This window comes from Aliiglaciecola sp. M165, assembly GCF_007197995.1.
In the GTDB taxonomy this organism is placed as follows: domain Bacteria; phylum Pseudomonadota; class Gammaproteobacteria; order Enterobacterales; family Alteromonadaceae; genus Aliiglaciecola.
In genome coordinates this window covers 403,700-461,370 of the sequence record NZ_VKKH01000009.1, presented here as the reverse complement: position 1 = coordinate 461,370, position 57,671 = coordinate 403,700, and the positions used below count along the sequence as shown (strand labels likewise).

General features: G+C 42.9%; 46 protein-coding genes (1 of these 46 cut by a window edge). 28 read left to right on the top strand and 18 right to left on the bottom strand.

Features of this window, described 5'->3' with window-relative positions; genetic code table 11:
• Positions 1-3 precede the first annotated feature (3 nt).
• From ribF to FM019_RS19590, 10 genes are all read left to right on the top strand, one after another.
• Positions 4-930 (top strand): bifunctional riboflavin kinase/FAD synthetase, encoded by a 927-nt coding sequence (ribF, locus tag FM019_RS19635; protein WP_143837773.1) that lies wholly within the window; start codon positions 4-6, stop codon positions 928-930.
• Positions 931-961: 31 nt separating this feature from the next.
• The gene (gene ileS, locus FM019_RS19630) at positions 962-3,790 is read left to right on the top strand and encodes an isoleucine--tRNA ligase (RefSeq protein WP_143837772.1); all 2,829 of its coding nucleotides are present in this window, start codon (positions 962-964) and stop codon (positions 3,788-3,790) included.
• Complete coding sequence (gene lspA, locus FM019_RS19625) at positions 3,783-4,295, top strand: signal peptidase II (RefSeq protein ID WP_143837819.1); 513 nt, start codon at positions 3,783-3,785, stop codon at positions 4,293-4,295. Before ileS ends, lspA begins: the two co-directional genes overlap by 8 nt.
• Positions 4,279-4,713 (top strand): FKBP-type peptidyl-prolyl cis-trans isomerase, encoded by a 435-nt coding sequence (gene fkpB, locus FM019_RS19620; RefSeq protein ID WP_143837771.1) that lies wholly within the window; start codon positions 4,279-4,281, stop codon positions 4,711-4,713. The genes lspA and fkpB overlap by 17 nt, the downstream gene beginning before the upstream one ends.
• A 13-nt stretch (positions 4,714-4,726) precedes the next feature.
• Positions 4,727-5,671: a 4-hydroxy-3-methylbut-2-enyl diphosphate reductase gene (ispH, locus tag FM019_RS19615; RefSeq protein ID WP_143837770.1), complete on the top strand. Its 945-nt coding sequence runs from the start codon at positions 4,727-4,729 to the stop codon at positions 5,669-5,671.
• Between the two features lie 368 nt (positions 5,672-6,039).
• Positions 6,040-6,621 (top strand): pilus assembly protein PilV, encoded by a 582-nt coding sequence (locus FM019_RS19610; RefSeq protein WP_143837818.1) that lies wholly within the window; start codon positions 6,040-6,042, stop codon positions 6,619-6,621.
• Entirely contained in the window at positions 6,618-7,484 is an 867-nt protein-coding gene (locus tag FM019_RS19605; protein ID WP_143837769.1) for a PilW family protein, read from the top strand. The genes FM019_RS19610 and FM019_RS19605 overlap by 4 nt, the downstream gene beginning before the upstream one ends.
• A complete protein-coding gene (locus tag FM019_RS19600; RefSeq protein ID WP_143837768.1) occupies positions 7,481-8,047 on the top strand; it encodes a PilX N-terminal domain-containing pilus assembly protein in 567 nt (188 codons plus the stop codon). The genes FM019_RS19605 and FM019_RS19600 overlap by 4 nt, the downstream gene beginning before the upstream one ends.
• A gap of 12 nt (positions 8,048-8,059) precedes the next feature.
• Positions 8,060-12,145: a PilC/PilY family type IV pilus protein gene (locus FM019_RS19595; RefSeq protein ID WP_143837767.1), complete on the top strand. Its 4,086-nt coding sequence runs from the start codon at positions 8,060-8,062 to the stop codon at positions 12,143-12,145.
• Positions 12,146-12,171: 26 nt separating this feature from the next.
• A complete protein-coding gene (locus FM019_RS19590) occupies positions 12,172-12,645 on the top strand; it encodes a type IV pilin protein (RefSeq protein WP_143837766.1) in 474 nt (157 codons plus the stop codon).
• Between the two features lie 157 nt (positions 12,646-12,802).
• Here the strand turns inward: FM019_RS19590 and FM019_RS19585 are convergent, their stop codons facing one another.
• From FM019_RS19585 to FM019_RS19575, 3 genes are all read right to left on the bottom strand, one after another.
• Positions 12,803-13,558 carry a hypothetical protein gene (locus FM019_RS19585; RefSeq protein WP_143837765.1) on the bottom strand — a complete coding sequence of 252 codons (756 nt, stop codon included), beginning with the start codon at positions 13,556-13,558 and terminating at the stop codon, positions 12,803-12,805.
• A 228-nt stretch (positions 13,559-13,786) separates the two neighbouring features.
• Positions 13,787-14,050 carry a hypothetical protein gene (locus FM019_RS19580; protein ID WP_143837764.1) on the bottom strand — a complete coding sequence of 88 codons (264 nt, stop codon included), beginning with the start codon at positions 14,048-14,050 and terminating at the stop codon, positions 13,787-13,789.
• 75 nt (positions 14,051-14,125) lie between these two features.
• Positions 14,126-16,369 (bottom strand): acyl-CoA dehydrogenase, encoded by a 2,244-nt coding sequence (locus tag FM019_RS19575; protein WP_143837763.1) that lies wholly within the window; start codon positions 16,367-16,369, stop codon positions 14,126-14,128.
• A 502-nt stretch (positions 16,370-16,871) separates the two neighbouring features.
• Here FM019_RS19575 and FM019_RS19570 point away from each other — a divergent pair.
• Genes FM019_RS19570 through FM019_RS19560 form a run of 3 tightly spaced genes read left to right on the top strand, consistent with a single transcriptional unit; the run spans position 16,872 to position 21,169 of the window.
• Positions 16,872-19,202, top strand: coding sequence for an efflux RND transporter permease subunit (locus FM019_RS19570; protein ID WP_143837762.1), 2,331 nt, complete (start codon positions 16,872-16,874; stop codon positions 19,200-19,202).
• Entirely contained in the window at positions 19,168-19,977 is an 810-nt protein-coding gene (locus FM019_RS19565; RefSeq protein WP_221934400.1) for an outer membrane lipoprotein-sorting protein, read from the top strand. Before FM019_RS19570 ends, FM019_RS19565 begins: the two co-directional genes overlap by 35 nt.
• Positions 19,946-21,169: a hypothetical protein gene (locus FM019_RS19560; RefSeq protein ID WP_260681681.1), complete on the top strand. Its 1,224-nt coding sequence runs from the start codon at positions 19,946-19,948 to the stop codon at positions 21,167-21,169. The genes FM019_RS19565 and FM019_RS19560 overlap by 32 nt, the downstream gene beginning before the upstream one ends.
• A gap of 185 nt (positions 21,170-21,354) precedes the next feature.
• On the opposite strand, the gene FM019_RS19555 is transcribed toward FM019_RS19560, so the two are convergent.
• From FM019_RS19555 to FM019_RS19545, 3 genes are all read right to left on the bottom strand, one after another.
• Positions 21,355-22,815: a polysaccharide lyase gene (locus tag FM019_RS19555; RefSeq protein ID WP_143837760.1), complete on the bottom strand. Its 1,461-nt coding sequence runs from the start codon at positions 22,813-22,815 to the stop codon at positions 21,355-21,357.
• 211 nt (positions 22,816-23,026) lie between these two features.
• Positions 23,027-24,262 carry a pyridoxal-dependent decarboxylase, exosortase A system-associated gene (locus tag FM019_RS19550; RefSeq protein WP_143837759.1) on the bottom strand — a complete coding sequence of 412 codons (1,236 nt, stop codon included), beginning with the start codon at positions 24,260-24,262 and terminating at the stop codon, positions 23,027-23,029.
• Positions 24,255-25,832 carry an acyl-CoA ligase (AMP-forming), exosortase A system-associated gene (locus FM019_RS19545; protein WP_143837758.1) on the bottom strand — a complete coding sequence of 526 codons (1,578 nt, stop codon included), beginning with the start codon at positions 25,830-25,832 and terminating at the stop codon, positions 24,255-24,257. The genes FM019_RS19550 and FM019_RS19545 overlap by 8 nt, the downstream gene beginning before the upstream one ends.
• Before the next feature lie 132 nt (positions 25,833-25,964).
• On the opposite strand from FM019_RS19545, the gene FM019_RS19540 reads away from it, so the two are divergent.
• The 5 genes from FM019_RS19540 (at position 25,965) to FM019_RS19520 (ending at position 32,374) form a co-directional block, all read left to right on the top strand.
• Positions 25,965-26,207, top strand: coding sequence for an acyl carrier protein (locus tag FM019_RS19540; protein ID WP_143837757.1), 243 nt, complete (start codon positions 25,965-25,967; stop codon positions 26,205-26,207).
• An 11-nt stretch (positions 26,208-26,218) separates the two neighbouring features.
• The gene (gene wecB, locus FM019_RS19535) at positions 26,219-27,340 is read left to right on the top strand and encodes a non-hydrolyzing UDP-N-acetylglucosamine 2-epimerase (protein WP_143837756.1); all 1,122 of its coding nucleotides are present in this window, start codon (positions 26,219-26,221) and stop codon (positions 27,338-27,340) included.
• A gap of 12 nt (positions 27,341-27,352) precedes the next feature.
• Positions 27,353-28,603 carry a UDP-N-acetyl-D-mannosamine dehydrogenase gene (wecC, locus tag FM019_RS19530; protein WP_143837755.1) on the top strand — a complete coding sequence of 417 codons (1,251 nt, stop codon included), beginning with the start codon at positions 27,353-27,355 and terminating at the stop codon, positions 28,601-28,603.
• A gap of 102 nt (positions 28,604-28,705) precedes the next feature.
• On the top strand, positions 28,706-31,372 hold the full coding sequence (gene prsT / locus FM019_RS19525) for an XrtA/PEP-CTERM system TPR-repeat protein PrsT (RefSeq protein WP_185969353.1): 2,667 nt from the start codon (positions 28,706-28,708) through the stop codon (positions 31,370-31,372).
• Between the two features lie 186 nt (positions 31,373-31,558).
• Complete coding sequence (locus FM019_RS19520) at positions 31,559-32,374, top strand: PEP-CTERM sorting domain-containing protein (protein ID WP_143837753.1); 816 nt, start codon at positions 31,559-31,561, stop codon at positions 32,372-32,374.
• 667 nt (positions 32,375-33,041) lie between these two features.
• Here the strand turns inward: FM019_RS19520 and FM019_RS19515 are convergent.
• Entirely contained in the window at positions 33,042-33,911 is an 870-nt protein-coding gene (locus tag FM019_RS19515; protein WP_143837752.1) for a ThiF family adenylyltransferase, read from the bottom strand.
• A gap of 110 nt (positions 33,912-34,021) precedes the next feature.
• Positions 34,022-34,765 (bottom strand): PEP-CTERM/exosortase system-associated acyltransferase, encoded by a 744-nt coding sequence (locus tag FM019_RS19510; RefSeq protein WP_143837751.1) that lies wholly within the window; start codon positions 34,763-34,765, stop codon positions 34,022-34,024.
• A gap of 179 nt (positions 34,766-34,944) precedes the next feature.
• On the opposite strand from FM019_RS19510, the gene FM019_RS19505 reads away from it, so the two are divergent.
• Entirely contained in the window at positions 34,945-35,826 is an 882-nt protein-coding gene (locus tag FM019_RS19505; RefSeq protein WP_260681680.1) for a hypothetical protein, read from the top strand.
• Between the two features lie 103 nt (positions 35,827-35,929).
• Here FM019_RS19505 and FM019_RS19500 read toward each other — a convergent pair whose 3' ends face one another.
• Positions 35,930-36,742 carry a patatin-like phospholipase family protein gene (locus FM019_RS19500; RefSeq protein WP_143837749.1) on the bottom strand — a complete coding sequence of 271 codons (813 nt, stop codon included), beginning with the start codon at positions 36,740-36,742 and terminating at the stop codon, positions 35,930-35,932.
• Positions 36,743-36,844: 102 nt separating this feature from the next.
• On the opposite strand from FM019_RS19500, the gene FM019_RS19495 reads away from it, so the two are divergent.
• From FM019_RS19495 to FM019_RS19465, 7 genes are all read left to right on the top strand, one after another.
• A complete protein-coding gene (locus FM019_RS19495) occupies positions 36,845-37,651 on the top strand; it encodes a serine protease (protein ID WP_143837748.1) in 807 nt (268 codons plus the stop codon).
• Between the two features lie 146 nt (positions 37,652-37,797).
• Positions 37,798-38,493 carry a hypothetical protein gene (locus FM019_RS19490; protein WP_143837747.1) on the top strand — a complete coding sequence of 232 codons (696 nt, stop codon included), beginning with the start codon at positions 37,798-37,800 and terminating at the stop codon, positions 38,491-38,493.
• A gap of 22 nt (positions 38,494-38,515) precedes the next feature.
• The gene (locus FM019_RS19485) at positions 38,516-38,791 is read left to right on the top strand and encodes a hypothetical protein (protein WP_143837746.1); all 276 of its coding nucleotides are present in this window, start codon (positions 38,516-38,518) and stop codon (positions 38,789-38,791) included.
• Positions 38,792-39,649, top strand: a complete 858-nt coding sequence (locus tag FM019_RS19480) for an HprK-related kinase A (RefSeq protein WP_143837745.1) — start codon at positions 38,792-38,794, stop codon at positions 39,647-39,649.
• Positions 39,646-40,767, top strand: coding sequence for a nucleotidyltransferase family protein (locus FM019_RS19475; protein WP_143837744.1), 1,122 nt, complete (start codon positions 39,646-39,648; stop codon positions 40,765-40,767). The genes FM019_RS19480 and FM019_RS19475 overlap by 4 nt, the downstream gene beginning before the upstream one ends.
• Positions 40,768-40,969: 202 nt before the next feature.
• The gene (gene tviB, locus FM019_RS19470; RefSeq protein WP_143837743.1) at positions 40,970-42,250 is read left to right on the top strand and encodes a Vi polysaccharide biosynthesis UDP-N-acetylglucosamine C-6 dehydrogenase TviB; all 1,281 of its coding nucleotides are present in this window, start codon (positions 40,970-40,972) and stop codon (positions 42,248-42,250) included.
• A 10-nt stretch (positions 42,251-42,260) separates the two neighbouring features.
• Entirely contained in the window at positions 42,261-43,277 is a 1,017-nt protein-coding gene (locus FM019_RS19465; RefSeq protein ID WP_143837742.1) for an NAD-dependent epimerase, read from the top strand.
• 65 nt (positions 43,278-43,342) lie between these two features.
• On the opposite strand, the gene FM019_RS19460 is transcribed toward FM019_RS19465, so the two are convergent.
• The 3 genes from FM019_RS19460 to FM019_RS19450 all read right to left on the bottom strand — a co-directional run bounded on the left by FM019_RS19460 (position 43,343) and on the right by FM019_RS19450 (position 48,366).
• Positions 43,343-45,514 (bottom strand): malate synthase G, encoded by a 2,172-nt coding sequence (locus tag FM019_RS19460; protein WP_143837741.1) that lies wholly within the window; start codon positions 45,512-45,514, stop codon positions 43,343-43,345.
• A 102-nt stretch (positions 45,515-45,616) separates the two neighbouring features.
• Positions 45,617-46,555 (bottom strand): LysR family transcriptional regulator, encoded by a 939-nt coding sequence (locus tag FM019_RS19455; RefSeq protein ID WP_143837740.1) that lies wholly within the window; start codon positions 46,553-46,555, stop codon positions 45,617-45,619.
• Between the two features lie 209 nt (positions 46,556-46,764).
• The gene (locus FM019_RS19450) at positions 46,765-48,366 is read right to left on the bottom strand and encodes an isocitrate lyase (protein WP_143837739.1); all 1,602 of its coding nucleotides are present in this window, start codon (positions 48,364-48,366) and stop codon (positions 46,765-46,767) included.
• Between the two features lie 331 nt (positions 48,367-48,697).
• Between FM019_RS19450 and FM019_RS19445 the strand changes: the two genes are divergently transcribed.
• Together FM019_RS19445 and FM019_RS19440 are read left to right on the top strand one after the other, a co-directional pair.
• A complete protein-coding gene (locus FM019_RS19445; protein WP_143837738.1) occupies positions 48,698-49,651 on the top strand; it encodes a chemotaxis protein CheV in 954 nt (317 codons plus the stop codon).
• A 614-nt stretch (positions 49,652-50,265) separates the two neighbouring features.
• Positions 50,266-51,567, top strand: coding sequence for an alkaline phosphatase (locus FM019_RS19440; protein ID WP_143837737.1), 1,302 nt, complete (start codon positions 50,266-50,268; stop codon positions 51,565-51,567).
• 32 nt (positions 51,568-51,599) lie between these two features.
• On the opposite strand, the gene FM019_RS19435 is transcribed toward FM019_RS19440, so the two are convergent.
• The 6 genes from FM019_RS19435 to FM019_RS19410 form a co-directional block, all read right to left on the bottom strand.
• Positions 51,600-52,706: a lipocalin-like domain-containing protein gene (locus FM019_RS19435; RefSeq protein ID WP_143837736.1), complete on the bottom strand. Its 1,107-nt coding sequence runs from the start codon at positions 52,704-52,706 to the stop codon at positions 51,600-51,602.
• Positions 52,691-55,153, bottom strand: coding sequence for an ABC transporter permease (locus FM019_RS19430; protein WP_143837735.1), 2,463 nt, complete (start codon positions 55,151-55,153; stop codon positions 52,691-52,693). Before FM019_RS19430 ends, FM019_RS19435 begins: the two co-directional genes overlap by 16 nt.
• Complete coding sequence (locus FM019_RS19425; RefSeq protein WP_260681679.1) at positions 55,150-55,827, bottom strand: ABC transporter ATP-binding protein; 678 nt, start codon at positions 55,825-55,827, stop codon at positions 55,150-55,152. The genes FM019_RS19430 and FM019_RS19425 overlap by 4 nt, the downstream gene beginning before the upstream one ends.
• Before the next feature lie 37 nt (positions 55,828-55,864).
• Positions 55,865-56,599 (bottom strand): VC0807 family protein, encoded by a 735-nt coding sequence (locus FM019_RS19420; RefSeq protein ID WP_143837734.1) that lies wholly within the window; start codon positions 56,597-56,599, stop codon positions 55,865-55,867.
• 86 nt (positions 56,600-56,685) lie between these two features.
• Complete coding sequence (locus FM019_RS19415; protein WP_143837733.1) at positions 56,686-57,234, bottom strand: rhomboid family intramembrane serine protease; 549 nt, start codon at positions 57,232-57,234, stop codon at positions 56,686-56,688.
• A 7-nt stretch (positions 57,235-57,241) separates the two neighbouring features.
• A protein-coding gene (locus FM019_RS19410) for a glutathionylspermidine synthase family protein (protein ID WP_143837732.1) crosses the window boundary here: on the bottom strand, positions 57,242-57,671 show its final stretch. The gene runs 737 nt beyond the window's last position; 430 of the gene's 1,167 nt are visible here — the last part of the coding sequence; its start codon lies off the right edge, out of view — the gene reads right to left on this strand; the stop codon is at positions 57,242-57,244.

Genomic DNA, 57,671 nt, shown 5'->3' with positions numbered 1-57,671 from the left:
AGAGTGGAATTAGTTAGGGGGTTGCACAACATCCGTGAACAACACAAAGGGTGTGTGTTAACAATTGGTAAGTTTGATGGAGTACATTTAGGCCACCAAGCTGTGCTTAAAAACTTGGTTAAACAAGCCAAAAACTTACGCTTGCCTGCGACGGTCATGGTGTTTGAGCCCCAGCCAGAAGAAGTTTTTGACCCTCAAAATGCCCCGGCAAGATTGAGTCGACTTCGTGACAAATACGAGCAACTTAAAGCCTTGGGTGTTGATCGTTTACTTTGCATTCGATTTGATCAAAATTTTTCCCGTTGTTCAGCAGAAGATTTCATCGAAAACCTGCTCATAGAAAAACTCGGTGTGAAATTTTTAGTTGTCGGTGACGATTTCCGTTTTGGACAAAAGCGGCTGGGCAATTTTACGATGCTTGAAAAGTACGCACTTCAGCACCAATTTGCGTTAGTCAGTACACAAAGTTTTCGTCATCATGATTGCCGTATCAGTTCAACGGAGATTCGTTTGGCCTTGGAGCAGGGCGAATTTGGTCTGGTAAAAGAAATGTTAGGCCGTGATTTTACAATTTCCGGTAAAGTCGTACATGGTGAAAAGAAAGGTCGGACTATTGGTTTTCCAACGGCAAACGTGCTCTTAAAACGCTGTAAAGCGCCTATTAATGGTGTGTTTGCGGTAAAAGTGAATATCGACGCTCGCCATTATGATGGTGTGGCAAATGTCGGTACTCGCCCAACCTTAGACGGCGAAAAGTCTCAGTTAGAAGTTCATTTATTTGACTTTGAGCAGCATATTTACGGAAAACGAATTAGCGTAGCTTTTATCAAGAAACTGCGAGATGAAAAAAAATTCGACTCGTTCGAACTATTACACGAACAAATCATACTTGATGCTCAAGCGGCTAAAGCGCTAATGAGTGTGGAATAAAACAAACTATAAACCTTGGATTTAAGCCTCGATGAGTGACTATAAACATACTTTAAATCTTCCCGAAACTGAATTCCCTATGCGTGGGAATTTGGCACAAAGGGAACCGCAAATGCTGAAACAGTGGACTCAAAAGAAGCTGTATCATGCCATTCGTGAGGCCAAAAAAGGTAAAACACCTTTCGTGTTGCATGATGGACCTCCCTACGCAAATGGCGATATTCACATTGGTCATGCGGTAAACAAGATCCTTAAAGATGTGATTGTCAAAGCAAAGACGCTTTCTGATTTTGATGCGCCTTACGTTCCAGGGTGGGATTGTCACGGACTACCTATCGAGTTACAAGTTGAGAAAAAAGTAGGTAAGCCTGGCAAAAAAGTCACTGCTGCCGAATTCAGACAGAAATGTCGAGACTACGCTGAACGTCAAATCGAAGGGCAGAAGCGTGACTTCATTCGTCTAGGTGTATTGGGGGAGTGGGATAAGCCCTACAAAACCATGGATTACAGTTCAGAAGCTGACATCATTCGTGCCTTGGGTGGAATTGTGCGTTCAGGCCATCTTGAAAAAGGCTTTAAGCCGGTGCATTGGTGTACAGATTGTGGGTCAGCTTTGGCTGAAGCTGAGGTCGAATATCAAGACAAGCAGTCGCCTTCCATTGATGTACGCTTTGTTGCCAAAGATGCCGATGTGTTAGTTGAATCTTTTAAGCATCCAGAAGGACATGTTGGAGAAGGTCCTGTGTCTGTCGTTATTTGGACAACGACACCTTGGACACTGCCGGCGAACCGTGCAGTGTGTGTCAGCCCGAAGTTGGAATACACACTTGTGCAAGCTGAAGGTGAAAACGGCAAAGAACGACTTATCATCGCCTCAGATTTAGTCAAGGAGTGCATGGATCGTTTTGGTTTTGACCATTACCACGCACTGGGCTTTTGTCATGGCGACGCGCTAGAAAATCAACATATCTGGCACCCATTCTATGACTTTACTGTGCCGATTATTTTAGGTGACCATGTTACAACTGAGTCTGGTACTGGATGTGTGCACACTGCTCCTGGGCACGGTGTTGACGATTTTAATGTCGGTGCCAAATACGCGCTAGAAGTGGCCAACCCTGTTGGTGCAAATGGTGTCTACATGGCGGGCACTGAGCTGTTTGAAGGTGAGCATGTATTTAAAGCCAACGCCCGCATTGTTGACGTTTTGCAGGAGCGCAAAGCGTTGGTGCATCACCACGCTTATACGCACAGTTACCCCCATTGCTGGCGTCATAAAACGCCGATTATTTTCCGAGCGACACCTCAGTGGTTTATCAGCATGGACAAAGCCGGCTTGCGAGAACAATCTCTTGCCGAGATCAAAAAGACACAATGGATCCCAGAATGGGGCCAAAGCCGCATTGAAAGCATGGTAGAAGGTCGACCAGATTGGTGTATATCACGGCAACGTACTTGGGGCGTGCCTATTGCTTTGTTTGTGCATAAAGACACAGGCGATTTACATCCAGATTCTGATGCGCTGATTGAACGCGTAGCCAAATTAGTTGAAGAAAAGGGTATTCAAGCCTGGTGGGATATTGATACCGCCGAATTCCTTGGCGAAGATGCACAGACCTATGTGAAAGTGCCTGATACCTTGGATGTATGGTTTGATTCAGGCGTGACGCACCACTTTGTGGTAGACAGTCGTGAAGATATTCCGGCGTCGGCCGATTTGTACCTTGAAGGCTCAGATCAGCACCGCGGTTGGTTTATGTCATCCTTAATGACATCCGTTGCAGAGAAAGGTCACGCACCTTACAAGCAGGTATTAACCCATGGCTTTACCGTTGACGGTGAAGGTAAAAAAATGTCCAAGTCTATTGGTAATACTGTTGCGCCGCAGCATGTTATCAATAAATTGGGAGCAGATATTCTGCGTTTGTGGGTGGCGTCTACCGATTATCGCAGTGAAATAGCGGTGTCGGATGAGATATTAAAACGCTCTGCTGATTCTTATCGGCGTATTCGAAACACGGCCAGATTTTTATTGGCTAATTTGAATGGTTTTGACCCGCAAAATGATTTAGTTGATTTTGATGATTTAGTCGAACTAGACAAATGGGCTGTGAACCGAGCAGCGGCGGTCCAAAAAGAGATCATCGCCGCCTATGAATCTTACGATTTAATCGTTGTCACACAAAAAATGATGCAGTTCTGTTCGATTGAATTAGGAAGCTTCTATTTAGACATCATTAAAGATAGACAGTACACAGCAAAAACTGACAGTCATGCACGTCGTTCGTGTCAAACTGCGCTTTACCACATTGTTGAAGCTCTAGTCCGTTGGATGGCACCTGTCATGAGCTTTACTGCTCAAGAGTTGTGGCAAGCAATGCCTGGTGAACGAAATGAATTTGTCTTTACCGAAACATGGTATAGAGGGCTGCCAACAAAAGAAGTCGCAGGAAACTTTAATGATGCTTTCTGGTTACAAGTGCTTGCGGTAAAAGAGCAAGTCAACCGAGCATTGGAGCAACAACGTAAAGAAGGGAATATCGGCGCCTCTTTGGAAGCTAACGTGACCTTATACGCGGACGAAGCCCTAACAAATAGTCTTGCAAAACTTGAAGATGAGTTACGTTTTGTGTTGATCACCTCTGCGGCTAAAGTTGTATCTAGCTCACAGCAACCTGATGGAACATTGGCTACCGACATTGCGGGGCTTTGGTTGAACATTGAAAAATCCACTGACGGTAAATGTGTCCGTTGTTGGCATTATCGTGCCGATGTCGGCGAAAACAACGCGCATCCTGAATTATGTCATCGTTGTGTTGATAACGTAGAAGGTGAAGGTGAAAAAAGGCAATATGCTTAATTTGTTTACGCAAACAGGTTTGCGATTTATATGGCTTGCATTACTTGCTTTGATCTTGGATCAATGGAGCAAACATGCGATCTTAGCTAGCATGGAGTTATATCAATCCATAGAGATTACGTCATTTTTTAACCTCACTCATACTCGCAATTATGGTGCAGCATTTAGTTTCTTAAATGATGCAAGCGGCTGGCAAAGATGGTTTTTTACTGCGATAGCTCTGATTGTAAGTGTGGTAATTGTGCGCTGGCTGAAAGCCACACCTAAACAGCAAATCATGTTGCCTGTTGCTTTTAGCCTAATTCTGGGTGGAGCCATGGGCAACGTGTACGACCGCCTAGTGTATGGTTATGTTGTCGACTTTTTACATGTTTACTATGAAGAATTTCAATGGCCTGTATTTAATATTGCCGACAGTGCCATTTTTTTAGGTGCCGTTTTACTTATTATCGATATGTTTAAAAACAAAGAAGAACAAGGTGAGTCGAATGACACAGGTAATTGATCAAAATAGCGAAGTTTTAATGCATTTTGATTTGAAACTTGCAGATGGTTCGGCAGCTGATAGTACTCGCGTGAACAATAAACCTGCCAAACTTCAAATGGGAGATGGTAGCCTAACAGCAAATTTTGAAGCGTGCTTGCTGGGTTTGTCCGCAGGTCAGAGAAAAGCGTTTACGCTTGAGGCAGATGAAGCCTTTGGAATGCCAAATCCTGATAATATACATCATATGGATAAGTCCCGATTCGCTGCAGACACGCCAATGGAAGTCGGCACGATTATCGCGTTTAGTCAGCCAGATGGCAGTGAAGTACCAGGTATTATTAGAGAAGTTGCTGGCGATTCGGTAACGGTGGATTTTAACCATCCTTTGGCCGGCCAGCAGGTCATTTTTGATGTGGAGATTATTAGCGTAAGCTAATAGTACAAACGACATGCAGATACATTTAGCTAACCCACGAGGCTTTTGTGCAGGAGTCGACAGAGCCATTACTATTGTTGAGCGTGCTCTTGAGATGTTTGCGCCACCAATTTATGTTCGACATGAAGTGGTACATAACAAGTTTGTGGTAGACGGACTGAAAAAACGTGGTGCAAGATTTGTCGATGAGTTAAGTGAAGTCCCTGACGACAGCATCGTGATTTTTTCTGCCCATGGCGTCTCTCAGGCAGTGCGCAGTGAGGCCCAAGCACGCGGATTGAAAGTCTTTGATGCAACTTGTCCGTTAGTGACTAAAGTGCATATGGAAGTGATGCGTGCCAGTAAAAAAGGCACCGAATGCATTTTGATTGGGCACCAGGGCCATCCTGAGGTTGAAGGAACCATGGGCCAGTATGACAATAAGGAAGGGGGAATCTACCTTGTTGAGTCAGTTCAGGATGTCAACAATCTTCAGGTTAAAAACGATAAAAATCTTTATTACTGCAGTCAAACCACACTGTCAGTGGATGACACTGCAGAGGTGATTGATGCGTTACGTGAGAAGTTCTCAGCAATCGAAGGCCCACGTAAAGATGACATTTGTTATGCGACACAGAATAGACAAGATGCTGTCAGAGAGCTTGCGGCAGACTGTGATGTGCTTTTAGTTGTAGGTGCGCAGAATAGTTCAAATTCTAACCGCCTCAAAGAGTTAGCTGACAAGATAGGCGCACAAGCTCACCTCATTGCATCGGCTGATTGCATCCAAAAGGAATGGTTGGAAAATGCGAATAATATCGGTGTGACAGCAGGAGCATCCGCGCCAGAAGTTTTAGTGCAAGCAGTTGTCGACAGACTCATTGAATGGGGTGCACATAAGGCAACTGAACGTCCTGGCCGAGAAGAGAACATAGAGTTTGCTGTGCCAAAAGAACTTCGGATCAAAGAAGTCAGTTAAAGGTATCGCTGCCAATACAATCAAGTGCATGACTTTTTGAGTCAGCACTTGAGTATTTCAGTGGCTCAAGCCAAGTAATTGAAAAGCCTCGGTAAAAATTCTACCTCATATAAATATATCAATGTAAATCCGCTTAAATCTCTCAAAAATATACCTAAGCGATCTCCTAGATAACCAATTCCTACGCTAAATAAGCTACATTTACTTACGTAACGAACACGTTTTTGCAATTTGCCATGTTAATCCTTGAGTCACTCTCAAGAAGTTGAGGTAGATTCAGATAACAGTTTAGGTTTGGTCGTTCAGGAGTAATAGTGATAATTAGCAATCGACATCAACATATACCCATTGCACAACGCGGTGTTGGGATGATTGAAGTTTTAGTGACCCTGTTTATTCTGTCTGTCGGCATATTAGGTGTTGCTTCGTTGCAGTTTGTCAGTTCTTTTTCCAATTCTGATGCGCTAAATCGCTCACAATCAGTAATGGTTGCTCAACAACTCAGTGAGCGCTTACGTGCAAGTGCCCGTCTTTCTCTTATTGGTGATGGTCTGGTAGTAGATCCAGAATATTTCAATCCTGACCTATATAATTTCGGAAATCTTACCTGCGCTACATCTGCGACCGACTACAATTGTTTTTGTTTGGCGCGTCCGGCTGCTATCCCTGATTGTAATGGTGGACAGTGCTCGGCGGCGGAGTTTGCCGCATATGATGCATATGAGGCCTCCTGCTCAGCCGTATCAACCAACCCTACAGTAGAATTAAACCTGAGCTGTGACGACAACAACTTACTCGATGCCGAAACCTGCAGTACGGGTTCAAGAGTCAGCATTATTCTAAGTTGGCCGGTTGAGAATTGGCAGAATATCGATCGTGCACTCAACGCGGAATGTAACGTTGCCAAAGCGGATCCGCATGATTGTGTGCGTTTGGACGTTGTATTATGAGCATTCATCAACGTCAAAAAGGCTTTACGCTGGTTGAAATCATGATTTCCCTTGCATTAGGCTTGTTGATATCTGGGGCAATCATTCAGGTTCTAGTGAGCAATAGTTTGACTGAAAGGCTAAATCGCTCCATTGCTTCTACACAAGAAAGTGGTCGATTTATTATCACGCGACTGCGTAATGAACTGATAATGGCTGGTCGATACGATTTGCTTTCCCCTGATTTAAACCGCGACGTAGACGTTGTATCAGAAGGCGCATATGTGCGTAATCATCCCGTTATCTTGCCTGGAGAGTTTGGCGCATTTGCCGATGTCGGTTCAGTGCAAGGCGCTGCCGGTGCCAATGACAAAGTTGCTATTAGCCTTCAAGGGCTCCAGGATTGCCGAGGCTTGAAGCTAGGTTATTTAGATGCAGAAGAGTTTTTCATCGTAAATGAATACTATGTTGAAAACCGCACATTAAAATGTCGAGGATTTGATGGCCGAGTGTTGCAAGGACAAAAGGTAGCAGTTGGTCATAATGGCCACGCCGCCGTGACGTTGCTGGACGATGTAGAAAGTTTTCAAGTTCTATATGGATACACCAATAATTTAGTTACCGGTGACAATTCGGCACGGCCCGTAGGTTATGTCACGGCAAATGAACTTCCTGGTATTTTTGCCAATGACGGTCAAGTGGTTGCGATCCGCTTAGCCGTTTTGCTTAAAGGCGATTCAGAAGTTCCCATCAACAACGTGCCTAGCTTTAAGTTACTCAACGAGACTGCCGTGTCACCGACTCAGAAGCGCTTTTATAAGCAGTTTGAAACAACGATCACATTGCGTAATGTGAAGAATTTTATGCGAAGTAGAAAAGTATGAAACAGCAAGGTTTAGTAATGGTTTTTGCACTGCTAGTGTTGATGAGTTTGACAGTACTGGGGGTTGCGTCGGTATCAAGCAGTCTCATGCAAAATAAAATGGCAGTGTCTATGGAACGGCAGTCCTTAGCCTTCGATGCTGCTGAGGCTGCTATCGCTGGCGTGGTTTTTGAGTCTGAAGATGAGGTCTTATTGACCGACCCGAATAAAACTGACCCACTTTCCGAAGCCCGCCAGGGTGCAGTGATAAATTTAGCCGCTGACGATCTGAGTTGCTTCAATAATGTCGATTGGACTAACAGAGCGGTGACCGCGGCAAATGGCCTACAAACCAATGTTGAACACACTGCGGTGGGTTTGTATAACGACAATCCAGCGATAAGCAGTTGGTCGCGCACGGCATTTGTTGAGGAAAGAGCCTGTATTGGCTCGAGTAATGTTATCGGCGGTAGCAATATTAGCTGCCATGTATTTGTTATTAAAGGTTGTGGCCGCTTGGAAGGATCCAAGTTCGCTGTCGCAAACACACTTAGTGCGTCTGTCTTTGCGCCAGCGTCTCAATAGCGAGGTTGTATTATGTCTATTAAAAAAGCGCTGCATGGAGTTGCATCTTTCACCCTATCATCAATGATTGCATTTTCAGCATTCGGCGATGATCTTGAAATATATCTTGGCACCTCTGAAGCGGCGGTCGAATATAATCCGAATGTCTTGTTTATCATGGATACCTCAGGAAGTATGGGGGGCAAAGACGGTACCGAAGAAACACGGATGCTGAGGGTCCAAAACGCCCTAAAGGAAACACTAAACAGCGTGACTAATATCAATGCCGGTCTGATGCGTTTTTCTGATTTTGGTGGTCCTGTTTTATTCCCTGTCCAGGGTATTGATACGCCCGTTATCCCCGAGATAATCACACCTATTGTGAGTGGAAAGGATGATGCTTATGAAATATCAAGCCTCGTCGACACCGACTCAAATACCATTAAAATTTCTAGTGGAACTGAGACCGTGTACAGCGGTTTTCGATATCAAAGCATCAACATTCCTCGTGGTGCGACGATAACAAATGCACATATGAGGTTTACCTCATCGCAACTTAACACCGCTGTGACTTCAATCAATATACGCGCTGAGTTGACCGGAGACGCAACGGAGTTTGCCTCTACAAACTTTAATATTTCTAATCGCACTCGTACAGCAAACGAGGTCAATTGGGACCTTGATAATGATTGGCCTCTTTCCAACGACATGGTCAGATCTCCATCAATTATCTCTGTGATCCAAGAAGTTGTGGATCAGGCATCGTGGTGTGGTAAAAACTCGATAAATATTATTATTGAGACCAGCAGCATAGACGGTTCTAGTGACCGAAGAGCAAAAGCATTTGAAGATGGAACTGGATCATCGCCACAACTAGTCATTGGTTACGATGATGCCACGGCAACAGGCTGTGTAAAGGGCGATCAAACTTACCAGGTTGCTTCTCAGCGAGATAATGCTGAAGAGCGAAATGACGGCTACCAATCAACGGGAAGTGAGCTTACTTTCAACCCATCAAGCAATCGCTATATCGGTATTCGTTTCAGAAACCTAGCGCTGCCACAAAATGCAACAATTTCAAATGCTTATATCATTTTTACAGCTTATCAAAATCGAACTGCTGCAGGATCTTCATTTGTACTGCGTGGTGTAAACGAAGCGGATCCACGAAATTTCCGTAATTATACGCGTTACTTGCTACGAGATAAGCCCAAAACAGCAGCATCTGTGACATGGAATAACATACCTGCCTGGTACCGAAACACTACATACCAGTCGCCTTCTGTGGCCCCTATTGTACAAGAGCTAGTCAATCGAGGGGATTGGAAGAGTGGTAATGATATGATGTTTGTGGTGTCCGATATGGTCGGAAATCGCGGTGCTTACACTTATCAAGGGAAACCTTCAGGTGCTCCAGTTCTTGTCGTTGAATTTGAAGGAGAGGCGACTCCTGGAACGACTTCTACGGTAAGGCAGCATTTGATCAGTAAGGTTGACGAACTGACAGCCAATGGCTACACCCCTATTGTTGATACATTGCTGGAAGCGACTAATTATTATGGTGGGCGTGATGTCGATTACGGACTTGCACGTGGCACAAATGCCGTATCTTCTTCAGTAAGACGCAGTACTCGAGTGAGCCATCGTCAATCTTATCTAGGTGGTAATTCAGTTTTACCCAATGGCTGTAGTGAAGAAAACCTTAATGACTCAGATTGTGTGGGTGAATACATTCCAGCGGGGGCGACTTATATATCACCGATACTTGATCAACAGTGCCAAACAAATAATCACATAGTGCTTTTGTCCGATGGACAGGCCAACAATAACCACAGCGTAGGGAAAATCGAAACTTTACTTGGTAAATCATGCAGCGGCAGTGGTGGCGAAAAATGTGGTGTTGACTTGGTCTCAAATATTGGTGATTTGGGTGACTCAGTCATTGATTCTCGCATTATTACTCATACCATAGGTTTTGCTACTAATGCAGCCGCCAGTGCCTTTCTAAATCAACTTGCACTTAACGGTGGTGGTGGTTTTTATGAAGCGAACAACACTGCTGATTTGGTTACAGCGTTCTCTTCGATTCTGAAGACTGTTAAAGACGTCAACACAACCTTTGTATCGCCGGGGGTTGCCGTAAACCAGTTGAACCGTCTTACACACAACGATGAATTGTACTTCGCATTGTTCAAACCATCCGAAGGGGCGATCTGGCCAGGGAATGTGAAACGCTATCGAATTGACGGCGACAAAATACTGGATAAAAACGATTTGCCTGCTGTGGATTCGGGTACAGGGTTCTTTTCCGAAAACTCTCACAGTTATTGGTCGGTAACAAGTGATGGAAATGACGTACGAGAAGGTGGTGCTGCAAGCAGAATGACGCTTAGCCGCAATATGTATGTATTTGATAGCAATGGCACAATTATGAATGAAAGCAATCGTTTATCAGAGGGTAATACCTCGATAACGACTTCAGATTTGGCTATCGATGCACTGCCAGATAAAGAGGCATTGAGAACGACAGTATTGAAGTGGGCTCGAGGGGTTGATGTTCGAGATGATGATGGCGATGGCAATACTGATGATGTGCGCCTAACCATGGGTGACCCGATCCACTCTCAACCCATTATTGTTAATTACTCTTTGACTGAAAGTGCAATATTGGTCGCCACAAACCATGGTTTGTTACATTCATTCAATCCGGAAACCGGTGCTGAGAATTGGGCGATTATGCCTAAGGAATTACTGGCAAACCAATACGATCTCTATCGAGATGGCGCGACCTTTAACCATATATATGGTCTCGACGGTGACATGGTTTTACGTACAGATGGAAACAATAAGTATTTGTATGTTGGTATGCGTCGCGGCGGTGACAATTACTATGCCTTTGATATTACTAATAAAAACTCGCCTACTTTGAAGTTTAAAATTGATGGTGGCAGTACCGGCTTTGAAAAAATGGGACAAAGTTGGTCACGTCCAACAGTCACGAAAGTAAATATTGGTGGAGCCAGTAAAGATGTCCTCATTTTTGCAGGTGGCTACGATGAACAGCAAGACAACAAAGAAACGCGAAGTGCCGATTCAATGGGCAATGCTGTGTATATTGTAGATGCAGATAATGGCAGCCTGTTATGGACAGCCAGTAATTCTGATGCCGATCTCATTCTGTCTGACATGGAATACAGTATTCCTGCTCGAGTATCGGTAATCGACCGTGAGGGTGATGGCTATGCTGATCACATGTATGTTGCTGACATGGGCGGCCAGTTGTTCAGACTAGATATTCACAACGGCGAATCTACTGCGAACTTAGTAACAGGTGGTGTTTTAGCAAGCTTTGGCGGCAATGCAGCGGTTGATAACAGACGTTTCTTTTACGGCCCGGATGTGTCAGAAATTAATTTGGGTGAGGAGCACTATTACGCGGTTGCCTTAGGATCAGGTTATCGAGCTCGTCCACTTAACAGTGTTATCCAAGATCATTTTTACATGATCAAAGATGATGGCGTTTTTAATCTAGATGTTAATGGCAATTACACCATGCCTGCGGTTCCTCTGACCCTTGCAAACATGTTTGATGCCACATCACACAGCTTAACCTCTTCGGATAACACTGAAAGGGAAATCGCGAACACGACCTTTGCTGAAAAACAAGGGTGGTATTTGCAACTGGGCGCTGGTGGTGAAAAAGTATTGGCCTCGCCATTGATCATTGATTATCAATTGTTCTTTACAACCTATTTGCCAGCAAGTGCTAACAACAGTCTTTGTGCGCCGCCTTCGGGCAATAGTCGCGCCTATCTTGTTAATTTGGTAAATGCCAATGCCGTTACAGATTTAGACTATGATGGTGACTTAGAAAACGAAGATCGCTATGCACAGCTTCGTCAAACAGGTATAGCACCAGAAACAAAAATTCTAATTGAGGATATCATCAAGCCAGTTGTATGCCTGGGAACTGAATGTACCTCAGCAGTTATTGACCTGGATCCAAATGGTGATCCCTTGCCTTGTGGAACGGCGTTTGAGTGCCTAGCGGAAAACATCTATGGTCGCTTCGAACGCGTACAGAAGAGCAGTTGGAAAACTGAAATAGAACGACAATAGATAATTATTAAGGTTAGGTATTTTCAATGAAACACGGTCTTAAAAAACACAATGGATTCACTTTAATTGAGTTGATGATTGTTATCGCGATTGTTGGCATTATTACCAGCATTGCCTATCCGAGTTATCAGGGATTCGTAAAAAGTAGTAATCGCGGTAGTGCTCAGGCTGACCTCATGGCATTAGCCGCAGCGATGGAACGTCACAAGGCGGCAAACTATACATACAATGGTGCTGCGGAAGCTGCAGCCAATACAGGAAAGCCTGCAGTGTTTCATGCGCACTCACCTTCAGGAGAGCCGGTCGCCAATAAAAAATACGACCTGACAATTGATAGTGTCACAGCATCTGGAAACGGCTATGTCATTATTGCTACACCCGCTAGTGGAACGGCGCAGATTGACGATGGCAAGTTGTACTTTTACAGTGATGGACGAAAGGCATGGGACAAAGACAACAGTAACACACTAGCAAGTTCTGAATACTGCTGGGGATGTTAATTAACCCCAATCACGGCACTTACCTACAAAAAGCCAGTATCGAAATGATTTTAGCTTCTATGTTATTGGTTACATGCCAGTTAGTCGACTTACTTCTAACTGGCATTTTGCTGTTTGAGTTATAGATTTGATATCTAAACCTTTAACAGCAATTTGTTTAAGGCACTGAAACGCCAGAGGGAGAGCTTTCAGCAGGAGCATCTCGTCGCCATTTTTCTAATTCTGCTACCCGACGCGTCAATGCGCCATTCACTTGATCTAAGGCCACCAAGCGAGATTGAATATCACCAATCTGTCGGGCACTGCCATTGCCACTTTCACGGGTTTCAGCAATCAATGTCGCTAGCTGAGATAATTCAACTGATTGCTGGGTTAGCTGCTCTTGAATCACAGCAAGGTTGGTTGATAGGGTCGAGGACTCTGTCTCTACTACACTGATCTTGTTATTCGTTTCTCTGACACTCTTGTTAAGTCTTTCGTTGAGTTGTGCGAGTTCTGCTTGGTTCTTACGCCAAGCAGAAGCCCAAAGTTTATCCATCTGTGACCACAGCTCATCGGTTTTATCCGTTAGCTCTGACACCGTCACTCTCAAGGCGCCAGCAGATTGGTCCATTTCTTCACCGGTTGCTGATAATCGTCTTTCTAGTTCGGCCACCCGTCCAACCGCATTGGTCAATTCAGCATCGCTAATACGCTTTTGTTCATACAACCAATATGACGCGCCGCAGGCCCCAAGAGCAATAACTAACGTTAGGGCCAGCCATAATCCAGAAACACCTGATTTACTTGTATTGGAGTCTTCTGGCTCGACAGGGGTTTTGCTTTGACTTGCCCGCTGTTTTTGGAATGCAGCTCGGTCATCATTATCCAAAACTATGTTCGGGAGGTCGGGGTCAATTCGCTCTTTTACCATTTCAGGTTTTCCAGCCTTATTTACTAATGAATTAATTTAGATCGGTAGTAAAGCCGATGGTAGCGTTTTTTCAGGTGTGATGCTATTAAAGCTGATATTTGGCAGAGCTTTGCGATGAAATTCTGTTTTTGATCCCCTGACTTTTCTTGTTAGGGGATCAAGGTTACGAAATTGATTATTTCCTTGAGGCGGACAGGCGCAGAACTGATAAACCTTTACCAAGCAATATCAAGCCAATAGGTTCGGGAATGGATCCTTATATGGCAAGGCTCCAACTGGCAGATTGACGCGAAAACGTATACCACTTAGCGCATCACCTCCAGCAGTATGTGTGGGTCCATGCCAGTAGAGATAGGTTTGATTAATAGTTCCACAGGTTCCCGCTAGGGTGATGTCACCGCATCCGTTCTCTCTAAGACCAGCAACCTTCCCATCTGCAACATGGGTGTCTCGTTGAGTTTTAAACGAGCTGATTAGATTTGCTGTAGCCATCTGACTGACAAAAAAAAGCCAGTCAGGTTGCCTGACTGGCCTTATCGTATTTTGTGTATTAAAGTTTTAACTAAACTAGGCTGCTGAAGCTTGTTCAGTGACTTCTGGTTCGTTGATGTCAATCAATTCCAGGTCGAATGTATATTCGTCAACACGTACCGCGAGTTTACGTTTTTCGTTATAGTCCAAAACTAAACTTTTCTCTTCTTGAGTCAATAAATTTTGTTCTACAAGTTTGTTGACAACATTTTCAAAATCTAACGCTGGCACAACTGGGTTAGTGCGCAGGGTTTTCTGGATTTTCTTCAACAATGGCATGACCGCGTGCTTAGCATTAAATGCCTGTTCGTTAATGTCATTACCATCACCCGGTGACACTTTCACCAAATGGCTTAGTTGGCGTTTGATGCTTGACTGTTTCATCGACGCTTCTGATAGTTCACGGATCAAGTCGTCAGAAATACCTGGAACAGACGATGTGTAAGTATTGGTTAACAACCTCATCAAGCCACGAGTAGCGGTATTTGGGAAGTTGTTTACAAAATCAACCAATGCTTTTTCACCTTGTTGCAAACACCATTGGATTGCATATTCAAAATAAGGCAAAGCTTCGGCTCGATTTTCAACTTTTTGCTCATAGAAGCGGATGACGGCCATAGCTGCATAACTATAACTCATAATGTCACCCAAGCGAGCAGACAATAGTTCCGCTTTTTTCAAATCGCCGCCTAATACAAGCAAGGAAAGATCGGCCAGAGGCGCCATTTTCGCTGAAAGTGCGTTGAGGCGTTTCTCATACTTTTTGACTTCAGGCATAGCTGAACCCGCTTTACGCGCAAAGGGCACATAGCTGTTGAGCATAGATCTGAAGGAATTGGCAACACTAAATTTAACTGTCTTACCTAACACTTTGTTAAACTCTGCGTCTGCTGAGCTTTCTTCACTGTGAATTAGCTCAACCATTTCTTTCAAGTATGGGTGACAACGCATCGCGCCTTGACCAAAAATCATCAAGCTACGAGTCAATATATTTGCACCTTCCACAGTGATCGCAATAGGTAACGCAGAATAGCCGTTAGCAAGCGTATTTTGTGGGCCACGTTGAATCGCCTTGCCGGCTTGCACATCCATAGCAGAATTAAGGACATCACGGCCCAGCTCTGTCATGTGATATTTTGCCATCGCAGTGACAACAGATGGTTTAAGACCTAATCCCAATCCTTCTGTTGTTAGTACGCGCATTGCTTCTAGCACGAAGGTTTTGCCTGCGATATCAGCTAGATTGTCTTGAATTCCTTCGAAACGTCCAATCGGCACACCAAACTGCTCACGAACGAATGAATATTCGGCCGTTGATTTGAATGCTGATTGCGCTGAAGCAACCCCCATTGCTGGTAAAGAGATACCGCGACCTGCACCTAAACAACTAACTAGCATTTGCCAGCCTCGGCCTATGTTCTTTTGTCCACCAATGATGAAATCCATTGGGATAAAAACATTTTCTCCACGAGTCGTACCGTTATAAAAACGTACGCCCATCGGATCGTGTCTATTACCTAGCTCTACACCTGGGTGAGATTTCGGGATCAACGCACAGGTAATACCAAGCTCAAGGGTGTCGCCAAGCAATTGTTCCGGGTCAAACACTTTAAATGCTAAGCCAAGCACTGTAGCGATTGGCGCTAAAGTAATATAACGCTTGTCCCAACTTACGCTCAGGCCTACAACTTCTTCACCTTCCCACATGCCTTTAGTCACAATCGCTGCATCAGGGATTGCGCCGGCATCTGATCCAGCTTCTGGGCTAGTCAATGCAAAACAAGGTATGTCTTGACCGATGCTTAGTTTAGGCAACCAATAATTTTGTTGCTCTTCGGTTCCGTAATGCATAAGCAATTCGCCTGGACCTAAAGAGTTCGGAACCATTACAGTCACCGCAACAGCCCCGCTTTTCGCGGCAATTGTCGCCACAATTGTCGAGTTAGCATATGGACTGAATTCAAGACCGCCGAATTTCTTAGGGATAATCAACGAGAAAAACTTATTCACTTTCAAAAACGTAAGAATGTCGTCAGGAATATGAACACCGTTTTGCAATTCGAAGTCATCGATCATGTGAAGGAGTTCACTGACAGGACCGTCAAGAAACGCTTGTTCGTCTGCACTTAGCTTTGCAGCAGGGATATCTCTGAGAGCCTGCATGTCAGGCTTACCTTGATAAACCGAAGATTCGATCCACACGTCACCTGCGTCTAACGCTTCTTGCTCGGTGATAGAAATCGGTGGCAATACTTTTTTCAGTTTCGTTCTAATACTCATAATTAACACATCCGCTCATCTGACCAGTTGCTATTTATACTACCTTCTTTTTAATAAAGATCAAAGTAATCCGATGGTATTGTTAAGAATATGTATGTATAAATTCTGATAAGTTGTTAATTTTTATCATTTAAAACAATGAGATATTAAGTTGCTTGGGGTATACTGATCGCTCAAAAAATAATCGAAAATTCTGGTTTTACGGCATAAATTGCGAAAAAATCACCGTCAGTGCCGTTGTATTTGATAAGGGCGTGTCTACCATAAAGGTAAACATGCCCCAATGACTAACTATAATTGAGGCCAACTAGACTTGGTTTGAGTATTGGTAATCCGTATTGTTTTTTCATCTATCCACGCTTTTGCTAACATCATGAGATGAAAAACACTAGTTAGTGACAATTCAAGTTAAAGTACATGGCTTCGAAATAGAGAGAATCTTCACATTGAAAAAAAATCGGTTAAACAGTGACGCTTTGATGTTCACAACTTGGAGAGCGCAATGAAGCATATTTGGCTGAACACTATTCTATACAAACCTTGGTTAAGTATATTTTTGTCATTGTGTTTTGTTGTTCTCGCTGCAATAGGTGCTAAACATCTTGCCTTCAATGGCGACTATAAGGTGTACTTTGAAGAGGATAATCCGCAAAGACTAGCATTCGAAAATATGCAGGCAGTGTTCAGTAAAAATGAAGCCGCCAATATTCTTGTCGCCCCGAAGCAGGGAAACGTTTTTAATCCTAGAACATTAAAATTGGTAGCAGATTTAACTGAGCAGGCTTGGCAGGCGCCACTATCAAGTCGCATTGACTCAATTGCAAATTTTCAACATACCTGGTCAGAAGAAGATGACATGATTGTTGAGACATTAATTCTCGATGCAACCAACATTGACGAAAGTGTTGTTGAACGTGTCAAAGAAGTTTCGTTGCAGGAGCCTAATTTACTCAATCGATTCGTCGATCCTTTGGGTAAAGTCACGTTAATTTCAATTACTGTTAATTTGCCCGATGGTGACAAGACCGAAGCCAGCGCAAAAATTGTTAATTTCATCAGAAATTTAACCGAGAGATACGAAACCCAGTACCCAGATCATGTGTTTTATCACACTGGCATCGTGTTTATGAATGCGGCGTTTGAGTCAGAAGCGAAGAATGATGCAGCGACTCTGGTACCTGGTATGTTTTTGGTCATAATAATTGTTTTGTGGATTTTATTGCGTTCGTTTTTAGGGACGGTTTCAACGCTACTTGTGGTAATTACTTCTATTACTGCAACTATGGGGATTGCTGGATGGCTAGGGTTTGCATTGACTACGGCCACAGTCAATGTTCCAACGTTAGTTATGACACTTGCTGTAGCCGACTGTGTCCATGTAATCGCGTCAATGTTATATGAATTGAAAAAAGGTGAAACCAAATTAAAAGCGATTGAAACCAGTATGTTGCTTAATGTGAAACCCATTTTTATTACCAGCGCAACAACGTCAATTGGTTTTATCACCCTTAATTTTTCCAATGTACCTGCTTTGGCCGATTTGGGCACACTTACTGCTATTGGTGTGATGATCGCCTGTATTTTGTCTATTACTTTTTTACCGTCTTTGTTGACCCTTCTACCGATCAAAGCTCCTGCAGTTCAAGATGCGAATAACGATCGGTTTGTGCAACTAGGCGAGTGGGTTATTGCCCATCATAAAAAAATCCTGCCATTTTCATTGCTGCTTGCCATTGCTGCAGTTAGTGCTTCGTTGCTAAATAAAATTAATGATATTCCAGTTGAATATTTTGATGAAACAGCAGAGTTTAAACAGGCCGCTGATTTTCAAAACGAGACCTTGGGTGGCATGTCGAGTGTTGATTTTGCGATTTTCACCGATGTCGAATCCGGGATCAATAATCCGCAGGTACTGACTAAGATCCACAACTTTAGTGGTTGGTTGAAAGAGCAACCTGAGGTTGACCATGTGTCGAGTTTGACCGATACATTTCTGCGTTTGAATAAGAATATGCATGGTGACGACCCTAGCTACTATAGACTTCCCGACAATCAGGAACTCGCTGCTCAATTTTTACTTCTGTACGAGATGTCTCTGCCTTACAACTTGGATTTAAATAATCAGCTCAACATAGACAAATCTGGTACGCGAATTACTGCGACTATTCAAAATTTGGGCAGCAAAGAAGTTACCGCATTTGAAGATCGCGCATATCAATGGATGCAAGATAATGCCCCAGAACTCACCCTTACTGCAGGTAGTCAAAATTTGATGTTTGCTCATATTGGCGAAGCCAATATGAATAGCCTGCTGCGCGGGACAGTGTTAGCACTGGTTTTAATCAGCGTGATTTTAGTGCTGGCACTTCGTTCCTGGAAAATGGGCGCGGTGAGTTTGATCCCCAATTTATTACCTGCGGGTATCGGTTTTGGGATCTGGGGTCTTTACTCCGGAGAAATAAACATGGGATTGTCCGTGGTATTAAGTATGGCATTGGGAATAATTGTTGATGATACGGTGCATTTTTTGAGTAAGTATCAACATGCTCGATTACAAGGTAAAATGACTCAAGACGCCGTTCGATACGCGTTTGGAAGCGTTGGTAGAGCACTTTGGATAACCACAGTGGTGCTAACTTTGGGGTTTGCAGTTCTCACCTTGTCTAACTTTGCACTAAACTCTGACATGGGGTTACTGACTGGAATTATTATTGTTGTCGCTTTGGCAGTCGATTTTCTCTTCTTACCAGCTTTCCTTTTAATTTTTGACAAGCAAGAACCAAATGAGGATCCACATCATGAGCTCAAGCAAAGCACTTCTCCCGCTAACTAGTGGTCTGGCAACGCTCTTAACGCTGATTTTTGTCAGCTTTGCCGTCCAGGCACAGGACTCTGGACAACGTGGATTAGATATCGCTATTGAAAGAAAGCAACGGGATGTTGGTTGGCAAGACACTGTGGCCGATATGACTATGGTACTGCGTAATTCTCAGGGGCAACAATCAGAACGGAAAATGCGCACCAAGGCTCTTGAAATTCTAGATGATGGAGACAAAACGTTGACTATTTTTGATGAGCCTCGAGATGTAAAAGGCACGGCGTTTCTGAACTTTTCTCATGCTAAGGTGCCAGATGAGCAGTGGATTTTCTTACCTGCTTTAAAGCGTGTTAAACGCATTTCTTCACGAAACAAATCAGGCCCTTTCATGGGCAGCGAGTTCGCTTATGAGGATATGACTACATTTGAAATCGAAAAATTTGCGTTTCAATATGTTGGTGATGATGTTTTTCGTGACAGAGACATGTATATTGTCGAGCAATACCCAGCGGATGAGTTTTCTGGTTACACTCGACAAAAAGTATGGATTGATAAAGAGCGTTACATTCCATATAAAATTGAGTTTTATGACAGAAAAAACAGTTTGTTAAAAGTCTTGGAGTTCAGTGAGTACAAGCTCTATTTGGGCAAATACTGGCGTTCACTTCGGGCAGAAATGTTTAACGAACAAAACGGTAAAAGCACAGAGCTGATCACTCATTCAATAGAATTCAAGACCGGATTAGAGGACGGCGACTTTGACAAAAATAGTCTCAAAAGGGCGAGATAAATGTGGTGCATTTATAGCACTGGCTACTATGTGCTTAGTGCCCAGCGCGTTAAATGCCAGGGAAGTTGACGTAAGCGGAACTGCAGCTATCGAACAACGTTACTTTTTGCAAGACGCTCTATACCCGGAGCAAGAAAGAGCTAATGTTTCAGTTTTTGCGCAGGTCGAGATTTATACTGAGTTTAATGATGGCAATGACAGTATTCTGTTTAAACCTTTCTACCGTCAGGACCAAAATGATTCAGATCGGTCTCACGGTGATATTCGAGAACTCATATGGTTGCATGTCGGCGATGATTGGGAGTTGCGAACGGGCATCGGTAAAGTCTTTTGGGGTCAAACTGAATCACTGCACTTAGTTGATATCATTAATCAGACAGACAATATTGAAGCGATTGATGGAGAAGACAAGTTAGGGCAACCTATGGTCAACCTGAATCTAATCAGAGATTGGGGGACTACATCGTTTTTCTTCATGCCTTATTTTCGAGAGAGAACCTTCGCGGGTCTTGAAGGGCGACCACGGTTTGAACTCGATATTGATACCGACCGGCCGATTTATGAGTCGAGTGACGAAGAAAAAAATATCGATTGGGCCGTTCGTTGGAATCACTATTTTGGCGACTGGGAAGTGGGAGTATCCTACTTCGATGGCACGTCAAGAGAGCCTATTTTAACGCCACTGATAGAAGAAGAATCTGCTGTGTTGCAACCCTTTTACCCGCAGCTTAAACAGGTTGGTGTTGATATACTCGCGGTGAAAGGCGCATGGTTGTTTAAATTTGAAGGGATTTCAAGACGCACTTCCGTTGAAGACTATACCGCAGCGGTGGGTGGTTTCGAATATACGAACGTAGGCGTTTTTAACAGTAGTTTTGATTTGGGGTGGCTGGTGGAATATCAGTTTGATGACCGTGACAATCTGTTGTTAGTGCCGTCGCAAAATGATCTCATGCTAGGTTCTCGTATTGTGTTTAACGATGTCGATGGCACAGAGATTTTGTTTGGCGTAATTCAAGATCTAGATGAATCATCAAGTCGTGCAGGGTTTATCGAAGCCTCTAGTCGAATTAACGATAATTGGAAATGGAGTTTTGATGCCTGGTTGTTTTCCAGTGATGAGCCGATGGAACCTGTTTATCAATTCAGACGCGATGATTTTGTAGAGCTGAGCTTAGAATACTATTTCTGAGTTAACCCACTGTGCGCTCTTACCACGCTGATTCGACACGATCTGCTGTTTATTAGATAAATGTAGTTAACCCCAACCTTGAATAAGCAATGCCTGTGAGCACCGCTATTTATCCGCCTCTCTGCTTCGCTCATTATGCGTTTAGAGCAGCGAGACAACATAATTCTCGCCTTGATTACGCCCATTTACTTTCTCGCTGGGCCAATATACTCAGATGCTATGACAATATTGTCGATAAACATGTCGAAGTTTTTATTTGGTTTAGCAACGCCACCAAAATAATAATTGAGCCAAACTTTTTCTATTTTCAATTGGTCAGTATCGCGAAAATGCATGTTGTTGCGATTGTAAATTCTTTTCCCATCGATCCATACGGTCAATACCCCGTCCTTTTGACCTGGAGTATTGAGTTTTAGATATTGTTCAATCGCGTACCAGCGACCTGGTTGTTGAGTAGAAAGTTCGTGTCCCCAGGGGATTGATTTGCCATATTTATTTTTCGTATCAACTTCATAAATATAACTACCTATTGGCATACGACCGCCCCAGGTTTGATTTTTCGAGCCGACAGTTTGAAAAAACGCGCCCCTGGCCGACCAGCCGTTCTTGCCGTTATTGGCTCGTCCACCCCAACCCGCTTTGTTGTATGTTCCACCAAAACCTGGCAGCTTTCCACCGCCACTGGCGTACGCCCCTGACCCTAATAAAGAATAATATCTGAAGTACGCTTCTTCCGGCTCGCCGCCGGTTTGGCTTGCAAAATAGTAGTCTAGGTTTCCTGCCAGGTTTTTACTGGTGCGAAATGGCATTTTGACAGATTTACCTTGTTGTCCACTAAAATGTCCTATTTTGCTGTGTTCGACATAAATTAACTCGCCCGTATTTTGCCAAACAGGCTCGGTTAGTCCCACTGACGTTTTGACCTTGCTAAGCCACCCGTGTTGATCAAAATCGTCAAAATGGTAAACGCTCGGATGTTCGTTGATGCCTTTATCTAAGATATAACCACTGGCTAGGCCATCCTGTTCTATTTCAATTGGCTTTTGCGTGTAATTAATTTGCGCAATTTCTAACTTCGATTTTCCATACTGACGATTTGTTGTCGTGAGCATTAGTCTGAGGTTCTTTACTTTTGCGAGCTCCACACTGGCGGGAAAGACAAATCTCAGTAATGAAATATTGCCCCGACCGGCTTTTATAAAAGGTTTCGATGAAAGCGGTTTGCGCCCTTTATTGACAATATAGGTATCTATCTGAGCGACCAAAAGACGTTTGTTTGTCTCATATTCGTAAGTCAATTGTGGCGCTTTGTAGGCATTTTTTTCCTTGCTTAAAAAGTCTGCAACGCCTTTGTCTCCTGTCGCCCCTTCTATCAGTAAAATAATTTCATTATTGATTAAAATGGATTCAAGTGGGATATAAATGGCGCGTTCCTTGTCGATATCTGCAACATCAAACGTGGCAATTCTTTTTGCGTTTTGCTTAGCCAACGTTTTGTATTGACCTGTGGGCCAAAAAACCTGCGCCTGTGAGCTTGCATAGTAATAGGTAGCACTATTATCAAATAGTTGCGTACTTGCGTAAACGGGGGAGGCCATTACTAGGATTGCGTTGATGATTAAAAGCCTGAAAAAAAACTGATCCATGAATTTCCAAAAAGAATCTAAATGCAAGATGCGGAGACCATAACATTCTATGTTGTTTGATTGTATCAATTCCACTAAATACATGACTACTCAGCGAGAGTTTTATGGCTCCTAATTGATGGGCTTGATATTAAATGTTAGTGCTTGGGAATAGCCGCTGTTGATGCCTCTGACGAGGCAAACAACAAAAGTGCTAGTTTTATATATCGGCTTACAGCAGGATCTCCACAACATGAGGATGGCCTAGAAAATCCTGAGGACTCGCTGTAGGGCCATAGGCACCAGATTGAAATACCACCAACCAGTCACCGATTTGAGGATCTGTTAACAGCATTTTATCGGCTAGGGTATCTAGAGGTGTACAAAGCGGCCCAACAGCGGTTACTGCAGTGGCATCTTTTTCTATTCCCATTTTGTTTCCGATAGCGACAGGGTAGTTCTTACGAATGACCTGTCCAAAATTACCCGAATTAGACAAATGATGATGTAACCCACCATTGGTCATCAAGTAGGTATGTCCTCTAGATTGCTTTTTGTCAGTGATTCTGCTTGCATAAATGCCTGCTTCGGCGACTAAAAAACGCCCCAATTCGATGATCAATTCAAGTTCAGCCAATATCGGATAATCGCTTAATAACCGTTGAAGATTCTCTCCAATGGGGGCTAAATCTAAGCGCTTTTCACCGGCAAAATAAGGAATGCCAAAACCGCCACCAATATTCACAGTGAGCGTTTTGACAGGCACAACATCGATCAGTCGTTTTGCGAGGTCAAAGGTTTTGTTGTGGGCATCTATGATCGCTTCTTCTTTGAGATTTTGTGAGCCCCAATAAATATGAAAACCGCGAAAACTGAATGTCTGATAATCAAGATTTGGCAAAATTTCGAGTAATCGTTCTTCATCAATACCAAATTGTTTGGGCCCTCCACCCATTTTCATTCCAGAGGCTTTGAGTTCAAATGCAGGATTAACTCGAAAAGCGACTATGGGTAAAATACCAATTTGCTGACCAATATCAATGGCTCGCTGAAGCTCCAGTTCAGACTCAACATGAAGGGTGACACCGGCAGTAATAGCCGCTCGAATTTCTGCGATTTGTTTGCTTGGTCCGGCAAAACTGATGTCGTTTACGGGCATTCCAGATTGCACTGCTAGTAACATCTCTTTTTGAGAGGCAACGTCAAAGCCTTCGACCCAGTCTCGCATTGCATTGACTAAAGGCGGGTAAGGATTTGCCTTTATTGCATAATGTAATTTAATTTCTTGAGGAATAGCCTGATGGAACAAATCAATTTGTTGTTTTACGATGTTTTTGTCATAAGCATAAAACACCGATTTGTCGAGCATGTCTTCGATATGATTGAGTGTTTTACCGCCAACTAGGAGGTCATTTTTTTCAACTGCAAACTGGTCCATCGTTGCATGAATAGGTACCGGCTTAGACATTTTGATATTTTTCCTTCATCTCTTTGTTCAACAGGCTTCGATCAACTTTCCCGTTTGGATTGCGGGGAAGAGACAGTCTGAATTCCACATGCTTTGGGTGCATAAAGTTAGGCATGGCTTTTTTACACTTCGCTAAAATTGCCTTTTCATCGACTTCTACTTCATCTTTGGCGACCAGCAATAAGACGATTGCTTGACCTAATTCGAGATCTTGAATACCCGTAGCAACTGCTTCTGCGATCTCTTCAGCTCCCTGATAACAGGCTTCTTCAACTTCCATTGGGCTCACTCGATACCCGGAGGTTTTGATCATTTCATCTTTGCGGCCTACGAAATACAAAAAACCATCTTTGTCACGCTTAACCGTATCGCCAGACCAGACAGCCATTTCTTGCAATACTAGGCCACCAAGTTGAGCTGGCACGGGTTTAAAACGCTCTGCCGTTTTAGCTGGATCGTTCCAATAGCCGAGGCTGACATGTGGGCCACGGTGAACGAGTTCGCCCGGTTCGTCCGCGTCGCATTCTGAACCGTCTTCGCGGACAACCATAACTTCCGCGTTAGGAATAGCTTTACCCATAGACCCATGCCTTTGGTCCACATGATCAGGGTGCAGATAGGTACTCCTGAATGCTTCAGTCAATCCATACATTAAATAAGGTGATGCATTGGTGAAGGTTGCTCTGATTTTTCCCAGCGTCACTTTAGGCATTGCGCCACCTGAGTTGGTAAAATAGCGGAGCTGCTGTGTGGCACTTTCAGGCCATTTTGCTTTCATCAATTGTTGCCACAAAGGCGGCACAGCAGCCAGACCTGTCACTTGATGCTTTTCGATGGTCTTTACCACATCGCCCGCCAAAAAATAATCCATTAATACAACACTCGCACCACGAAGAAATGCGGTGGTCACCTGACTTAGTCCATAGTCAAAACTAAGCGGTAAAAGTGCCAAGAGAACGTCGTCTTGATCATTCTCAAGATACTCTGCAACACTCATGGCGCCAGCGACCAAATTTCGGTGGGATAGAACCACACCTTTGGGTTTCCCCGTGCTTCCCGAAGTATACAAAATAGCAGCCATGTCATTATCTGCCCGGTGGATCGGCGCATAGGGCAAGGTTTGTAATGCACCCCATAACTGCACATTTACCGAACCAACATCGAAAGTGGGCAATTTGTCGATAACAATGATATGTTCCAGCGCTGGACACTTGTCCAGAATCGGAAGCAGCGCTTTCACTCTGTCGCTGCTAGTAACCAGTACCTTTACATCACAATCATTAAGAATATGTTGAACTTGTGGTGCTTTTAATACTGAATTTACTGGAACAAAAACGCCATTTGCTCTGCTGGTGGCGAACATCGCAACGATCGTTTCGGGCAGTTTGGGAAGAAAAACAGCGACTCTATCATGTCGGTTTAATCCCAATTGCGTGAGACCCTTTGCGATTTGAGCGACTTGCTGCTCAAGTTCATCATAGGTTAGCTGCGTATTTTTATATATTAATGCACGTCGTTGTGCATGATGTTTGGCTGAGTGAGAAACCAACTCGTCAAAAAATGTCACCATTTTTCTTACTTATCTCTTGTTTATGGGTTGCAAGTGTTTCTTATTACTTTAAATAATGGAACAATAAGCGCGCTGATGGTAGGAGTTTATTCTTACCAAATAAAAAAAGATAATGATACAGGTAGTGAGAGTATGAATACAGCGGCGTCTGTCAAAGAAATTTTAATTGATGTTTTACAGTTATCCAGCGACTCTGAATTTGCAGAAGATACTGCTTTACTAGGCGCTATCCCTGAGTTTGATTCAATGGCAGTGGTTACCGTGTTGACTGCATTTGAAGATACTTTTGGCTTCGAAGTAGATGACGATGAGATTTCTGCGGATATTTTCGAGACCTTCGGCGCGCTATGTGATTTTGTTGAACAAAAGGTTTAAAAACATAAATCATGAAATATAAAAAGGTAATGCTGGTATTCGGTACACGACCGGAAGCGATAAAGATGGCACCTCTTGCCGTAGAATTAAACCAACATCCAGATCTTGACGTGAAAGTGTGTGTTACCGCACAACATCGGCAAATGTTGGACCAAGTGTTGGCACTATTCGACATAACACCAGATTACGATTTGGATTTAATGCAGCCAGGTCAAGACCTCTACGACATTACAACCAGGGCATTGCTCGGTTTACGTGACGTATTTAGCCAGGAAAACCCTGACTTAGTGCTCGTGCATGGTGATACAACCACCACGTTTGCTGCTTCCCTCGCAGCTTTCTACCAACGTATTGCGGTAGGGCATGTAGAAGCAGGGCTGCGTACGGGGGATATCTACAGCCCTTGGCCAGAAGAGATTAACCGAAAACTTACCGGTTCTCTGACACGTTTACATTTTGCCCCTACAGCAAAAGCACAGCAGAACTTGCTTCAAGAGAATGTTGACCCCAATGCTGTGGTTGTGACAGGCAATACTGTGATCGATGCGCTAATACAAGTTGAGAAAAAAGTGACCACCGATGAAACACTCAAACTGTCATTGCAAGAAAAGTTTTCTTTCCTTGATCCGGATAAGAAACTTATTCTTGTTACGGGTCACAGACGAGAGAGTTTTGGTGATGGATTCGAGAATATATGTCGCGCGTTACATACTTTAGCGTTGCGACCGGATGTACAAGTTTTGTACCCAGTGCATTTGAATCCAAATGTGCAGGAGCCGGTAAATCGCCTACTAGCTGGTATTGAAAGTGTGTTTTTGATAGAGCCTCAAGACTATTTACCCTTCGTCTATTTGATGAGCCGAGCACACATCATTCTTACCGATTCTGGTGGTGTGCAAGAAGAAGCGCCGTCATTAGGTAAACCAGTGCTTGTCATGCGCGATACAACAGAGAGGCCCGAAGCTGTAGAGGCGGGAACAGTGAAATTAGTAGGCACAAATTACGATGCGATTGTTGAGCAAGCGAGTTCGTTGCTCGACAATGAACAAGCTTATCAGGCGATGTCTTTTGCTCATAATCCTTATGGTGATGGAAAAGCCTGTGAACGAATTGTCGAAGCAATCAAACTATAATAAGAGAATAAAATGGCATTCAAGAAAGTTTCAGTTATTGGTCTAGGCTATATAGGTTTACCCACTGCCGCAGTTATTGCATCTCGTGGTGTTGAAGTTCTTGGCATCGATGTTTCAGAAAAAGCCGTTGAAACCATAAATCAGGGTAAAGTTCACATTGTCGAGCCGGATCTCGATATGGTGGTGCAAGCTGCGGTAACAATGGGAAAGCTGCGCGCTTCACTGTCTCCAGAACCAGCAGATGCCTTTATGATTGCCGTTCCCACCCCTTTTAAAGAAGGCAAAGAGCCTGATTTAAGCTATATACAAAAAGCCGCTCAAGCGATTGCGCCAGTACTGGAAAAAGGCAACCTGATTATTCTTGAATCAACGTCTCCAGTAGGTGCAACTGAAAAGTTAACTGGGTGGCTTCAAGAGCTCAGACCTGACCTACACTTTCCTGGACACGGCGCCCAAGACGTGGATATGTTTGTGGCCCATTGTCCTGAGAGAGTACTGCCAGGCAGAGTTCTCGAAGAATTAGTCTCTAACGATAGAATAATTGGCGGCATGTCGACGGCATGCAGCGAAAAGGCAGTTGAGCTGTATAAAATGTTTGTTAGAGGGGACTGTATTGCAACAAGTGCAAGAACAGCTGAAATGGCTAAGTTAACGGAAAACAGTTTTAGAGACGTCAATATTGCATTTGCCAACGAGCTATCAATCATCTGCGATGAATTGAAAATTAATGTATGGGAATTAATCGCGCTTGCCAACCGGCACCCACGGGTTAACATACTGACACCGGGACCAGGTGTAGGTGGTCACTGTATTGCAGTCGATCCGTGGTTTATCGTTGATTCCGCACCTGAGTCTGCGCGGATGATACGCACCGCTAGGGAAGTAAATGATGGTAAGCCTCAATTTGTAATTGATAAAGTTGCCAAAGCTGCAGATGAATTTAAGCGTCCAGTGATAGCCTGCTTGGGCTTGGCATTTAAACCAGATATTGATGATTTAAGAGAAAGTCCTGCGTTGGATATAACCCAACGTTTAGCGAATTTGAAAATCGGCAGAATATTGGCTGTAGAGCCCAATATAAATCAACTACCAGATAAACTTTCGGACACAGACATCGAGTTGGTGGATTTGGATACCGCTCTTGGACAAGCGAATATCGTGGTTGTGCTGGTAAATCATCTGCAGTTTAAAGGACTAGACAAGTCGCATTTCAATACCAAAGTGTTAATTGATTCGACTGGCTTGGTAACTTGGTCCACGTAATAATAGAGTGATAAGTTAAAGAATGACGCAGTCAGGCTGAATGGTCTCTCGGATTTAGAGGCTTTTTCAAAAACCAATTCAATGAAACTCAAAGAGAATTCTATGCATTTGAAAAAGAGATATGGAGTATTACTTGTTTTATTAGTTGTGATGGGGTGCAGTCAAAAGACCCCTTCAGAATATATTGAAGAAGCAGAACAAGCGATTTTAAAAAATGAAAACGATACTGCGGTAATTGTGCTTAAAAATGCACTTTCCTCGGAACCAACAAACCTTCGAGCAAGGTTTCTATTAGGCTCTGTTTATTTTAAACGAGGCAACGCAGATTCTGCGGAGAAGGAGTTAAAGATTGCGTTAGAGGGCGGATACTTCAAGAACGAAGTGTTACCACTCTATTTAGGAACACTGGATTTTTTACAGCGTGATGACGAAATCGTGCAGGTAGTTGAACGCGCGACAGGGTTGAATAGTGAAACTGAGGCTGCAGCTCAAACCTATAAAGGATTAGCATTATTTAGAAAGAATGAAGTTTCCAGAGCTAAGTTAGCCATTAAAAGGGCTAGCGAACTTGCACCAGACTCGCCCTACTCAAGATTGGGAAGGGCTCATCACGCGCTTCGTGATGGTGAAGTAACTGACGCTATCATCATTCTCGACGAATTATTAGTAGACGATCCTGATTTTATGGAAGCGGTATTAATGCGCGGCCAACTGGCCATGCAGGAGCAAGACTACGAAATTGCAATCAAAACGTTTGAAAAATACGTTGGACAGAAACCCCAAGACGCGCAGGGTAATTTCCTTCTTACAGATGCTCTAATTCGCGCAGAAAAATACCAAGAAGCCGAAACATTGCTAAATTCGTTGTTAGCTAAGCTTCCTAATAATGCAAAACTAAATGAATTCTCTGGGATATTGAAATTCAACAATAATGATTATGCTGGCGCTAAAACCGCTATGGAACAATCCATTTCCAACGGATCGAATTCTGCTACCGTGCGATTAATTGCTGGTGTAGCTTCATATCAGGAAAACAAACTTGAGCAAGCCCATAAACATTTAGCGTCAGTACAAGGGATTCTGCCAGAAAACCATCCCGCGAAGCGCTTGTTTGCTGAAATTCAACTTCGACTTGGCTACAGCACTGAAGCCGCTGTTACCCTAGGCAACTTGGGTAATTATGATTTGTCTGATGTTAGTTTGTTTACTCAAGCCGGCCTCGACTTAGTTAAACGTGGCGATCAGTCTAATGCGCAAAAAATGCTCGACTTAGCCAAAGATCTAGACCCTCAAAGTGCTGAAGAAAAAACACGGGTCGGCACACTAAAATTATCGTTAAACGATCTGTCCGGCATCAGTGACTTAGATGAAGCGATTGAGCTTGATCCTAAAACAATAAGAGCGAGACTCGTGCTTGCACAGTTCTATATCGGTAGCAATGAGTTCGATAAAGCTATCGCAACAGCAAAACAATGGGTAGAGGTTGCACCTGAAGAAGTTACGGCTTACAACTTGCTGGCCGAAGTTTATGAGCTTTCGGGTAATACCGATTTAGCCCAGCAGACCCATGAAAAAGTTTTGCTACTCTCACCTAACAATCCTGCTTCTCTGAAATTCATGGCTGATTTAGCTATGCAGGACGGAAACAACGACAATGCGCTCACCATGTTAAAGCAGGCAGCCGAAAACAACCCTGAATACGTACAAGGTACGTTTGACTATTTGATGGCGGCTAAAGATGCCGGTGAAGCTGAAGCAGAAGAAGCGCTAGCACTAATGAAATCCGTCAGTGAGGCTGACCCTGATAATGTATTAAAGAGTTTAAACTATGCTCGAGGGCTAGTTGTTCTTCGTCAACCCCAGTTAGCGTTGGATATTTTGTCAAAAATTACTGCTGATGTTGATATGCCAATGTTCTATTGGAAAGGCCAAGCTGATAGCCTTATTGCGCTAAACAAGCCTAATGAAGCGGTCAATGTTTATACTTCGTGGCAACAGTTAGAACCACAGCGGAAAGAGCCATGGTTACTGGCGATTGTTATCTATGATCGCTTACGGGATATGACAGCGGCATTGGACACAGTAAAAAGAGCTTTAAATCATCACCAGGATGATGATGAATTTAAAGTCATGGAACTACATTATACATTGTTAAGTGGCAACATCTCGGTGGCAAAGCGGCTTTACAACAATTTACCGGTCAACATTCAACAAAATAACATTGTTAAAGGTATGCGCGGGCAACTGCACTTTGCTGAAAATGAATTTCGCAAAGCGCTTCCACTGCTACAAGCCCATTATGACGAGAGCCGTGATGGTCGCATTGCGTTAACCATTGCGGATGCAAAGGCAAAACTTAACGAGGCAGATTCAGGATTAAAATTCTTGGAAGACCATTTGGTTACCGTTCCAGGAGATCTAAACGTGCGGGCCCGTTTAGCTGAGAGGATCATGGAAGCCTCACCTGAAAAAGCAATTATCCACTATGAGTATATCTTGCAGTTTCTTCCAGAAAACATTATTGCTTTAAACAACCTCGGTTGGTTATACGGGAAAACCGGTGATGCGCAAAAAGCGGTTGAATTTGCGGAAAAAGCGGTGGCTCTGAGACCTGAAAACCCTAAGTTATTGGATACATTAGGTGTGGCGCTGTTGAGTAATGGTGAGAAGCAACGGGCGTTAGAAGTTTCTAAAAAGGCGTTTGACATTGAGCCGAGCAACCAAGTTTATCGCGTGCACTATGAAGAAGCCCAAAAAGCAAACCAGTAAACAAACGATAAACAGAGTAAAAAAAGTGTCAAAATATTTAACAGCTGTTGTGTGGTGATTTTAAAATATTCAACAAAATCAATGGGATAAAAGTTGGCACGCCGCGTGCATTAATCTAGACATGGAAAAGTTTGTTTGTGAAACCAACTTTACAACCTAAACAAATTAATACGCTGGAGAATTAATATGAAAACTAAGTCCTTATTAGCAGGGATCATTTTAGCAACAAGCTCGTCTGTTGCTTTCGCTGACCAATTCTATATCGATGTCGGTGTAGACTTTGGAGACAACGCAAGAAATCAGGCTGCTGGCGCAACAACTACAGGTTGGTTGGATCAAGCAACTTATAACTATCAGTCAACTACACTAGTAACTGATGCTGATATGAATGGTCCTGATGTAGGCGATGCAATTACTACTGTTGGTGGATTCACTGACGTTGCTTCACTTGGTTTTAACGCTGTTGAAGGTTTCCTTCCTAACAGCTTTGGACCTGAAAGTGACAATGGTTATGGAGATTGGGGTTTAACTTTCCAATTCGAACTAACAGGTAGTTTAGGTCCTGCACTTGCCACTAATTACACTTCAGGTGACATTACTTTCTTCTACTTTGAGCCAGGCGACGCTGTTGGTGATTTCGTAGAATTGTTTACACTTGATTTCCTAAGTATCGCTCAAAGCCTAGGTGGTCCTTCACTAAGAACTATGGTTTCTTCTGTTGGAGCGGGTACTGTAAACGGTGTTGCTGCAGGTGATGTATTCAACTTCGCTGATGGTTCAATGGGTGATTTGGTTGGCGATATGGTTGACGTGTTCTCTTTCGTAGATTTCAACACCGACCCAGCTGACGTAACGATTACTAATAACTTTGATGGAACCTTTACTCTACAAGGTAACCATGATGGTTCTATCTCTTTCCAAATTCCTGAGCCGTCAAGCTTAGCAATTTTGGGGCTTGGTCTTCTAGGTCTAGGCGGCGCTGCTCGCAGACGTAAAAGCTAAGTTAGAGACTTAATAGTCAAAAGAACGGTTTATCTGTAGTACCGATAAGTAAATCAAACATTACGTTTGGCGGTTAACCGGTCTTTACACAGCTACGAAATCCGATATCAGTTTCTGATATCGGATTTTTTTTGTATTAACCATATTAAAAACTACATGGTTAGACCAATCCACATAATGTAGTGATTAGTCAGAACGCGTCCAGAAGCTTTAAACAAAAAGTCGCTCTGTTCAAAGGGGAGTTCTCTTATCCATAGCGACTGCAGGTAAAAGGCGCTGTAAAATTCTCTTCATGTGGACTTAAGTGAGTGCGAAGCATTGCTTTGGACTTAACGTAGCACTCGATTCATTCATTCCAGCAATTAAGTACGTCCATTTGCTTTCTCGTAGCCAGAGCACTTTGTTATGTGGATTGGTAGTCAATTCTGTTGGCAGGTTGCAATGGTTTTGATGTATAGATTTAGTGATTCTTAAATTCAGATGAGGTTATTTACACAGCTTTCACTGATGTCTGTCATTAGACTGCTTTTCAGTATTTAAGTTTTAACTGATATCAGGCCGGAGCTTTTATTTGTAATAATCAGCAGTATCTATTGAAAGCAGAGCCAATAAGTATAAAGGGACCGGAGAGGATATTAGGCAGAGGAAGTATTATCTCGAGGCAGAGTTAAGTCGTTGGTTTTGGTTTGCCAACGGCCTTTTTTACCATAGGGAACATAATGTACTTTTGAATAGGGTTTTTATTTCCCCAAGGACGCCAGGTGCGCTTTGCTTTGTTTCTAAACGCATCTACATGCCATCCCCATGGAGCCTCGAGCACTTTCCCTCTTTTTAGCAGTATTTTAACGACGTTGGTATTCAGAACGCCAGCGGCCATTGATATACCCATAGGTGTAGAGGGAACTTTTCCTCTCCAAAAGTCAACCTTACTGCGATCGACTAGATAGCTTAGTTGTAACATGCGCGGAGATAGTCCCATAATGAGATGATAAAACTTGTCTTCCTCGTTGAGTCCCTCTAAGCAAAAATAGTCTTCAAATGACATTTTTCCAGGCATAAAAACAAGTACAGCTGTTCCCATTCCCATTGGCGCTGCAGTAACACAAGGAATATTCTTTTCATAACAGCGCTGAAATACTTTGCGTCTAATATCCATAGCAAAGATATCCAAGCTATCAATATATATGTCAACACCATCAAGAAAATCTTCTAGGTTTTCGTCGTTTATACCTTTGTCGAAATTTTTAACACTTGATTCAGGGTTAATATTGGCGAGTATATCTTCCATAACCTTAGATTTTTCTTGGCCTAAGGTTTTCATCGAAGCACCTGCCTGGCGATTGAAATTTACTAAGTCGTACTGGTCCATATCGGAAATATGGAAGTTCCCTATGCCTAACCGAGCGCACACTATTGCATGATCACCTCCAACTCCCCCGAGACCTCCTATGGCGACTTTAGAATTTCGCAATACTTCTTGCTCTTCGTCAGTCATCCATCCTATGTTTCGCGAGAATGCTTCTTTGTAATCAAACATAATAGTGTCTCTTAAATATGTTCAGTTGTAGACAGTTGGTCTTGGACCAATTGTTCTTTCGTATGCCTAGCAATCGGCGTTAAACGAAACTGTTGCTAGTGCGAAAATAATTAAACGTCAATTTGATGCGTTAACGCATTATTAATGCTGAATAAAAGTGATTTGAAATCTTCGTTCAAATTTTCTTCTACTTTTTTCGGTTGAATGTAATAAGGTGCCCGTTTTCCATGATAATCAACAACTGGGCCAATCTGTTCAAATGGCAGTCCCACGAAGCGCATGCTTCTCGCTAGTCTTGGTTCTACCATGACATAACAGTGGTTAATATTCTTATGTAGCAAAATTGATGTAGCAGATAAATATAGTCCAACTGCTATAAAAGGAAAGCAACGTAGTTCTGTTTCCGAGTATACCTCTTTATTAATCAAACCAATTGCAGCGCCATCAAAGTTATCCATTTTACGACGTCTGAATTGAAGAGGGACTGCTAATCTAGAAATTTCACATATGTCGTTTCTATCAAAATTGTCAGGGAAAAGTTCTGGCCTCTGAATGGCCTCTTTGCAATAAAGTTCTATCGGTAGCTGTTGAGAAGCCGAATTTGAAACTATGAGTCTGACTGTGCCAGCATAATTGCCACTCGATTTGTGTTGGATTAAACAATGGTATGAATGGGAATCAAAATTATCAGTTTCCAATTTCTGCTCGTTCTCAGGCTCAAAATGTAACTCTTCACAGTAGACTTGATGCCTAATATTGTAGGAGTGTTCTTTGTGCTCTTGCGATTCCGAGAATACAGGTTTCAAATAGTCTGAAAAATGACCAGAAATGCTGTCAGCAGAGATTTCAGTCATTCAACTTTCCTTTGTGGGATATATTGACCATTATTGTTGGTAATCATTTATGTATTTAAACTAAGTAATGCTTCAAGTTTCGGGTTTAACTCAAAATTTGTCAAACCTAAACCCGATAAATTTTATGCAAAATAATGACTTGTTGGATTTTTTACCAAGTAAATACGGAGTAAAAACTGTTGGAATATCAACTTACACAATTTCATATTGAAGCGGCCAGAAACTCAACGGATGATTTCAATCTATTTCATGATAAGAAGCGTTGGAATTGGATCCACAATAACCCTTTTGACGGTCCCATTGCTTTGGGCTTTCAATTGGGATGTTTTATAGAAACGCAGTTGCAAGCGCTGAGTCAACATGAATCGGTCGACGCTACCGACTACCCATTTAGTGTGTTTGAACTCACATACGCTGGTGTGGTGCGTCCTGGGGATAAACTTCACCTGGACGCAAAGCCGGGAAAGAATTCAATGTTACAAGGTGGTCGTTGTCACTCCAACCGACTACTGTTAAAGGCAAATAACAAGGCAGTCATTCTCGGTTTCAAAAGGCGCTCAGAAGTGAATCCGATTGTCGTAAATGATGCTATTCCTGCAGGTATTGATTGGGGATTGCGCGCTGACCGCTCTTTTGACCAGGGGAGCGGATGTTTTTTAAAAAGAAAATATATGATTGTTGGAAATGCGAAAAACTTTCTGACTAGCGCATTTGCCGAGCAATCTGAATACATCGATGAATTCGCCGACAAAGTGTGTTTCCCGCAAATGTATCCGATGAGTCTGTTGTCATCAGCCTTGCTGGAGAGAGCGCAAGCAATTGGACATGATTTGATTAAAAATCCAATGATCTATGCATCGCATAAATTAAGCATTGATCAAAAACAGCTAAATCAATTGCGCAGTAATGACGTACTAAATATTGTTGTGAGTCCCGAACTGGAAATCGCGGGGAGTGATAACAAAGTGAGTCATTTGTGTGTGGGTTATGTTAAGGAAAACGTACCACTGTTTAGCGCTCAAATTGTTTTGTTGCCGTTATCATCGCTATTAAACAAATAACACTCTGCGGCGTTAACTTGAAAAATGTCGGTGGAAACAATCCTATGCAGATGTTTCATTTTTAATGATTGGGATAAAAGTAGGTCAGGCTAACATTTAAAAATTACTGCTTCAGCTTAAGCGGAATAATACTTCGCGCAGTTTGATTGCCCATCTGAAATAATTCCATCTTCTGTTCTGGTGAGAGCGAAAAATCAACAGACGAATAATGTGCTGTATCGATTACGATGGTGTTGTGCCAATTGTCTGCATGCACATACTCTCTGGATAGCGCAGTCATAAAGGTTTTGATCAGCATGAACAGGTATTCTGGGAGATGAAAAAACACCTTACGCTTCTGAATTGTCGCGACTTGTTGAGATTTGAGCCTAAAGCACATATTTTTAGCGTCATCGTCGGTCCATTCTCTGAATAGAGCATCTTCGGACAATATTGCTCCGTCGACGAGTAGATGTTCCTTATACGGTTTAAAACTAAAGACTAAGGGAATTGACATAGAAAATCGAACAGCAGCCGAAACTTTTAAATCAGGACTGGTTTGACTATCAAAAACCACCGGGCCGCCACCATTAACGTCTGTTGCTACTATGCTAAGGTCGTGAGTCATTTGCTTGAACGTTTTACCTTCTAGCTGTTCGTCCATCCAGCGTTCAAATTTGTTTCCCGAGCTCAATCCCCCGTCTTTCAACAATCTTATTATCGAATATCCTTTAAATTGTTTGAAGTCGGTGTCAATGGCCAATTTAAGGATATTTTGCAAAGGCATTCCACTGCAATAAAGTGCAGAGACAATGGAGCCTCCAGAAATCCCGACAACTCGATCAAATTTCAAATTCAAATCGTTGATAGCTTGCATAATGCCGATATGCGCAGTCAAACGGGTACCGCCACCAGAGAATATTGGAACTATGCGCATTGATTGTGGTTGCTTTGTCGTCACTTTATAAAACCAAACTTGTTTTGTGGGCTTGTTTAAAATATGGTTCAAAAATCGAGTTTTGCATAAGAGCGTGAATTTATGACGGTTTTTCTTGACAACAAACTTTGTTTTCAGGCTAAAAAACGACTCACCACTATTTGTTGTTATGTCGCTTTGTTGTTGTCCCTTCCTGTGGGCGCTCATAGCATTGTCGAGATAGTGGATAGAGTGAAACCATCTATTGTTGGTATTGGTGTTTTTGATCCGATCAATGCACCTCGAGCAAACCTTCACGGCAGTGGGTTTGTGGTCGCAGATGGTAAACACATTATTACTAACCATCATGTTATCAGTAAGCCATTAGCCGAAAATAGTCGTCAGCGACGCGTGGTTTTTGTCGGTCAAGGGAAACGGCCGATTACCTTAGATGCAACCGTAGTCGAGGTAGATGAATTGCACGATTTGGCGCTTCTTCGTGTCGAAAGGAAGCTTGAACCCATGAAACTCGCCAGCGCAACATTGATAAAAGATGGCTCTGAAATTGTATTTACAGGCTTTCCTATAGGTGCAGTGCTGGGCTTATATCCTGCTACTCACCGAGGTATTATTGCTGCCACCACTCCGGTTATTATTCCTGCGAATCATTCTAGTCAGCTGGATATCAATACCGTAAGAAGGCTCAGAGATCCTTATTACATCTATCAATTAGATGCAACAGCATATCCTGGGAATAGTGGTAGTGCAGTGTATAGCGCTGACACAGGTGAGGTAGTCGCTGTGATCAATAAAGTTTTTGTAAAGTCGACAAAAGAAGCGGTATTATCAGACCCCAGTGGCATTACGTATGCAATACCTGTAAAATACGTACTAGAACTGCTCAAAACGGCCAATGTTCCGCTTAATTAGTCTGTCAGAAAAATTTACAACATGACAGTTTTGTATGGGATAAATCCTGCAAATTCAGTGGTTTATTTAAGTGGTCCGATTTTTGCTTTAATCATGTAATGAAGTTAAACTGCGCATATTGAGTCGCACTGAATGGGTTTTAGTCAATGAATGAATTCGAAAAGTCAGCAGAAAAGGATGTTGCCACTGTGAATAAGCGTCGTAGTTTTATCAAGAAGACCGCTACAGGCGCAGTGATTGCGAGCCTACCAGCCAAATCTGTATGGGGCGCGTGCTCTGTATCTGGTGCCATGTCAGGTAATTTGTCACAAAACACTGATAGACATGACTGTCATTTGCCTAATTTTGCCAATGGCCGTTCTCCCGGTGGTTGGGGACAAGTTATGGGCTTGCACGGCAACGGTAATGGAAATGGCAACTCACAAACCATCTCGTCTATGTTTATTCCATTGAAAGACATTATGGAAGACAATTCAATCTCAGATGCTGACAAAGATAAACATCAAGAGTGTTATGAAAACGAAGTGCGCGATCGCTTAAATGATGTGCTGACTCTGCCACCAGAACTGAATTCAAACCCAATTACTGTTGGTGATGCTCTGCAGAGTCAAGGCGGAACTCTCAATAATATTCAATACCATTTAGCTGCTGTTTACTTGAATGCCTATTATGGGTTTTATGCAGGTTATCAAGGGCGTGCTGATGCGCTAAACGCGATTGAGCAAGTTTATCTATACTGGTACATGGCCAATAAATCGGGAACTGTATCGATTAGCGACAATGATTTGGGTTATGATGACGGTCGGACATACTGGGAACTAAACTCCTGCAGTGTCAACTAATTCAACGCGTTGAAAATAGGTATTGAAAGACAGTCCTACAAGCCGCTACGCATTCAATCCTAACTCGGAAGTGCGCTTACTTTCGGATGGTAGCGGCCTTGCCATTTATGATGGCTATAGCTGTGATACTCACTTCATTCATTCAAAAAAAGACCAAAGCGCACTGCCGGCACTTTCTACTGTTCCTCAAGAAATTACACCAACATTCCTTGTAGAGGAATTTGGCATGAGTAAGCTCGCTGCTCAACACACTATAGATCTGCTGATCAAACAAAAAGTGCTTGGGGAAATATCCTAAATGATTGATGTCAATATTGGTCAGTATCACTTTTCAGTTGAATCGAAAATAGAAGCAGTTAACAACGCTATCGATATTATTTATGGGGATGTGCCTGCACAAGATCTTCCGTACGATTTTAAAGTTCGTCTTGTTTTTGAGTCTTTAGTCAGGCGCTTTATTAAACCACAAATTAGTTTTTATTCTGATCAACATTCACCCTTTAAACCTCTTCCTGTGTCCCAGGCACCAGCATTACTTGAGTGGGGCATGAACTGGTGTGTTGCAGCTCACGAGTATTCGAAATTAATCATTCATTCAGCCGTTTTAGTTAAGGATGGCAAGGCAATATTGTTCCCGGCTCTTCCAGGTTCGGGGAAAAGCACGTTAACCGCCTACTTGGGGCTGTCTTCATGGTCTACTTATTCTGATGAAATGGCGATGATTGATCCTGTGACGTTGGAAGTTAGCCCTCTATATCGACCGGTATGCTTGAAAAATGACTCAATTTCTCTCGTCAAAAAATGGCATCCCAACGCGATTTTTGCGCCTGTTTGTAAAGACACACAAAAAGGTGATGTCGCTCATGTGAAAGTGATGGATTGGCAAAACTACACACAATTATCGCCAGTACCGATCGTGGCAGTCGTTTTTCCAAAATATGATGCGCAAAGTGATTTGACCATTTTTCAATTGAGCGACCTTGAAGCTTTTAATGTGCTCAGCAAAAATGCGTTCAATTACAACGTACTTGGCCGTAATGGTTTTGATACCGTGGATAACATTATTCGGCGAACTAAGAATTTTGAAATTCGATTCAACGATGTTCGCGAAGTCGATGCATTTTTAACTGAAGATATATTGAGTGCCAGTTTATGAAATTGAGTACTCGAAAGTTATTTGATTTATTGATGCAGCCGCAGATGGGTGTCAATTTAACCGATAAACAATGGCAAGATTGTATTTTTGTGCTGCGAGAAAGCAAACTACTTGCGGCGCTATATCATTCTGCAAACAAGAACGGATGTTACGAACAATATTCGACGTTTGCTAAAAAACATCTAGTATCTGCTTCAATTTACGCAAACAGGCAAGCAGATCAGATCCGCTATGAGTCTGCGGAGCTGAGAGATTTACTTGAACATATAAATGTTACCGTCATTTTTTTAAAAGGTGCAGCGTATACCTTGCGCAATAGCCTGAATAGTCATGGCAGAATTTGTTCAGATCTTGACGTGTTAGTGAATAAAAGTGACTTGTCCAAGGCGGAAGCACACCTTAAGGTTAATCGTTGGCGTTCTGAGCCGCTCAGCGACTATGATGAAAAATATTATCGGGAATGGGCGCACGAAATACCGCCGTTGATTCAAATTAATCGGGCAACAGTGGTGGATATGCACCACAATATATATCCACCTATCAGCGGGCGCTCGCCACTGATAAGCGAATTCATTAGCAGTAAAGAGAAAACGCAATCTGGCTGCTTTGTGCTGGATCCTGTGGCCACTGTCATGCACAGTATTATTCATATGTTTGCCAATGAAGATAGCAGCAGTTGGATGCGTGACTTGTATGACATTTATTTACTGATCGAAGAATATAGTGATGACAAGTTCTGGAAGCAGTTGAGTTTACTTGCAAAAAAGACGGACTTCGGGTTTGAATTTGTTTGTTGCATGAGGGTACTTGAACATTATACAGGATTTGACGTCCCGCAAAGCGCCGATGACTATTGTCAGCAAATCGCCTTATCAAATATTCAGGAATGGTTTATTCGAAATGCCGTCATTCCAGCCGTTGTACCAGAACATGAACTGACCTTGGGTCGACAGCAGGCTTGGGGGAAGCGTTGGGTTTATTTTCGTGGACACTGGATTAAGATGCCCTTTACTGTGTTAATAAAACACTTTGTCGTAAAATCATTTTTATCCATAAGAGACAAAATCATGGGTAAACACCATTTTGATCCGCAATTGCCGAAAAATCCAAACTGGTAAACATGGCTGATTTACCACTATCGACATATAACGCCTTGTGTTGGGGTTAATTGCATTACAACACTACTATTTTTTTACAAATACAGGCAAACTACGCTGTAATTTTTTTGATGAGCGACTGATCATGCCATTCTTGCACGATGTGAGTAGAACACTTCTCACAACATTATGGCATCAAGGTTAGGAAAAAGAGGAAACAAAGTTGGTGGATCAATTTACGAACAAACGCATCGGTGTCATTGGCTTGGGTTACGTGGGTCTCCCTTTGGCAGTGGCATTTGGGAAAAAATATGCAACCTTGGGTTTTGATATCAACCAACAACGCATAGACGAGTTAAAACGGGGAGAAGATCATACACTTGAAGTGTCCCCAGAAGAGCTAGCAGATGTCGTTTCTCTCGAGTTTAGTAGTTCACCACAAGATTTGTCAGATTGTGACTACATCATCGTTACAGTGCCTACGCCAATTGATAAGAACAGACAACCTGATTTAACGCCTCTTAGAAAAGCCAGTGAAATGATTGGTAAAGTGATTAAATCGGGTGCGATTGTTATTTATGAATCTACTGTTTACCCCGGTGCAACGGAAGAAGTTTGCATACCAATTATAGAACAGCATTCAGGTATGACGTTTAATCAAGATTTCTTCGCAGGTTACAGCCCCGAAAGAATTAATCCGGGTGATAAAACCCATCGCCTAGAAAATATTATCAAAGTGACTAGCGGTTCTACACCTGAAATCGGTGATACCGTTGATGCACTTTATCTAAGCATCATCGAAGCGGGCACTCACAAAGCGTCATCAATCAAAGTGGCAGAGGCGGCTAAGGTTATCGAAAACACCCAGCGCGATTTGAACATTGCTTTAATCAATGAACTGGCGATGATTTTTGAGCGCCTGGGGATCGACACTGAAGAAGTCTTGTTAGCCGCGGGAAGCAAGTGGAACTTCTTACCTTTCCGTCCAGGTCTAGTTGGTGGTCACTGTATCGGTGTTGATCCTTATTATCTGACCCACAAGGCAGAAGAAATTGGCTATCACCCTGAGGTGATTTTGGCTGGAAGACGGATCAATGACCACATGGGTGAATATGTCGTTAGTCGCCTAGTGAAAAAAATGCTGAATAAGAAGATTATGGTCAACGGTGCAAACGTGTTGTTGATGGGGATTACCTTCAAAGAGAATTGTCCAGATATACGCAATACTAAAATTGTTGATATTGCCACTGAACTTGACAACTATCATGTCAATGTCGATATCTATGATCCTTGGGCAGAATCAGCAGAAGTTGAGCACGAGTATGGTTTGTCTCTTGTCGATAAACCCGAAGTAGGCAAATACGATGCGGTTATCGCAGCTGTTGCCCATTCACAGTTTAAAGAAATGGGCACCGAGCAAATACGCGCCTTAGGTAAAGAAAATTGCGTTGTGTTCGATTTGAAATATATTTTAGATAAACAACTAGTCGACTTAAGATTATAGGAACAGTTTGATGAAAGTATTGGTAACTGGAGCTGCCGGTTTTATTGGCTCTCATGTCAGTTTATATTTGTTGGAAAGAGGTGATGAGGTTGTCGGTCTCGATAACCTAAATGACTACTACGACGTCAACCTCAAACTGGACAGACTCAAGCGAGTTGAAAATCATAAAAACAGCTACAACTTCACCTTCGTCAAAATGAGTGTTGAAGACCGTGAAGGTATGGAAGCGCTGTTTACTGAGCACAAATTTGACAAGGTAGTGCATCTAGCTGCTCAGGCGGGCGTGCGCTACTCGTTGGAAAACCCACACGCTTATATTGATGCCAATATTGTTGGTTATATGAATATCCTGGAAGGGTGTCGTCACAACGACGTTAAGCATTTGGTCTATGCATCGTCGAGTTCGGTGTACGGCGCGAATGAGTCTATGCCGTTTTCTGTACATGACAATGTTGACCATCCTGTTTCATTATATGCCGCTAGTAAAAAAGCCAATGAGTTAATGGCCCATACATACAGCCATCTTTATGGTCTGCCTACCACTGGACTTAGATTTTTTACTGTCTATGGCCCATGGGGACGACCTGACATGGCGTTGTTCCTATTTACCAAAGCGATTTTGGAAGACAAGCCAATTAAAGTATTCAACTATGGTAATCATATGCGTGATTTCACTTATATTGATGACATCGTTGAAGGCATTATCCGGACGCTCGACCACACAGCGCAGAGCAATCCGGAATGGTCAGGGAAAAACCCAGATCCAGGCACCAGCAAAGCGCCGTGGCGAGTCTATAACATAGGTAATCAGAATCCAGTTAAACTCATGGAATATATTGAAACCCTGGAAGATAAATTAGGAAAAGTGGCTGAAAAGGAGCTTTTACCCTTGCAGTTAGGTGATGTTCCTAATACCTATGCTGATGTTGAAGCACTGGTAAAAGACGTTGATTATCGTCCAGAAACCACTATAAATACCGGTATCGGGAACTTTGTCAGCTGGTATAAAGACTACTTTAAAGTTTAAAATCTGCAGTTGAAATATACAAAAGCCAAGCATTCGCTTGGCTTTTTACTTTTTGGATCTGCAATTTATTGGCTCGCCAAAAACTGTTTCATTTTGCGTCGCATTGCATGAAGTAAGGGTTCGGTATAGCCACTAGGCTGAGACGTCCCTTCGAACACCAAGGCTTTTGCGGCATCAAAAGCAATCGATTCACTAAGCGTTGGGCCCATGGGAATGTAGTCTGCATCATTTGCATTTTGTTGATCGACCAGTCTGGCCATTCGTTCCATTGACTCAAGTACCTGCTCAGAAGAAATAAGCCCATGCAAAAGCCAATTGGCAATGTGTTGACTAGAAATCCTCAATGTTGCCCGGTCTTCCATCAATCCAACATTGTTAATGTCTGGGACTTTTGAACAACCAATACCTTGATTAACCCAGCGAACAACATAACCTAAGATGCCTTGCACATTGTTATCCAGCTCATTGGTGATTGTTTCTAAATCAGGTTTGTTTTGTGGGTCCATCAACGGAACTGTTAATATATCGTCTAACCCAGAAGGTTGCTGAGCAAGTTCTTTTTGCTGTTCAAATACATTTACCTTGTGATAATGCAACGCATGCAGTGTCGCCGCCGTAGGAGAGGGCACCCAAGCGGTATTTGCTCCCGCCAGAGGGTGTTGGATTTTAGCCTTCATCATATCAGCCATGTTGTCTGGGATGGGCCACATACCTTTGCCTATCTGAGCTTTACCAGACAATCCAGCCTGCAAGCCGTGACTGACGTTGTCTTTTTCGTAGGCTTGTATCCAAGGCATTGATTTGAGTTCACCTTTAAGTGCAAAGGGACCAAGTTGCATGGCTGTATGAATCTCGTCACCTGTGCGGTCTAGGAATCCAGTGTTAATAAAGGCCGTTCTTTCTTTAGCTTCATAAATACAAGCACCCAAATTGACACTGGTGCGTCTCTCCTCGTCCATGGTCCCCATTTTTAATGTGTAAGCGGGCAAACCTAACAAAGACTCGATACGCGCAAACAAGGTATTGGCAAAGGCGACTTCTTCCGGCCCATGCATTTTAGGTTTGACGATATAAATGCTGCCATGACGACTATTCTTTGTCTGGCGATCTGTTTTAATATCGTGGATACCGATGAGCGAAGTAACGACACCGTCCATAATTCCTTCCGGTATCATCTGGTTTTTAAATAAAATGGCATCACTAGTCATCAAGTGACCTACGTTTCTAACAAACATTAAGCTGCGACCCTTGAGAGAAAACTCATTGCCACTAGCGTCTAAATAGTGTCTATCAGCGGCCAGTGAGCGCTCAAATGATTTGCCATTTTTACTCACTGCACAGCTTAAATCTCCCTTCATTAGTCCAAGCCAGTTACGGTAAACGAGCACCTTGTCTTGCGCATCTACGGCAGCGACAGAGTCTTCACAGTCCATAATTGTGGACAGCGCGGCTTCAACTAAAATGTCTTTCATTCCTGTCGGATCGGTTTTCCCGACCGGATGTGAATCGTCAAACTGTAATTCAATATGCAAACCATTGTGAACCAGCAATATACAATCTGGCGAGTCAAGGTCGCCGGAATAACCTGTAAACTGACTTGTGTCTTCTAGGCCTGTGCTTTGCTTGTCATCTAAATCGCAGATTAGTCGCCCATCTTGCAAGCGATAACCGATAACGTCAATGTGTGAGCCTTCACTAAGTGGCGCAATGATATCTAACCAATTGCGAGCAAACTCAATGACTTTTTGACCTCTAACTGGGTTGTAGCCGTTGCCTTTTTCAGCTCCGTTGGCATCGTCGATCACATCTGTACCATATACAGCATCATAGAGGCTGCCCCAACGAGCATTTGCTGCATTGACCGCATATCTTGCATTATTTATCGGTACGACCAATTGTGGACCTGCCATGTTGGCAATCTCTTCGTCTACATGCGCTGTGCTGATTGAAAAGGGGGGAGGGGATTGAACCAAGTAACCAATGTCAGTCAAAAAAGCCTTGTACTCGTCCATGGAGTAATTTGGATTTTCACGATTGAAGTCATCTATTTTGCTTTGCAGGCTCTCGCGTTTTTCTAACAGTGCCTGGTTTTGCGGCATCAATTCGGCTAGCAGCTTTTCGAATCCTGCCCAAAAGGCTTGCAGATCAACACCTGTTCCAACAATAGCTTCGTTGCTAATGAATGCATCAAGCTGGGCATCAATCTTCAGTGCACCACGTTCGATATAATTTTGCATGAATATTACTCCTACTCTTTATACGATGAATAGTAGCGAGTTAATGATATCATGTTTAATTTATGGTTATTATACTTGTGATAAATTTGCTGAATGTTTGGGTTAGCTAAGTTGCTCCGCAACATCAGCGATTAATCGTCTTAACCAAATATGTCCAGCATCATGATGTAATAATGCGCTCCAGGCCATTTTTAAGCCGATAGGGGGGATGTCAAACGGTGGATCGAGGATAACGACATCAGCGTCGTCACGATATAATTTTGCGGCTTTGGAAGGTAAGGTAGCAACAAGGTTTTGCGCTTTTGCTAATTGAAGAGCCACATGATAATGCCGGGTAAATACGCGTATATCACGTTTTTTCCCCAGTTTGGTAAGCTCCGCATCGACCCAGCCTAGTTTTTGCACCTCGTTAGGATCGACACCAACACCAACCCCAAAACCGGTTTTACTTACCCATATGTGCTGTGAACTGAGATAAGACGCCAAGTCAAATCGATTGACAATAGGGTTGTGACTGTTAATCACACAAGAGAACGTATCGTACCAGAGCACTTTCTGGTGAAAAGATAGCGGCAATTCTTCAAATCGATTGATCGCCATATCAACCTTTCCATGCTCGACATCATGAAAAGTGACATCACTTGGGGTTATCACATCCAAAGTAATGTTCGGGGCAATGTTACCCAATTGACGCACGACTTCGATAAGCAAGGTTGATTCAGCGTAATCGCTTGCCATTATTCGGAACGTACGCTGACTGCTCTGCGGAGAGAACTCCGTCTCTGGTTGGATCGTGGTTTCCAACTTGGCCAAAACGTCGCGCACCACTGGCTGCAGTTCTAACGCTCGTTGCGTAGGCGTCATGCCATCACTGGTTCTGACCAATAACGGATCTTTGAACAAGTCCCGTAAACGTTTTAAACCGTTGCTCATTGCAGGTTGCGTAATGCTTAATTGGTTAGCGGCTTTAGTGACGCTTCCTTCGCGTAGTAATACGTCTAGATACACCAACAGATTTAAATCTACTTTTGCAATATTCAAGTTGAGCTCACTTATGTCAAAACGGCGATTTGATTATAACAACGCTAGAATCAATTCCAATATTAATGATACGCCGACTAAAAACTAAAGGAAACCAAGGTGATGGGTAATGTCTGCGTCCTTTTTTAGATCAAGATAAATTTGTTCCGTCAAACAAAAAGAGCAAGGACTAACCCTTGCTCTTTTTTATTGCATAACTTAAGGATTAATTATGAAGCAACGTCAAATTGATTCATTGTGTTGTCTTTGCCAGACGCCTTAAGTGCTTGTTCGCCACTGAAGTATTCTTTGTGGTCATCGCCTAGGTTAGAACCAGCCATTGCCTGGTGCTTCACGCAGGCCAAACCTTGGCGGATTTCCTGGCGTTGTACACCTTTAACGTAGGCCAACATACCTTCTTCACCAAAGTAACCTTTAGCAAGGTTGTCGGTTGACAATGCTGCAGTATGATAAGTCGGTAGAGTGATCAAGTGATGGAAAATGCCTGCTTCGCGCGCTGCATCAGCCTGGAAGGTGCGAACTTTTTCATCTGCCTCAGCAGCTAGCTCAGAGTCATCATATTTAGCCTGCATCAAATCTTCACGCACATAGCTAGATACATCTTTTCCTTCTTCGGTCCATGCATCAAAAACTTGCTGACGGAAGTTAAGCGTCCAGTTAAATGATGGTGAATTGTTGTAGACTAATTTTGCGTTAGGGATTGTCTTGCGGATCTCATTCACCATAGCGCCAATTTGTCCGACATGTGGCTTTTCAGTCTCGATCCAAAGCAGGTCAGCACCATTTTGCAATGACGTGACGCAATCCAATACCACACGATCAAATCCTGTGTTGTCTTTAAACTTGAATAAACCATTTGGTAGGCGCACCGGTTTGACGAGTTTACCGTCTTGACGTAGCGCTAAGTCGCCGTCGTTTAGCTCTTCAACACTGTTCACATCGCTAGTGTCTAAAAATGCATTGTATTGTGCAGCAAGATCGCCAGCTTCTCGAGAAACTGGGATTTTTTGCGTTAGACCTGCGCCTAGTGAGTCGGTTCTCGCAACAATCACGCCGTCATCTACACCTAGTTCTAGGAATGCATAGCGAACAGCATTAATTTTTGCTAGGAAATCTTCGTGTGGAACTGTGACTTTACCGTCCTGATGGCCACATTGTTTAGCGTCAGATACTTGGTTTTCGATCTGGATACAACAGGCGCCAGCTTCAATCATCTTTTTGGCTAAAAGGTATGTAGCTTCTTCATTACCAAACCCTGCATCAATGTCAGCGATGATTGGCACAACATGAGTTTCGTAGTTATCAATTTGGGCCTGAATTTCAGCGGTGTCTTGACCCGCTTCTCTAGCAGCGTCTAGTGCCTTAAACAAATCACCTAGTTCTCTCGCATCCGCTTGACGTAAGAAGGTATAAAGCTCTTCAATCAGCGCTGGGACAGATGTTTTTTCATGCATCGACTGATCCGGTAATGGACCAAATTCAGAACGCAATGCAGCAACCATCCAACCAGAAAGATACAGGTAGCTCTTATTAGTTGTACCTTGATGCTTTTTCACGGCCAACATTTTTTGTTGACCCACAAACCCGTGCCAGCAGCCCAGAGATTGGGTGTACTGCGAGCTATCTGCGTCATAATCCGCCATGTCCTTGCGCATTATCCCAGCGGTGTATTTGGCAATATCCAAACCTGTTTTAAATCTGTTTTGCGCTTTCATGCGTGCTGCATATTCAGGGTCAATCGCGCTCCAGGCGTTACCATTTTGTTCGCGTAATTGAGACACTGCATTTAAGTCGTTTTGATATTGAGACATTGTTCTTTCCTTCTCTTTCACTGTGTAGGGAACAGAGTTAATCAGCATGTTGGTGAGTCAAAACACACCAGCTTGTATCGATTCACCTTGATTATTCTTTTGTGTCGATGAAGTGATCCTAAGGCTTAGATGATAATAATTGAAACGCATATTGATGATATTCGACATAAAAATCATGAATGGAGGTGTGATCGGTTTGAAGAATCATCTAAAGACAATCACTTAGGAGCAGATAAACTATGAAAGCATATGCACAGAAACACTGTCATATTTCCCTAAATGCACATTTTACGACTATTATTTTAGTCAACTTAGTCAATCGTTGGTGATTATGTCAGGAATTTTAGCATCTGTTGATCAAAGAACGCAGTTGGTTGGAGAGAATCGGCTTGAACTTCTGATGTTCAAACTGGGCTCACGTCATACGTTTGCTATCAATGTTTTTAAAGTGAAAGAGGTAATCACTGTACCTGCCCTAAATCAAATGCCAGGTTCCCATGCTCACCTGAGAGGAGTGACAAATTATCGAGGTACATCGATACCGGTAATCGATTTGCGCCAAGCCATAAAACTAACCGCTAAAGGGACTGGATCAGAAAGCCAAAATGTCATCATCACCGAGTACAATCGCAGTGTACAAGGATTCCTGATTGGTCAAGTTATGAATATCGTCAATACATCATGGAGCAATATTCAACCGCCACCTACAACCATTGGTAAAAATAACTATTTGACAGCTATCACTCAAATTGAGATCGAAGGCAAGAATGAACTGGTAGAAATCATCGATGTAGAAAAAGTGTTGGCCGAGATTGTTCATTACGATACGCAAATATCAGAAGAAATCCTCGACGAAGATGTGGCGAAACATTTGCAAGGACAAACAATATTAGTCGTTGATGATTCTGCTACGGCTCGATGGCAAATTAGAGACACCCTAAAACAATTAGGCATTAATATCGTCGAATGCCGAGACGGTCTGATGGCCCTGAATCTGCTGCGTGAGTGGGCGAATGAAGGGAAAAAGGTTACAGATGAAATTCTCATGATGTTTACCGATGCAGAGATGCCTGAAATGGATGGTTATCGATTGACTGCCGAAGTGCGAGACGATGATCGAATGAGTGATTTGTTCATTGCTCTAAACACGTCATTGAGCGGCTCATTTAACGAAGCAATGGTAGAAAAAGTTGGATGTAATCGATTTATTTCAAAGTTCCAGCCTGACTTGCTAGTAGACGTTGTACAACAGCGAATGCGCGAAAAATTAGAAAACCCTTCCTAGTGCCACAATTCTGCAATCAGATTCTGATTCACTTAAATAATCCGAGTTGGGGTTAATTAACCCCAATCCCGGGTAAGCAACGCCTGTAAGCACCGCTATTTATCCCCCTATCCTCGTTGTTCATTATGCGTTTAGAGCGACTAGACAACATAATTCTCGCCTTGATAAGGGAATAAATCACGGCACTTACCTGTAAAAAACCAATATCAAAATTGCGATAGCTTCTATGTCATTGATAAAGCTTTAAAAACTAAGCTATTCCGACATTTCTTATCCAGAATTGGGGTTAATTAACCCCAATCCCGGGTAAGCACCGCCTGTAAGCACCGCTATTTATCCCCCTATCTTCGTTGTTCATTATGCGTTTAGAGCGACTAGACAACATAATTCTCGCCTTGATAAGGGAATAAATCACGGCACTTACCTGTAAAAAACCAATATCAAAATTACGATAGCTTCTATGTCATTGATAAAGCTCTAAAAACTAACCTATTCCGACATTTCTTATCCAGAATTGGGGTTAATTAGACAATAAATTTAACGTAAATAGTCTGTCCTTCTTGACTGCTTTTAACGTATTATTTGCCACGGTTAATCCATTTGATGGAGTTTTAATGAAATTATTTAGTTTCCTGTGCATTACGTTATTTTTGTCTGTCGCACAGGCTGAACAGCAAAAACCACGTAACATTATCATGTTTGTTGGCGATGGCATGGGACCGGCATATACCACTGCATATCGCAACTTCATTGATGATAAGTCGTCTGACGAAATTGCCGATACGGTCTTTGACAGATTGTTTGTGGGTATGGCCAGCACTTACCCTGCGCGGGTGAGTGGCTACATTACCGATTCCGCTGCAAGTGCTACAGCGTTGTCGACGGGTCATAAATCGTATAACGGTGCAATTGGCGTTGATGCAAATAAACAACCCTTATTGACTGTACTGCAATGGGCTAAAAGCCAAGGTATGCGAACTGGTGTGGCTGTGACTTCACAAATCAATCATGCCACCCCTGCTTCATTTGCAGCACATAACGAGTATCGTCGTAATTACGATGCCATTGCTGACGCTTTTTATGATCAGAAAGTCGGTGGTGAATTTGTATTAGATGTGATGTTCGGCGGTGGAACTGACTACTTTGTTCGTGATGATCGCAATATTGTTGAGCAGTTTAAACAAAGTGGTTATCAATACATTGACTCACTCAATCAATTGGGATCACTTAACGTCAATCAACCAACCATTGGCTTATTCGCTGAAAGTGGAATGCCTTGGGCGTTGGACACCCCCGAGAAACAGCGTTTGGTGCAAATGGTTAAAGCGGCTGTTGCACAACTTGAAAATGAAAATGAAAATGGCTATTTCTTGCTGGTGGAAGGCAGCCAGATTGATTGGGCAGGTCATGCTAATGATATTGCCTCTGCAATGGCGGAGATGCATGATTTTGCATTGGCGCTAGAGTGGTTAGAACAATACGTCGACGATACCCCAAATACCTTATTGGTGGGTACTGCCGATCACAGTACAGGTGGTTTGACGATAGCCGCGATAACAGAATATCGCTGGGATCCTGAACCTCTGAAGAATCTTAGCGCTTCTCTTCCAACTATTTCGAAGTTGATGTCAAAAAATGATAAGCCATTTGATGTGGCAGAGCAGAAGCTTGGGTTTACACTTAGCAAAGACGAAAAACATCTCATTTCGCAAGCCAAAATTGGTGACGACAAAGACATTTACCTGAAATTGAAACAAGTGATGGATTTACGAACCAATACAGGTTGGACAACGGATGGTCATACCGGCATAGACGTACAGGTTTTTGCTAAAGGCCTAGGTGCTGAGCAATTTGAAGGTCACATAGACAACACTGACATCCCCAAGGTTTTATTCAAATTGATGGGTAAAAACTAAAGCGTGATGAAAAGCTGATCCAAGGTGGGGTTTTAATAGCCAGTTAATTCAATAAACCCCACCCCCGTATGACTGCCTTTTATATTCACTGCGCCTTCATAATAGGAAAATCTCCCAATATTCATTTGATCGGGTTTGAACATTGAAACGCTCAAATTAATTTGATGATCAGGAATGGTTAACTGCCAATTTAAAGGCAGACTCTGACCCTCAATAGGCGTGAAACTTGTTGGTTTTGCGAAAATATCAGCGGCTGTTAGACTGGTTTTAATCCCTTGTGCCGAAATTAAACTCCCAAACCAAGAATCTGCTAGCGTGCGATGGCGAACGTTATATAGCATGAGCTTTTGTCCATCATCTAGATGCAATGAAAACCAATCCCACCCCAAGGTATTTTGGTCACTAAGCCGAGAGCTCCACTCGTGATCAAACCAGCCTTCCCCTGATACGTTGATTTCTTTGTCAGCCAGCGTGATAGTTCCTGCCAAGTTAATAAAAGGTTGGCTGTAATACATCGAGGCGTGGCTGTCATCGCTAAACTTTGCGCTGTAGCCTTTATCACCATGACTCACATAAGACATGTTTGTATTAAGTCGAAGTTTCGCTTTGACAAGATTGTCTACGGAAAAGCTAAGCGTTGCTGGAAACAAATCCTCTGTGTCTGATAGCCATAGCCAGTCATCGATAAAGGCGGAGAATTGTCCAGAAGGATTGAGTTTAACGCCTGCATTTCCTACTGCGCCTCGAGCAAAACGTTCTTCAAACCAGGTGTTTTGCGCATTACTGATTTTTCCGTGCCCCATGAATTGCTGACCATTACTCCAGCGGCTCTTTGGGCGAAAATCACTAAAACGAAACAGGGTCCATTGCAATGGGTATTGATTACCCGCTTGGTCAAATAAATTTGCCGTCAGGTACCACCATTCAACAGCAAAATTGTTGTGACTTAAATGGTCCTCAGGAAGAATAATAGGCGTACCACGGACAACTTGCTGGCCAGCATTCACGTCATCGAAAATGCCGCCGTACAAACCTGTCGCTGTCTCAGTCACTTTGTCGACTTGCAACCATTGATACACCCACACAAATACCGGTGACAGCAGCAAAGCGGCTAATACGATGATCAGTCGTTTAGGCATAACAAGTCCTCGATTGGCCGACGTTTGGCATTAATGGCTGCAGGGATCGCTGTTGTTGCCAATAAAACGGCCAAACTCATTACAAACACGATACTGAGTTTTAGCGGATCCACAATAAGTGGGTAGATCCAATAAAAAGCTTGCAAATTGACTACGTTGATTAGCAACCAACTTAAAAAGAATCCAAAGGGTGCAGCAATTACCATAATGAACATGCTCAATAAAGTCAGTTGTACCAAGCTCAGTTTAAATAGCGCCAAGCTTGAGACCCCCATGCTTCGCAGTAGTGCTCTTTGCGGACGATTGTCGATATCTATGACCAAGATCGACGTCGCCAATGAAAAACCGGCGACAAATAGCGTGATAAAGTTTAAACCATTGGTGATAACAAAGGTTTTGTCGAAGGTTTGCATGGATAATTTGAGCAAATCCTCAGTGATGATGATTTGTGTTTGTTCGAATGTTGTCGGGAAATCTGAAACTAGTGCAGAGATTGACGCTGACGAACCTGGCACTTTATTTAGTGACAGGATCTTTCTACCTTGCCTACTCTTCTCAAATGCATCTTCGGGCAACAAGACTTGAGGCTGTGTGTTCCCATAATCTAAATAGATCCCAGCGATAATATAGTTAACCTTATGTCCGCTGTGGCGTTCAATTTGGATCGACTGACCCAAGGAAAGATTATTGGCAAAGGCAAGTTGTTGGCTAATCAAAATCCCTTTACCTTGTGCGAATAATTGCCAAACTTGTTGACTTGCTTTGTCGAATTGCATCGCAAGTTGGTCTGCGGAATCTTGCGGATAAGATCGAATCTGTAGACTTTGTTGGTGAAATTTTCCTTGCTCCGCTTGACGAACATTAATGTCAATCTGTGGGTAGTTAGCATGCAGCCAACTGATAACGTCATCGGTTTGATTAGTGTATATATAAGCTTCTGCGTTGAGCCGCTGTGTGATCCAAGATTCAGTGGCAACTCTAAAGCTATTCACCATCAGGTTCATACCAATATTGGCGGCAACCGCTAAAAAGAATGCACAAAAGGCGATGCTACTTTTTCTGGATATTCTCAGCGCATCAGAATTACTCCATTTTAATAAAGGGTATTGTACCGGTGTAATGTTGGACACCCAATTAATCAGAATTGGCAGCAAATAGAGCAGGCTAAAGCAACCAGCAAATAATAAGCAAGCAAGCATGATAAAAGCACTAACCAAACCATCAGACAACCACAGCAGCAGCCCTGTCAATCCAAGACATACCAAACTGCCACCTAGCCAAAGATAATTGGAAGGCACGCTAGGTGAATCAGTTACAGCGATTGCCATACGCTGATTGAGTAATCTCAGCGGTAAGATTATCGCCACCAACCCACCAATTAAACATGCGGCCAACGCGTTCACAAATAGTTGTAATAACGAGATATTTGAATGTCCAACGTAAACCCCGTAGAGGCCTTGAAGTGTTTGATTAACCGCTGGCGACAACAAAGATGATAATTCCAGCCCCAACAAAGTGCCGAAAAAACTTGCAATGAGTGCGATACCAATAAGTTCTATTAAACAGGCATAAATTATTGTGAGGCGCGAGATCCCCAGTTGACGCAAGATTTTGAAATTGATGATCCGTTTCATCATCATCAAATGAAGTGCATTCATCATGACAAAAACACAGACAACAAACATGAGTAGCCCCATCGCCAGTAGATTGAGATGGAAGCTCTCGGTCAATTCTTCAGCGTTTATTCCTGTGTTTAGCTCTCTGACAAACAAATGTTCTGGCAAAGCATCCTCTTTAATTCTCATCTCCCCAATCACGAGTAAATAAGAAATGGTCGACAATGGAAAATCATCAAATACCGTCTCTATATCACCAATCAACTGATTCCCCATGCCAGTTCCAGCGTAGGGCGTAAGCGAAAAGCTAAATGGAAAAGAGCCGTCTTTGTCGATAATGAGTTCGTTGTTTTTTACAACACCTTCTCGCGTTAGCGTTGCGAGGTGGTCGGGGTGAATGAAGTATCTTGATGAGTTATTAAAGCTTAACTGTGAAATTTGTTGCGTGTCTGGTTCCGACAAGAGGCTGGTTAGACTCATCATTGCATACAGGTCTAGCCCAAGTACCTCAATTATTTGATCTGAACTGTGTTCCAATCTGTTTTGTGCAACAGCAACTAGATTGTTGGCGCCAGCCCGGCGCAATGCTGCATAGTCTTCAACGCTGATTTGTTCGCCATTTTTGGCGATAATTGCCCGGCCAACACCATTTAACAGTGGTTGGGATTGATTAGCGTAGCTTGTTTTAGCGGTTTCGTTTAGCACGTATACCGATGTTAAGCCTGCGCAAGCACACACTAAGGCCAAGGCCACTAAAAACACTCTAAATGGATACAACTTGTACCCTTTAAAAATGACCGTTAAGGTTTGCCAAATCGCGTCCAGTTTCATCCTGTGTCTCGCGATTGAGGGTGCAATTGACCGTCCCTTAGACAGTAATGCAGTTTTGCTGAGCTTGCGATAGGTTGGCTGTGAGTTACGAGTATCAATGTCGTTTGCAATGTTTCACATAGTTCAAAAAGCAGTTGCACCACATTTTCACTGTTTTTGTCGTCTAAATTTCCGGTAGGTTCGTCGGCCAATATAAGCTTAGGTTTATGTGCTAATGCTCTAGCAATGGCAACACGTTGTTGTTCACCACCTGAGAGTGTTTGTGGCAATTTATGCTTCAAATCCTCAATGCCTAATCTTTGAACGAGTGAATCGATGTAATCTTCGTCAAACCTTTTTGTTAAGCGCGCTGAAAAACACAAGTTGTCCCAAACTGACAGGCAATCAATTAAGTTGAATCGTTGAAAGACAAAGCCCAGATAGTGTTTGCGGTATTCATCTGCTTGTTTGGTCGATAACTCGGTTATTTTCAGATCGTCAACAATAATGGAACCGCTGTCGGGGGTATCTAATGCTGCCAGCAAATGCAATAAGGTCGATTTACCAGAGCCAGATGCGCCCGTGATAGAAATGGAAGATTGTTGTGGAAAAGACAGACTTAAATCTTTTATAACAGCGTGCTTAACATCACCGTCTTGAAAAGATTTACACACATTTTGCAGAGCTATCATCATTCGCCTTTCTTAGATCAAGGCTGAAGAGATCTAGAGTTCAGCCGTCCTCTAATAGGAAAGAAGAAAAATCTTCTCCCGTGAGCTTTTTCATTTGAACAAATATGTACGCCAATGCCGCGAACAGCATGATCATACTAGGCACCATAATGACCGGATAACTCAGCGCTGTCATTCTCCCAAGCTCTTCTGTGTAGGCAGTTGTGCCTGGCTCACTTACCAATATCACTTTGGCAAGAACATAGTTGAGCACCGAGGACAAGAAAAAGGATGCCGCGACAATATAAGAGCTAACGGTAACCTTTTGCGCGAATTTTGAAACATTGTCTTTTTGTTCAAGCGCAGCATTTAATGCAGGCCAGTTTATTACGTTTTCGTTTAGAATTAAGATCTTGACCAAAGAACGATTCGTGTACTGCGAAACCAATACAGCAATACCCAAGATCCCGGGGATAGCAGCCTCTTTAATCGCGATATATTCTGCCGGTAATTTTAATAAGGTTATTCCGCCAGTCAGAAAAACGCTGACGATGCCTAACACTGAAAATCCGTTTACTTTTCCAGACTTCTTTAGATCCCACAATCCAAATCCGATTGGAAAGGCCAATGCACAGACAACACTCCAAGCTGGGCCAAGAGAATCTTCACCACTTAAATTTGTCAGGATCAGCACCGGAATGACAATGTTAAACGCCAAATTGCCGAGGAAACCCCCATTTTGCTGGTTTCGTTTTGGCGCAGTCGCAGTTGTGTCTGAATTGCTATCGTTTGTCATGTTACTACTGTTTCTCGATGTGTCGTTAAAGTATATCTGAATTCAACGCTGACCACTATTTGTTGTGCTATTTTTGATTTCATTGTTTAACGAGGCTTAGCCCATAGTTTTGCAGCCACTAATCCGGCGACAAACCCAAATAAATGAGACTCCCAGGAAACAAAGCCTCGGGTGGGCAATACGCCAAAAATGAGTCCACCATAAAAAATACTAACCACCAATGCGATGACAATCAGTTTGATTTGCTTGGAAAGTATACCGCCCAGTAATAAAAATCCCAGGTATCCGTAAATTAATCCACTGGCCCCTACATGCATAGCTTCTCTAGCAAGTCCCCAAACTAACAGACCCGACATTACAACTATTAACAGGCTAACCGATATAAAGCGCGAAAATCCGTATTGTAAAACTAACAGAGAAAACACGCCTAAGGTGACGATGTTCGACGCAAAATGCATGACATTTCCGTGCAAAAACGGTGCAAACAAAATACCCCGTAAGCCGAAAATTTCTCGTGGGTAAATGCCAAAATTATTTAACCCTCTGGCGACAAATATATTGATCACCTCTACGCAGATAAACAGGAGCAAAAACCAAAACACCCATTTAAGTTGCAAGAAAAAGGTCCGTGTCATTTTTTCATTAACCTAAAATGATGTGCGGTAAGTAGCGCGACATGTCTTGTGTTATTAACGACGAATCTTCTCTTACCGAGATGCCCGCCGGTTTGTCGTTGACCAACCAGGAGCCAATCAAAGTATAGTTTTTGTCAAATTGAGGCAGCGGATGAAACGCTTGGTAAATAAATCCTTCTTCTCCGTAGGGCCCGTCTGCTGATTGGGCAATTTTGCCGTCCTGCAAAATGGAAACATTCGCCCCCTCTCGTGAAAAAATAGGTTTTTTGACCACCTTGGCGCTGTCACAGTGATGTTTTTCGTCTTCGAAGAATGCAGGCAGCAAATTTGGATGTCCTTTAAATGTTTTCCATAACATTGGCATCAGCGCCTTGTTAGACAACACGCTTTTCCAAAGTGGCTCAATCCAATTTGTTTCGGATTCTATAATGTACTCT

Coding starts and splice junctions, on each gene's coding strand:
- ileS (WP_143837772.1), top strand. CDS start 962: ATGAGTGACTATAAACATACTTTAAATCTTCCCGAAACTGAATTCCCT.
- lspA (WP_143837819.1), top strand. CDS start 3,783: ATGCTTAATTTGTTTACGCAAACAGGTTTGCGATTTATATGGCTTGCA.
- fkpB (WP_143837771.1), top strand. CDS start 4,279: ATGACACAGGTAATTGATCAAAATAGCGAAGTTTTAATGCATTTTGAT.
- ispH (WP_143837770.1), top strand. CDS start 4,727: ATGCAGATACATTTAGCTAACCCACGAGGCTTTTGTGCAGGAGTCGAC.
- FM019_RS19610 (WP_143837818.1), top strand. CDS start 6,040: ATGATTGAAGTTTTAGTGACCCTGTTTATTCTGTCTGTCGGCATATTA.
- FM019_RS19605 (WP_143837769.1), top strand. CDS start 6,618: ATGAGCATTCATCAACGTCAAAAAGGCTTTACGCTGGTTGAAATCATG.
- FM019_RS19600 (WP_143837768.1), top strand. CDS start 7,481: ATGAAACAGCAAGGTTTAGTAATGGTTTTTGCACTGCTAGTGTTGATG.
- FM019_RS19595 (WP_143837767.1), top strand. CDS start 8,060: ATGTCTATTAAAAAAGCGCTGCATGGAGTTGCATCTTTCACCCTATCA.
- FM019_RS19590 (WP_143837766.1), top strand. CDS start 12,172: ATGAAACACGGTCTTAAAAAACACAATGGATTCACTTTAATTGAGTTG.
- FM019_RS19585 (WP_143837765.1), bottom strand. CDS start 13,558: ATGGTAAAAGAGCGAATTGACCCCGACCTCCCGAACATAGTTTTGGAT.
- FM019_RS19580 (WP_143837764.1), bottom strand. CDS start 14,050: ATGGCTACAGCAAATCTAATCAGCTCGTTTAAAACTCAACGAGACACC.
- FM019_RS19575 (WP_143837763.1), bottom strand. CDS start 16,369: ATGAGTATTAGAACGAAACTGAAAAAAGTATTGCCACCGATTTCTATC.
- FM019_RS19570 (WP_143837762.1), top strand. CDS start 16,872: ATGAAGCATATTTGGCTGAACACTATTCTATACAAACCTTGGTTAAGT.
- FM019_RS19565 (WP_221934400.1), top strand. CDS start 19,168: ATGAGCTCAAGCAAAGCACTTCTCCCGCTAACTAGTGGTCTGGCAACG.
- FM019_RS19555 (WP_143837760.1), bottom strand. CDS start 22,815: ATGGATCAGTTTTTTTTCAGGCTTTTAATCATCAACGCAATCCTAGTA.
- FM019_RS19550 (WP_143837759.1), bottom strand. CDS start 24,262: ATGTCTAAGCCGGTACCTATTCATGCAACGATGGACCAGTTTGCAGTT.
- FM019_RS19545 (WP_143837758.1), bottom strand. CDS start 25,832: ATGGTGACATTTTTTGACGAGTTGGTTTCTCACTCAGCCAAACATCAT.
- FM019_RS19540 (WP_143837757.1), top strand. CDS start 25,965: ATGAATACAGCGGCGTCTGTCAAAGAAATTTTAATTGATGTTTTACAG.
- wecB (WP_143837756.1), top strand. CDS start 26,219: ATGAAATATAAAAAGGTAATGCTGGTATTCGGTACACGACCGGAAGCG.
- wecC (WP_143837755.1), top strand. CDS start 27,353: ATGGCATTCAAGAAAGTTTCAGTTATTGGTCTAGGCTATATAGGTTTA.
- prsT (WP_185969353.1), top strand. CDS start 28,706: ATGCATTTGAAAAAGAGATATGGAGTATTACTTGTTTTATTAGTTGTG.
- FM019_RS19520 (WP_143837753.1), top strand. CDS start 31,559: ATGAAAACTAAGTCCTTATTAGCAGGGATCATTTTAGCAACAAGCTCG.
- FM019_RS19515 (WP_143837752.1), bottom strand. CDS start 33,911: ATGTTTGATTACAAAGAAGCATTCTCGCGAAACATAGGATGGATGACT.
- FM019_RS19510 (WP_143837751.1), bottom strand. CDS start 34,765: ATGACTGAAATCTCTGCTGACAGCATTTCTGGTCATTTTTCAGACTAT.
- FM019_RS19500 (WP_143837749.1), bottom strand. CDS start 36,742: ATGCGCATAGTTCCAATATTCTCTGGTGGCGGTACCCGTTTGACTGCG.
- FM019_RS19495 (WP_143837748.1), top strand. CDS start 36,845: ATGACGGTTTTTCTTGACAACAAACTTTGTTTTCAGGCTAAAAAACGA.
- FM019_RS19490 (WP_143837747.1), top strand. CDS start 37,798: ATGAATGAATTCGAAAAGTCAGCAGAAAAGGATGTTGCCACTGTGAAT.
- FM019_RS19480 (WP_143837745.1), top strand. CDS start 38,792: ATGATTGATGTCAATATTGGTCAGTATCACTTTTCAGTTGAATCGAAA.
- FM019_RS19475 (WP_143837744.1), top strand. CDS start 39,646: ATGAAATTGAGTACTCGAAAGTTATTTGATTTATTGATGCAGCCGCAG.
- FM019_RS19465 (WP_143837742.1), top strand. CDS start 42,261: ATGAAAGTATTGGTAACTGGAGCTGCCGGTTTTATTGGCTCTCATGTC.
- FM019_RS19460 (WP_143837741.1), bottom strand. CDS start 45,514: ATGCAAAATTATATCGAACGTGGTGCACTGAAGATTGATGCCCAGCTT.
- FM019_RS19450 (WP_143837739.1), bottom strand. CDS start 48,366: ATGTCTCAATATCAAAACGACTTAAATGCAGTGTCTCAATTACGCGAA.
- FM019_RS19445 (WP_143837738.1), top strand. CDS start 48,698: ATGTCAGGAATTTTAGCATCTGTTGATCAAAGAACGCAGTTGGTTGGA.
- FM019_RS19440 (WP_143837737.1), top strand. CDS start 50,266: ATGAAATTATTTAGTTTCCTGTGCATTACGTTATTTTTGTCTGTCGCA.
- FM019_RS19435 (WP_143837736.1), bottom strand. CDS start 52,706: ATGCCTAAACGACTGATCATCGTATTAGCCGCTTTGCTGCTGTCACCG.
- FM019_RS19430 (WP_143837735.1), bottom strand. CDS start 55,153: ATGAAACTGGACGCGATTTGGCAAACCTTAACGGTCATTTTTAAAGGG.
- FM019_RS19425 (WP_260681679.1), bottom strand. CDS start 55,827: ATGATGATAGCTCTGCAAAATGTGTGTAAATCTTTTCAAGACGGTGAT.
- FM019_RS19420 (WP_143837734.1), bottom strand. CDS start 56,599: ATGACAAACGATAGCAATTCAGACACAACTGCGACTGCGCCAAAACGA.
- FM019_RS19415 (WP_143837733.1), bottom strand. CDS start 57,234: ATGACACGGACCTTTTTCTTGCAACTTAAATGGGTGTTTTGGTTTTTG.